Here is a 57,671-nt window from a genome sequence, read left to right on the forward strand (position 1 = left end):
AGAACGTAGCTATCCTATACAAATAGAGGCTGGGTTATTATCACAACCTGGCCTTTTTAATGCTCACATCAAAGGCCCTCTGGCCGTTATTGTCACCAACGAAACTGTCGCTCCTTTGTATCTAGATGCTGCAATTAAAGCCTGTGGTGACGTGCGTGTTGAAACCATTATTCTGCCTGACGGTGAACAGCATAAGAACCTAACCCAATTTGAAGTGGTCATGACTCGACTACTTGAACTAAATGCCGCGCGAGATACAACACTTATTGCATTAGGTGGCGGGGTTATTGGTGATTTAACAGGTTTTGTCGCTGCAACCTACCAACGCGGTGTGCCTTTTATTCAGGTACCAACCACATTATTGTCTCAAGTCGATTCCTCTGTTGGCGGTAAAACGGCAGTAAACCACCCTCTTGGCAAAAATATGATAGGTGCGTTTTATCAACCTATTTTTGTCGCCATTGATACAGATTCACTTAAAACCCTTCCGTCTAGAGAATTTGCTGCCGGAATGGCTGAAGTAATTAAGTATGGCATTATTTACGATGCTAATTTCTTTGAATGGCTTGAGGCGCATACTGATGCCCTCGTCAACATGGACAATACCTTACTCAGTGAGGCTATCTTTCGTTGCTGCGAGATAAAGGCCGACGTCGTTGCTAAAGATGAGCGAGAAGGTGGATTACGCGCAATCCTAAACTTAGGTCATACTTTTGGACATGCCATAGAAGCAGAACAAGGGTACGGCAATTGGTTACACGGTGAAGCAGTAGCTGCTGGTACTATATTTGCTTGTAAAGCTGCAGAAGTATTGTCGTGGTTTGATGCGTCGGAAACTCGTCGCGTGTCTGAACTGTTCGAAGCATTTAAGTTGCCTGTCGTAGGTCCAACTTCAATGACCCAACAAGACTACATGAAACACATGAAGCGCGACAAAAAGGTAGAAGCTGGGAGCATTCGTTTTGTATTACCTCAGGGGATTGGAAAGGCTGTTGTCACCAAAGAAGTGACCGATGCCATTCTAGCTGACATTCTATCTTAATTTTTGCTTAAACAGAGCAACACTAGTTTGGCAGGGCTACCATTCTGTTCGCGCCCGTTAGCACTGCCTGATTAAATAGTGTCTCAGTGATTTCGGTTTTCATAGGGGCAAACTCACATGCAAAGTGAACTGCATGAACGTTTGGAATACTTAGTCAATTATTCATCTCAACTGATTTTTGTCAGTGGAGACTCCATTGCTGAACAACAAAAAACCCTTGAAGCCTTCGTGTTCCAACAACACGATGACACTGAAATCGCCTACCTTACTGCACAAGAAAACATGGAACCCTCTGATTATCGACGTCAATTGTGCAGGCAACTTTTAGGGCAAGTGGTAGGCAGTTTCGTCAGGCCCCTAAATGAATTACTGTCTGACTTAAATAACCACAACGGTCCAATTCTTATTGCCATTACGCAGGCCCATTTTATTCCCGATAAATTGCTACAAGAATTATGGGATCTGGTGTTACAAAGCCGTTTCGCTGGAAATAAGCAACACCTCAACGTGCTGTTATTTGCGAACTCCCAATGGGCTGAAAAGGCAAAGCAGTGGTTACCCGCGAAAAATACAGAAACGCCACTTATTATCAGCAGTCAGTCTGTTATAAGCGAACAACCCACGTTTGAATCAGATCTAGACAAAATGATCGCGTCGCGACGCGAAGCCTTTCAAGCTCACCTTGAAAACAGACAGCGCGATGGTGCACTCACGCTTGCTAACCCATTAAAATCAAAATGGCTTTATTCTGTTGTTGTTGGCGTGTTCTTATCAACCTTTGCTGGTCTGGTTTATTGGCAATATGCAGACAACATAGCAGGGCTTTTCAGCCCTATTGATGAAGCCAATGTCGTTGATGATATAGATCAGGTCGAATTAGGTTCCGCCTATTCAGAGGTTTTAGAGAATGCCCCTTCAAATGTCCAAAGGCAGGATGAAAGCCAGAACAAAGCGCAAGAAAAGACGGATAGACAGAGTATCAGTGAGTCATCAACAAATTCGCTAAGTAGTATTGAAATCGTTAACCAGCCCGCTGACCAAACAACCGATACTACACTTGCTTCAAAACCCTCTTTAGAACTCGCATCAGCGCTCACTTCAGATAAACCCCAGTCAGAAGCAAAAGACACACTAGTGACAAACTGGAATACAGCTATATCAACGTTAGAAAACCGTTCAAGTAATGACACTGCGCAAACTGATCAACAAAATTCTCCTGAACCAATAAGTACGGCAAAAGAAGAACTTAACGACGTTGAGACGCCAACAATACCACAGGAAAATACAGAAAACCCAAATCGAGACCCGGACCTAGCTTCCAATACTGAAAGCTGGATAAAGCCAACTGAATTTGTAATTCAGATGTTGGCAATGAAAGATAATACCGTACTACAGCAGTTCTTAAGCGAAAATGATTTAGTAGAAACTACTCGTATCTACAAAACATACCGTTATGGTGGCGACTGGTATGTGGTTGTTGATAATACGCTTTACCCCACTTTTGAAGCCGCGCAAAATGCGCGTGCAGAACTAAAAGACTTTCCTGGCAAAGAAAATACATTCGTAAAACGCGGCGACCAAGTACTTACTGAAATCTCGATTGCACAAGAGTAAGAAAAAGCGCCCACGCAGCCCCCCTTACATTTAACCTTTCTTGATTTTGCACACATTTGTCCTTTGAAGAAGATAAAATGATCAATAGAAGCGCAAAAAAAAGCACATCATGTACTTGCTGGTTGTTCACTTTCACGATGAAAGTTACAATTAACTTTTAGTATGGTGATGTCATAAGACAGCCCTTCCCCAGCAGTGCCCAGAATGGCGACGTTAGGAGTAAGCACCGTCTTCCATTCCGCGTAGGTAGTAACATTTTAGCATGATGCAAAAGAAAAACCGTGCGTTTTTTAAAATGGGCCGGTGGCAAATACAGCTTGGTTGAGCATATTCAAGCAAGATTACCGCAAGCTAACAAACTGATAGAACCGTTTGTGGGAGCTGGCTCGGTATTTTTGAATACGCAATACAAACGTTATTTACTCAATGATATCAATCCTGATCTCATTAACCTGTATAACTTTCTCAAAGCGCAACCTGATGCTTTGATTAATGATGCACGCTCATTCTTTTGCGAAAAGCGAAATGATGAAAAAATGTACTACGCATTGCGTGATGAGTTCAACGCAACACAAGATGAATATTATCGCGCCATACTATTTCTCTATCTAAATAGGCATGGTTATAACGGGCTTTGCAGATATAGTCTTCAGGGGCGCTTTAATGTGCCATTTGGTCGCTACAAAAAGCCTTACTTTCCTGAAGATGAAATGTTTGTTTTCTCGGAAAAATCGCAAAAAGCAATCTTCACATGCTTGCCCTTTGAAAAGGTGTTTTCGCGAGCAAGGCAAGGCAACGTGATCTATTGTGACCCGCCCTATGCGCCAATAAGTAAAACCGCGGCGTTTACTAGTTACGCCGCACGTAGCTTTGGGCACGAGTCGCAGGAAAAGTTAGCAGAATTAGCCGCTCGCACCGCGAAAAAGCGTGGCATACCCGTACTGATATCCAATCATGATCTGCCAATAACAAGGGCACTCTATCAAGGAGCAGATTTTAGTATGCTCTCGGTTAAACGCTCGATTAGTCAAAATGGTGCGAAGCGTATGCCTGTTGATGAGATTTTAGCGTACTTCCCACCAGCGAAATTACCGGCTAAGAAGAAAAGAGCCAAGCGCCGAGCGTCCAAATAAATAATTCGATATTGTATTAAAAAGCTCAGCCTAAAATCCTGAGCTAGCTACCGTAGCTACTGTACCATTTCACGAAGAGAAAAAGCGAAACAACAAACGCAATTACCAATATCACTCCAATCACGGCAAAGCTGATAAAAGTACCTTTTGTAAAATCACGCTCATAATTTTTGTGGCTTTGTACACCAAATAAACTCGCGATAACACTTCCCAGAACTGACCAAAACCCAGTACCAGTTTGCATGTTATTACCTACGAATCTTTTGAAGGAGATGAAAAATCTACGTTACTGTCGTCATTGTGCAGTAACTCAAGCAAATCTAAAAAGTGAAATTGAAAAGAGGGAGATTTACCCGCTATCCATGATAACCAACTGACTTCTTCAACACCGTCTTTGATACGTGCGCATTGATTTTGAATATGACTAGCAGGGAGTTTTGGGTTGAATTCAGTTGCAGGTTGATAGTCGCAGACTGACGAGCGCGAATTCGGCGTAAACGTCAATGCTATACTAAGCAACGCTGTAACACCGCATATTACAAAAAATGGGAGAACTTTCATCCTGAACACTCCTGCACTCGTTTAAAAATTAACCTTTATTATAATCAAATAACAGCACTGAACAAGAGAATTGTTACATAATTTATTTAGACAAAAAAATATATAAAGCCCAATGGGTTACATTGGGCTTCAGTCAATATTCTAACCATCTAATATCAGACAAGTCCTTGTCTAGATACAACTTTTATTAAAGTTGGAAATCCATTGAATAACCTACAGTGAATTTAACTGCATCGTTATCAAACTCGTCTTCACCGCCCATATCGTCAAGATCGGTACCCGTGATAGCAAAACTAAATCCATCTTTAGAAATTGATACGCCGTAATCTGCGTAACCTTCAACGCCGTTGAATGCTTCGGCGAAGTCACCTTCGTGGTAACCCACATGGAATCCAAGTTCAGTACCATTTAGAATTTCCATGCTGTAATCTAGTGACGTGTAAGACGCTTGAGCAAAACCAAAGTCTTGACCTTCACCTTCATCAGCTTCGGTGTGCGCAAGTAAGTAAACAGTCAGGCTTAAGCCACCCATGCCTACAGTACCGTATACTTCTGCAAAGTCGAAGTTCGCTTCGTCGTCATAATTGTAGTAAAGGTAACCGAAATCATAAGAGATTGCGTCAGTTTCACCTGAGAAGCCAAAGTACATGTCGTGCTCATAAGAGTATTCATCACCTGCACCATAGTTTACGTTTGATGCCCACGTCCCTGCATAGAAACCACTTTCGTGAGCGTAATCGATACCACCTTGAACAGCCGCTTCATTGGTCGTTTGGGTTAGACCACGCCAGATGTAGTTGCTGCTAACACCTGCATTTGCAGTAAACTCACCAGCAGCGAAGCTTGGCATTGCAGTAAAAAGACACGCTGAAGATATTGCAGCGGCTAATAAAGTTCTTTTTGTAGATGTTTTCATGTGTGTTCTCCAGTCAAATTCAAACTTGTTGTAATTCGTTTTTCTGTCTTCTTATTTTTGGACTGAATAACGCAAAGTTGATGCCCGTTTATGGAACAGACAAAAAAGCATCAAAAAATATTTTAACCAACTGTTTTTTAAAGCCTTTAATGACACCCACGGTTTCACGACAGAAATGAAAATGTAAACCAACTGCATAAAGATGCACCAATTTAACGCGCCCTCACCATAATTGGGCACTGAAAAAGTAACTAAGAATGCAATCGAGCAAGCACATATTTCGCATTTTCGTCAGGCATATTGCCCGTTCGCATAGTAAATAAGAGGAGTTTTGGGTAAACTTTCGCAGCATTACCATGCACATAACGCCTTATATAAAATCGGTGTACACCCGACATCACAAGAAGGAAGTACAATGAAGCCCTACTTAATTGCACCATCAATATTGTCTGCGGATTTCGCCAGATTGGGCGAGGATGTAGCATCTGTGATAAAAGCAGGGGCAGATATAGTGCATTTTGACGTGATGGATAATCACTACGTACCCAATCTTACATTCGGCCCTATGATATGTGAGGCGTTACGCGCCTATGGGATAACGGCTCCTATTGACGTGCATTTAATGGTAAAGCCCGTTGATGACTTAATTGAAAAGTTTGCTCATGCAGGAGCAAGTTACATCAGTTTTCACCCTGAAGCGTCTGAGCACATTGACCGCTCTTTACAGCTCATCATTGATTCGGGTTGCAAACCAGGTTTGGTTTTTAATCCAGCCACACCGTTACATTATCTTGACCACGTAATGGATAAACTACACCACATTCTTATTATGTCGGTTAACCCAGGATTTGGTGGACAAGCGTTTATCCCAAGTACCTTAGACAAAGTACGTGCTGTGAAACGTCGCGTACAAGAAAGTGGCTATGATATTCGAATAGAAATTGACGGTGGCGTAAAAGTAGATAACATTCGCGAAATAGCAGAAGCGGGAGCAGATATGTTCGTTGCAGGCTCTGCTATTTTTTCAAAAGACGATTACAGCAAAGTCATTGGTGAAATGCGTCAAGAGCTTGCTTCAATTAGTCAAGCTTAATTCTCAAATACGATTTTTCAAACGGATAAATAGGTAAAGAATAATGAGTAATAAACCCGTTGTATTAAGTGGCTGCCAGCCCTCTGGACAACTCACCCTAGGCAATTACATGGGTGCACTTAAGCAGTGGGTTTCCATGCAAGATGATCACGATTGCCACTTTATGATTGTAGACCTTCATGCAATTACTGTACGTCAAGACCCTAAAAAATTAGTGGAAGCGTGTTTAGACGGCCTTTCTCTTTATCTTGCATGTGGCATTGACCCACAGAAAAGTACGCTTTTCATGCAGTCGCATGTAACAGAGCACGCTCAACTGGCTTGGGTACTAAATTGCTATGCCCAAATGGGTGAGTTAAACCGAATGACGCAATTTAAAGACAAGTCTGCCAAGAACGAAAACAATATCAATGTAGGTTTGTATAGCTATCCGGTACTACAAGCAGCTGACATATTGTTGTATCAAGCGGACAAAGTCCCGGTTGGAGAAGATCAGAAACAGCATCTTGAATTGACCCGTGACATCGCAACGCGCATGAATAATTTGTACGGTGATATCTTCCGTCTACCCGACCCTTATATTCCTGATTTCGGCGCGCGCATCATGAGCTTGCAAGAGCCAGAAAAGAAAATGTCCAAGTCAGATACCAATCCAAATAACTTTATTGGTTTGCTAGAAGAGCCGAAAAAACTCGCTAAGAAAATTAAGCGTGCGGTAACTGATTCTGACGAGCAAGCGAATATCTATTTTAACCCTACCGAAAAGCCTGGGGTGTCTAACTTACTTACGTTACTTTCACTTTCTACTGGAAAATCAGTGAAAGAGCTTGAGCCAGAATATACCGATAAGATGTACGGACACCTTAAGGGCGATGTTGCCGATGCGGTTGTTGCACTGCTAGAACCAATTCAGCAACGCTACGCTGAAATTCGTGCAGATCGTGCGTACCTAAATGAGGTAATGCAACAAGGTGCGGAAAAGGCGTCAGTTCGCGCAGCACAAACGCTGAAACGTGTCTATGAAGCTGTCGGCTTTATCCCTAAACCTTAATATTTAGCCATTTGCATTACCGAGGTACGGCACAACTGTGTTGTTGTTAATTGATAACTTTGATTCGTTTACCCATAACTTAGCTCGGTACTTCACGGAATTAGGCGTTGATGTAAACGTTGTGCGCAACAATGTATTGTCGCTAGACGATATAGCGCGCCTAAATCCGAAGTGGTTGGTTATTTCTCCTGGCCCCTGTACACCTAATGAAGCGGGAATCAGTCTTGCCGCTATTGCACATTTTGCGGGAAAGATTCCAATGCTAGGTGTATGTTTGGGTCATCAAGCAATAGGGCAAGTGTTTGGCGCTCAAGTAGTTGGCGCTCAAGAGATAAAGCATGGAAAGGTCTCTGTACTACAACATAATAACCTCGGGCTTTTTACCGGCCTGCCCTCACCTTTCAATATTACCCGTTACCATTCTTTAGTATTGGAGCCTGCTTCACTTCCCGGCGAACTTCGTGTTGATGCATGGTGCGAAACGGTATGCGGGAAGCGTGAAATCATGGCTGTCACACATAAACAATTCCCAATCTGGGGGGTACAGTACCACCCGGAATCATTGTTGACCGAACATGGTCATGCTGTTCTTGAGGCTTTTCTTCAACATTCCGAGGCGAAATAAAAGCGTTAACACTTTAGTTAATATTGCACCTGCCGATAAAAGTACTCTAGAGCCTGTTTATCTTTGTTCATTTTTTGTGTTTGTGGTCAACATTGTCCATCGCTAGGCGTCGCTGGTTTAGTTTGGTATCCCAAATAGACGAAGATAATTACATATAACGTCTACTGTCTTCGATGCCCGAAATAGCGCATCATTGAGGTCTCAGAAATGTACGATAATATTGCACATTATAGAAATGTCATAAGTAGGAGCGTATTTGATATGACAATTGAATCGGCCCTCACGCCGACAATTGACGATCGCTTTGAGAATATGATCATTGCGCCTGAGCGTGTTCTGGAAATGCTCGGACGGCAACCTACAGGAGCAGTTCGCTATGAGCACTCCGAGCAGGGGGATGCGCGCCGCGAGCTGCTGCATGTTGAAAAGATAGCAATTGAGAACCGACGTCTTCAAGAAAAAACTGAAGCGACGTATATGGGTATGATAAGTCATCAATTTCACGATATTTTGTTAAGTGAAATGACAGAGTGCTTAGGTCATACTTCTGAGCTATTTGCCAGCATTCTCAATATTCCCGACAATATCGGAGAGTTATTTGACGCCCTTGCCGTTCGCGCTTGTTCCGTGTCTAAACTTGAACCTATTGTGGCTACAATGCCTTGGCTTTACGAGGATCTCATTACACTCGTCAATACCCCAAGATTTAGAAGAAAGGACGCCAGAGGGCGAATTATTGTCGTAGACTCTTTGCGCACCGCGCTAAGCTTTCTAGGTATTGAAAACTTGCGGCTGCTCATACCTAATGTGGTGTTGAAACGCGCAATACCTCAAGTAACCGACCCATATCCGCAAATAAAACAACGCCTAAACGCATACGCAACAGGCGTATCGTTAACAGCAAGACATATCGCACAGGAAAATGGTTTAAATAAATACGAAGCTTATACGCTGGGCCTTCTGAGCAATTTGGGACGCTGCGCAGTTATACGCTTGTACTTTAAGCTGTTCGATAAAATACAAATACAACTTTTGAAGGACTGCCAGAAAAACAAAGAGCAAAAGCGGCATGAAGCCTTAGTAAAGCTTGTTCCATCTGCGAACCATATCATCGCTTTAGAGCAGGAATTCGCTGACTCAGTAAGCGCAGATGTCTTAGATAAGATGCAATTGCAACGATTACAAATAGCACAGCCGATGCGCACGTGTGCCACCAACGCCCCTGCGCAAGAAAGTACATTGAGCAAAGTGTTGCATCAATCCCGCGCTTACACGCAAATACGCATGCTTCATCAGCTAAATTTTGTAGAATTACCAGAGGTAAAGCCGCTCTTCAGAGAGCAAAAATTCCCTAGTGGCTCCCTCGAAAATTTAAAACACACTGACATTTTCACACTTCCCTTAACCAAAAATTAAGGTGAGAGATAAAAATTTAGTGGATATTCATGCACACATAACGCTGAAAAAGCGCCCCTTTCTTTGCGAATCACGCCCTCTTTTTAACGGTGCTTAGAAGCGTTGTTACAGCCCTTGCCCCTTTCATGGCTTGTATTTGAGCATTATTACCAATCGATATAGTTCAGTAGTTAATAGTTATTCACTTTTACTGCAAATTAAGCCACAGTCCTTATAAATAAAGGGCTACAGCCCTTTCAAGTGAAGACAAATGTTAATTAAAATGGCATACTGTAAATCAAATTAGATCAGTTTTTACGCGCAAACTGAGCGCTTACTGAACTTTTCACGGTAACAATTAGCCGTAAGAATTCAATGCTCGCTAATCTCATTGTATGAATAGCGCCCAACGCAGAGGTAATAAAGATGAACGTAACTCGCACTACATTTGATGATGTAATGGTACCTAACTACAACCCGGCTGATATGGTGCCGGTACGCGGTGAAGGCTCACGCGTTTGGGACCAAGATGGTGCGGAATACATCGACTTTGCAGGTGGTATTGCAGTGAATGTACTTGGTCACTGCCATCCTGAACTGGTTAAAGCACTGAATGAACAAGGCAGCAAGCTTTGGCATTTGAGCAATGTGTTCACTAATGAACCGGCGATGCGTTTAGCAAAGAAATTAACAGACGCAACTTTTGCCGAAAAAGTCTATTTTGCGAATTCAGGGGCTGAAGCTAACGAAGCAGCACTTAAGCTAGCTCGTCGTTTTGCATTAGATAACTACGGCGAAGACAAAAACCAAATTATCGCTTTTAATAAAGGTTTCCACGGTCGTACCTTCTTTACCGTAACAGTAGGCGGCCAAGCTGCATATTCTGACGGTTTTGGTCCTAAGCCAGGTGCGGTTGAGCATTGTGATTACAATGACTTAGCGGCATTCGAAGCGCTTATCTCAGATAAAACCTGTGCGGTAATGATGGAGCCACTTCAAGGTGAAGGTGGCATCATTTCACCAAGCGCTGACTTTGTGAAAGGCGTTCGCGAACTGTGCGACAAACACAATGCACTGCTTATTTTTGATGAAGTTCAGTCTGGTGTGGGTCGTACAGGCCACCTATACGCTTACATGGGCTTAGGTGTGACACCAGACATTCTAACTACCGCTAAATCACTAGGTGGTGGTTTCCCAATCGGTGCCATGCTAACCACCACAGCAATTGCTGCGCATCTAAAAGCAGGTACACACGGCAGTACATATGGTGGTAATCCTCTGGCTTGTGCTGTAGCTGAAAAGGCATTTGATATTGTTAATCAACCGGAAGTTCTTGAAGGTGTAGTTAAAAAAGAAGCGCTTTTCCGTGAACTACTTGGCGCTATTAACGAGAAGTACAATGTATTTGAAGAAGTTCGTGGTCAAGGCATGTTGCTTGGTTGTGCACTTAATGAAAAATATCAAGGTCGTGCGCGTGATTTCATGATGGCGGCGACTAAAGAGCACCTTATGTGTCTAGTGGCAGGTGTGAACGTTATCCGCTTTGCGCCTTCACTTATTATTCCTGATGAAGATATCAAAGCTGGTCTTGCACGTTTTGAACGCGCCGTTGCAGCCGTTGTAAACGCCGAATAATTACAACGCGAGTAACAACTATGAATATCATTCGCCCTATAACGAAAGCCGACTACAACGCACTTAAAGAAATTGCTGTTGAATCGGGTATTGGCTTTACGTCATTGCCTGTTAATGATGAGCTACTGCAACGCAAAATTGACCGAGCGGAAACTGCGTTTAACAAGCCGAGCGTAACTGAGCCTGGCGATGAGTCATACTTGTTTGTGATGGAAGATACCACTACCGGACAGGTAGTGGGTACCACAGGTATTGAAGCTGCGGTTGGTATCGACGATGCCTTCTATCATTATCATCTAAGCAAAGTGGTTCACGCATCACGCGAACTCAATATCCACAATACTGTAGATATTCTTACTTTTTGTAATGACTATACGGGTGTTACTGAGATTTGTACGCTTTTCCTTCGTGAACAAGCACGTGGCGGACTAAATGGCCGCTTCTTATCAAAAGTACGCTTCTTATTCATGATGGAGCATCGCGAGCGCTTCTCAGAAACGGTTATTGCAGAAATGCGCGGAGTAAGCGATGAACAAGGCCGCTCTCCATTTTGGGAGTGGTTAGAAACACACTTTTTCTCGCTTGACTTCCCTACTGCAGACTATTTAACAGGTATTGGTAATAAAGTGTTCATCGCCGAACTTATGCCCAAATACCCGATATACGTCAACTTGCTGAGTAAAGAAGCGCAAGAAGTGATTGGCGAAGTGCATGAGAAAACGCGTCCAGCGTTGCAGCTTTTAGAAGAAGAAGGTTTTTCATGCCGTGGTTACGTCGATATTTTTGACGCGGGCCCAACGGTTGAAGCTAACCTAAGCCATATTCGCACGGCACAATCTAGCTTAAAACTGCCAATTGTGATTGACGATAGCGCAGCCGCTCAAGGCCAAACGCATTATATCATCAACACTTCGGTATCAGATTTTCGCGCAGTGGCCACTGAAATGACAGTTAGCGAAGAGCAACAAGTTGCTGTGTTATCTCGTCAAGCTGCCGCCGCCCTAAACGTCAAAGAAGGCGAAGAAGTTCGCTTTGCCCCAGTAACGTTTAGAGACTAATAAAGGACACTCACGATGCTACATACACATTACATCAACGGTGAATGGGTTGCCGGAGAAGGTCACGACCTTAAATCAATCGACCCTGCAAAAAACAGTGTTATTTGGGAAGGCAAGTCTGCAACTTCTTCTCAAATTGATAATGCCCTGTCTGCTGCGCGCGCTGCGTTGCCTGCATGGAGCATGAAAACAGTAGAAGAGCGCTTAGAAGTTATCAAGGCGTACGGTGCCAAGCTTGAAGAAGCCAAAGCACACCTTGCAAAAGTGATTGCACAAGAAACCGGTAAACCTGAATGGGAAACGGCCACCGAAGTGGGCGCCATGATGGGTAAAATTGGTATTTCTGAGAAAGCCTATCACGAACGTACAGGTGATGTTGAGAACCCAATGCCAGTAGGCAAGGCGTTTATACGTCATAAGCCTCATGGTGTAGTAGCGGTTTTTGGCCCTTACAACTTCCCCGGCCACCTGCCTAATGGGCACATTGTTCCTGCACTTATCGCTGGTAACACAGTAGTATTCAAACCCAGCGATCTAACCCCGTTTGTTGCACAAGAAATGGTGAAACTTTGGCACGACGCTGGCTTACCAGCAGGTGTGCTAAACCTTGTTCAAGGTGAAGTAGAAACGGGTAAAGCACTTGCGTCACACAACGATATAGACGGTTTGTTCTTTACCGGAAGTTCACGCACTGGGAAAATCTTGCACGAACAATTTGCCGGTCACCCTGGCAAAATTCTCGCTTTAGAAATGGGTGGTAATAATCCGCTTATCATTAAAGATGTTTCTGATATTGAAGCTACCGTTCACGATATCGTGCAATCAGCCTTCATAACATCAGGTCAACGTTGCACATGTGCACGTCGCTTATTCTTGCCTGCAGACGCTCAAGGTGATGCCATCTTAGCCCGTCTTATTGAGGTAACCAAAAACATTAAAGTTGGCGATTACGACGCTGAAGAGCAACCTTTCATGGGCGCCATGATTTCAAGTAATGCCGCTGCCATGATGGTAAAAGCGCAGCAAGAGCTAGAAAACCTAGGCGGAAATGTACTGGTACGCCTTGAACAGCCTAATGCAGATAAAGGTTTCGCAACCCCAGGTATCATCGATGTAACAGACATGCTGTCTTCACTGCCAGATGAAGAACATTTCGGGCCACTACTAAAAGTTATCCGCTACACTGATTTCGATGCTGCCATTGCTGAAGCAAACAACACCAGCTTTGGCTTATCAGCCGGTCTATTGGGTGATAACGAAGAAGATTATCGCTATTTCTTCGCCCGCATTCGCGCCGGTATCGTGAATTGGAACCGTCCAATTACAGGTGCAAGCAGTGCAGCACCATTTGGTGGCGTGGGCGATAGTGGTAACCACAGAGCCAGTGCGTTTTATGCTGCCGACTATTGCGCATACCCTGTGGCATCAGTAGAGCTAGATAAAGTAACTATGCCAGGGCAATTGAGCCCTGGCTTAACTATGTAAAAAAACACAACCTGTAAACGACAGAAAGGACCCTACAGCTATGCACAGCAACATCGACACGTTGTTTAGCAACATGTGGGACGATTACGTGAAGATCACCCCTTCAGCGCATAAGATTCATGCGCTGCTAGCGGGTGAGGAAAATACTAACGATATCGTTAACGACCACGTGGCATTCAGAACATTTGCCCTTGATAAAACGCGACTTGATAAGCTTGCGGCACACTTTTTAGCCCTTGGATATGAAGCCAAAGGCGATTACAACTTCGAAGCGAAAAAGCTCACTGCGAAGCACTTCGAACACCCAGATGATACTAAGCCAAAAGTATTTATCAGTGAACTTCGTGTCAATGAGTTATCTGAAGCAGCACAAGCCATTATTAACAAGCTGGTAGAGCAAATGCCAGCAGAAGTAGTGGAAGCTGATAACTTCTTATACTCAGGCACACATTGGGAAGTAACCAAAGCAGAATACGACACCTTGCTAAACGAGTCAGAATACGCAGCGTGGATGGCGGCTTGGGGCTTTCGTGCTAACCACTTCACAGTCAGTGTAAATCACCTCACTCGTACGAATGAGTTGGATGATGTTAATACGTTACTTAAAGAAGCGGGCTTTGTGCTTAATACGTCTGGTGGCGAGATCAAAGGTGGACCAGACGTATTTCTAGCGCAGTCATCAACTATGGCCGACCGCGCTGATGTGGTATTTAGTGATGAAACAGTAGCAATACCAAGTTGTTTTTATGAGTTCGCTCAGCGCTATGACATGCCAAATGGTAAACGTTATCAAGGTTTTGTTGCAGCGTCAGCAGACAAGATTTTTGAAAGCACAAACGTAATGTAATTCATTAAACATCTTAATTGTTATGACTTCTTTCACTCTTCACAGTTAAGCAGTCAGTATGAGTTGCGATAAAGCCCATTCAAAAATGTATGGGCTTTTTAATTTGTAGATTTAATCAAGTACGGTGCGGTTGCATGGCGAGCTAAAAATTGGTCGTATGGCATAGGTTTATCAAAGTAAAAGCCTTGCATCAGGTGTATGTCTGCTTGCTCCATAAAAGGTAAATAAGATTCTAACTCAACCCCCTCAGCAACTACTTCTATTTGTAAACTTTTGAGCATTGCGATTAAACCGTTAAAAAGGGCGTTCGCGCGGCTGTCTTGGTGTATTCCTTTGATTAAACTCTTGTCTACTTTTACCGTTTCAAACTGGAACATTCTTAAATAACTCAACGATGAAAAGCCCGTTCCAAAGTCATCTAAAGAAAGTCTGAATCCGTACTCTCTTAAATGATTGAGCGCTCTTAATGCTGCCCGCTCATCTCGTATAAATACCGACTCGGTAAGTTCAAACTCTATATACTCAGGCGAAACATGACTGCTCTGGCAGATACGATGAGCCTGTTCAGGAAACGATTTATCAAGTAATTGATTGGCGCTGATATTGACAGACAATGGAATCGCTTCTCCCTGCTGGGTTTCCATCATAGAAATATAATCGCATGCTGCTTCAATAGCCTGCAGTCCAATTGCACAATCGAGCTTGTGTTCTTCTGCAATAGGAATAAATACGGTAGGTGACACAACACCATGTAAACCTGATATCCACCTACACAACACTTCACCGCCTTTAAGCGTGCCATCTAGTGAGTATTTACCTTGAATATAAAAATCGAGTAAATGGTTTTGAATGGTTTTACGTAAATCATTCACCATAGTGATTTGCTGAGACATACTTTCATAAAGCCCTGCCTCATAGACATACACTTGGCCTTTGCCGAGCTCTTTGGCTCGATACATAGATGCATCTGCACATTGGATAAGGCTTTCAATGTTATCACTGTGCTTAGGATAAGCAGCAATACCAATACTTGCAGACAACCTCAGTTCCATATTTCTAGCAATGATAACGTCTTGTTCTATTAACTGTATAAGATGTTCTGAGCGCTCAACCACATCTTCGATATTCTGCTTAGGTAACAATGCAATAAACTCATCCCCTCCCCAACGACCCACATCGCCAATTTTGCCGAACTCGCTTGTCAATAATGCACCAATGCGCTGCAGTTCAATGTCACCACGCTCGTGACCCGCGTTATCATTTATTGCCTTAAAGCCATCTAAATCGATAAAAACAAGCAAAAAGTGTTGTTGGATATTGGCATAGTTTGAAATTGCCTCCCTTAATGCATTTCTATTTGAAAGCCCAGTAAGACCATCGTGTAAAGCCAGTTGCTTCAGCCTGGCTTCATTGCGTTTTCTGTCGCTGATGTCACGCATGGTCGCAATGACATACGAAGATGTTTTTTGAAACGTTTCGAATAAAGCTAACGAAATATCGACCACTTTTTCTTCGTTGAGACGAGCTATCATCTTCGTCTCAAAGCGCATTTGCTTGTCATCAATAAGTTGCAAAGTGTTAATCTCATCGTCCAATAGAAGATCGTTAAAGTTTTTACCTAACCAATTTTCCTTTATTGAAGTTCCCATGAGTTTTACAAACGCATCGTTGCACTCTGTTACAGTTAACTCAGGAGAGAGAACTAACATTGGTTCTCTTGAGCTAGCAAATGCGGACGCCATAAGGTGAAAGGATTGCTCTGCCTTTCGCTGCTGTGTTATGTCTTTTGTTGTACCAACAATATGTAACGCCTCACTGGCTGGCCCTCGCTTTAGTACACGCCCGCGTAATCGTACCCACTGAAATTCTTTGTGAAGTTTCATTCTAAATGAAAACTCGATACGGTCTCTATTTCCGTGTAGCGCCATACTCCAATGGAACTGTAACCCATTCAAATCATCCTCATGGACCAGCCGCATCAGTTGGATCAACGAACCTCGCCACGCTGATGCACTATCAGAATGTAAAGAAAAAGCGCGAATTTCCATCTCATCAGTTTCTGCATGCCAGCTCCAAAAAGACTCTTGTGAAGCCCAAAGCGCTAACTCTAGATTTTTCTGAGCTTGCTGGCTCTCCTGAAGAGCCTGATACAAGCTTGCGCTTTTGTGTGTGAGCAAGAATTCTGCTTGCTCTCTGGCATTTCGCTCGCGCTTAAGGCGCCGTTCTAGCAGCGCAGTGCCTTTACTATCACGTATAGATTCATCAGACATTTGGAGCCCTTTAGACCAGAACGATACTAAATTCGTAGGTATGAGGGGTATCTAATTTGCGAGTTTCCCGTTCCAATTTACAGCCAAAATATGCTGCGGCTGCATCCATGAGCCCCTCAGCCAACGCGTACAGTTCACGTTCGGAATAATATTGCAGCTGCATGGTGCTATCGGTACGAGACAATACAGTAAACCTAGGAAGGTCGGCATCAGGATAGAGCTTTTTTACTTGAACATGAATGTCACCATCGAGGTGCGCCAACATATCTAAGATATCTTCGGCATTGGCTAATACTTCAGCATGTACCGCCCCGAGCTTTCCAAAAAGATAATAACCAAAGTCATAAAGAAGGGCGTTGGCCGATTTACCCGTTTTATTAACCAGCACATTAAGCATGCGCTGCATTTCTTCAAACGGATAATAGCCAACAGCCGTATATGCACCATCATTAGCTAACTGAGCTTCAACAATAACCTCGTCAGCAAACTCAGGGGACACCGTTTCTTCTAACATGTCGATTAACGATGTGAACACTATGCCCAGCATGAATCATCCTCATTTAATTCTTTCTATGAGTGTAGTTCACGCTGACACAAGGACAACTTAAACTTTAGCGCTAAATTTACTGATTTTTAGCTTAATTCTCTGGCTCTATTGGTGCGCTGTCTTTAGAGGGCAAAACAATTTCCACGCCATCTACCCTTTGTAGACCTCTCGGTAATTTGTTACCTCGACGACCGCGTTCACCTTGATAGTGAGTAAGATCATCAGCAGATAGCGTCATATTACGTTTGCCCGCATTCACTTTCACTGCAGCACCTTCAGGTATAACCGTCATCACCTTGACATACTCTTCTCGAGATTGTGCTTTAGCAGACGGTATATTGATAAGTTTATTGCCTTTACCTTTTCCTAAACTCGGTAAGTCACGAAGTGGGAATATCAACATACGTCCTTCGTTGGATATAGTTAAGCACCAATCTGAATCAAGGTTTGATACAGGCGTGGGCTTCATAACCTTCGCTGCAGTTGGCAAAGATAAGTACGCTTTACCCGCTTTGTTTTTACTCACCATATCTTTAAAGGTACCGACGAAGCCGTAACCGGCATCGGAGCCAACTAAGAACTTACTTTCATCGTTGGCCATAATGACATGTTCGAAGGATTCCCCACCGACAATACTGAAGCGCCCTGTCAGTGGTTCACCTTGGCTACGTGCCGAAGGCAATCCATGAGAGTCACAAGAAAAGGTGCGTCCTGACGTATCCATAAATACAGCAGGTTGGTTACTCTTACCTTCCGCACTAGCCAAATACCCATCACCGGCTTTATAACTTAAGCCTTCTGCATCAATATCATGGCCTTTAGCACAGCGTGCCCAGCCTTTCTCAGACAATACAACGGTAACTGATTCTGTCGGCACTAGCTCTTTCTCAGATAATGCCTTAGCTTCACCGCGTTCAACAATTGGAGAACGGCGATCATCACCATACTTTTCAGCATCGGCGAGAATTTCTTTCTTAATAAGGGTCTTGAGACGACGATCTGAACCCAACAGCTGTTGAAGCTTGTCACGCTCTTCTGCCAGCGCGTCTTGCTCACCTTTAATTTTCATTTCTTCCAATTTGGCAAGGTGACGCAATTTTAATTCAAGGATGGCTTCGGCTTGAGTATCACTTAAACCAAAGCGCGACATAAGCTCAGGCTTTGGTTTGTCGTAGGTTCGAATGATTTCGATAACTTCGTCGATATTTAAAAAGGCAATTAACAAACCTTCAAGGATATGCAAGCGGGCCAGTACTTTATCCAAGCGATATTGCAAACGACGCGTAACAGTATCCTTTCGATATTCCAACCATTCAGACAAGATAGTACGCAAGTCTTTAACTTGTGGACGACCATCTAAGCCAATCATGTTCAGATTGACGCGGTAGTTTTTCTCTAAATCTGTAGTTGCGAATAAATGCTGCATTAACTGAGTGACATCCACGCGATTAGAACGAGGAGTAATCACAAGTCGCGTAGGGTTTTCATGGTCAGACTCGTCGCGCAAGTCACTCACCATGGGCAGCTTTTTGGCCTGCATTTGTGCAGCAATTTGTTCTAATATTTTTGCGCCTGATGCCTGATGCGGCAACGCGGTGATAACCACATCACCGTTCTCTTCCCCATACACTGCACGCATCTTGATTGAGCCACGGCCTGATTCATACAGCTTTTTGATATCAGCTTTAGGCGTGATAATTTCGGCTTCGGTAGGATAGTCAGGGCCATTGACATGCTCTAGTACATCTTGCAATTCGGCTTTGCTGTTATCAAGTAGCATGGCACAGGCATTAGCCAACTCGCGCACATTGTGTGGAGGGATATCAGTGGCCATACCCACCGCAATACCGGTCACACCATTCAGCAATATGTGTGGTAAACGAGCGGGTAAAACACTTGGCTCTTCTAACGTGCCGTCAAAGTTAGGAACCCAATCAACCGTGCCTTGCCCTAATTCATTTAATAGTACTTCTGAAAAACGAGATAGCTTGGCTTCTGTGTATCGCATGGCAGCAAATGACTTGGGATCATCAGGAGCCCCCCAGTTCCCCTGCCCATCAACCAATGGATAGCGATACGAGAAGGGCTGTGCCATTAACACCATGGCTTCATAACACGCGGAGTCACCATGGGGATGAAACTTACCTAACACGTCACCCACGGTTCTTGCTGACTTCTTGTACTTTGCATTCGCACTTAGTCCTAAGTCGGACATTGCATAAATAATACGGCGCTGTACGGGTTTAAGCCCATCAGAAATATGAGGGAGCGCCCTATCCATAATGACGTACATAGAATAATTAAGGTAAGCGTCTTCGGTGAAGCGTCGAAGAGGGAGCTGCTCTACTCCATCGCGGTTAATGATGATCTCGTCACTCATAATATTTTTTCGTTTTGTTATTAATACCAATGCGCTCGCTAATGAACATGAGCTTTGCTACTTCGCTTTATCAATGTCTTTATATCGACATCACTATACCAAACGACCGAACAAAGCGCGTAAACTATTGTGAGGTAAACCGTTTACAGGTGCAATCTTTGTCATTACATGTCCAAATATAAAGGGCAACTCCCCTTTAACTTCCAACACTTAATAGTACGCTAAACTTTGTGATCCTGTGCAGACGGTGGTTTAATACTTTTATACATTTCATAGACACAGACGACAATGCATTTGATTCGAGTATTACTTTTCTTTTTCTGTATTGCCGTTTTGACGTTACCGTCTTACGCACATGCACAGCACATTGAGCAGTTATTCGATGAAGAAGCGACACTCAACTTATCTGATTCTTTATATTTTCTTTTAGAAACCGATTACCAATTAACGATTAGCGACGTTGCCCGCAGGCGAAATGACTTTTTAATCCACCCCCATGGCAATCCCAACTTTGGTTTCAGCGATACAGGGATGTGGCTACTCACTTCCGTTGTAAATGTATCAAATCAGAAAAGCTGGGTTTTTTCTATTAACTTTAGCCAACTAGACAGTGTGGACTTCTATGTCGTTCAAGATGGGAAGGTGATACAGCAAAGCCATCAAGGTAAAGCGCAAATAGAACAACGCTTTCGTGTTCCAACGCTACGTGTAGATATTCCCAGTGGTGTACCTATTGACCTGTACATTCGCGTTGAAAGCCGTTCGTCGAGTTTGATAACCCCCTTACGTATTCAACCTGAGCCAACACACGACAGTTATTATCAGATAGACAGCATGCTGTGGGGACTATTCTACGGTGGATTATTTATATTAGCTATTTACAACCTAGCGCTTTTTTTTAGGCGTAAGGGAGAAAAGCCTTCTTGCTTATGTTGGCTATATTTTCGCTGTCATTTTATGGCAATTTGTGTGGGGCGGACACACACACACAGTGTTTACAAATGAGATCCCTTCATGGGTAGTAGGGCATGCTGAACTCATTTTTGTCATCATTGGCATTAGTTCAGGCTTGTTTACCATAACGTTTCTTGAGACAGAAAATAATGCGCCAACCACACACGCTATCATCAAACTATTACTGCTATGCCAATTCATCACGGGCATTGTTTGTCTAACCAGCGCGCTGCCATCGGTTTGGAAGAACAATTTAGTTTATGGTGTTGGGCTTATTGCCATTTTAAGCTACATCTATGCAGGTTTTGAATCCTTCTTTAACAAATTCAAACCCGCGCGCTACTTTATTTTTGCCTGGACCATGTTAGCAACAGGCGCAATTATCGGCATGTTGAGCTTGATGGGCGTGCTGCCTTCGAACAACTTCACCACCTACTGCTTTCAGGTAGGTGTTTTCCTGGAAGCAGGTTTGTTCTCTATAGCCCTTATGGAAAAAAGTAGAAGTCAGCTTGAAAGTGAAGTTGAGCAAGCGACTAATGATCTTCGCAATAATATGGAGTTGATAGAAGAGCAAAATGCCCGTTTAGATATTGCGCGCAAAGATGCCATTAAAGCCAGTAATGTTAAGTCTCAATTTCTAGCCAATATGAGCCACGAAATACGCACACCACTAAACGCTATATTGGGCTTTAGTAAGGAGCTTAACAATGCGTCTTTACCTACTGATCAGCAAGAACAAGTACGTATAGTTAACACCGCTGCCGACAATCTGCTTACCATCGTCAATGACGTGTTGGACTTCTCAAAAATTGAGGCCGGCAAGCTTAAAATTAACAATCAACCTTTCTCCCCAAATAAGTTACTGGAAGAAATGGTCACCATAATGGCAAAGTCCTCGCACAGTAAGCGAATTGAATTTGTTTTTGATCTCCGTCCAATACCTGAAAAGCTCATTGGCGATGTTTTTCGAATCAAGCAGGTACTCAACAACCTTTTGAGTAATGCACTGAAGTTTACCTCTTCTGGTACCATTACACTTGCGGTTAGCGGGCGCTCTCTTGAGCACGGTATTCACGAATTAAACATTACCGTAGAAGACACGGGTATTGGTATAAGCCGTCAGGACAGAAAGAAACTCTTCAACGCTTTTTCACAAGTTGATGATGCGATTAATCGCAGTTATCAGGGAACCGGGCTTGGTCTAGTCATCAGTAAAGAGTTAGTGCGATTGATGAACGGTGACTTAAACCTTAAAAGTGCAGTAGGTCAAGGGTCTACCTTCAGTGTTTCGCTACGAATGAACCAGCTTAGCCAAAAATATGCACTTTCAACCAATCAAGAATGGCAAAACAAACGCGTCGTAATCTACGACCCTATACCGTCTACGCGTCGCACCAGCAGCGCTATGTTAACGTCATTAGGGGCCATTACTACATCAGTGGAATCTTTGGACTTTTTAACATCCCTTACCGGGCAATACGACTTCTTTATGGCAACAGTTCCGGTTAGCAAAATTGCTATGCGAGACACCTATCTTAGTCGCTTTGTAAACTTCCCGGCCAAAAAGCGGATCCTGTGGTATTCAGGCCCAGAACCTTTCTCACAATATCCTAGCTTGTCGCAACATTTTCATTCACAAGTGCGTATGCCAATGACACTGACCAAGCTTGATAGTTTGGTACACCAACAGAATATCCCTGCCCGCAAAGCCATGCTGGAAAAAGTAGAAGTACTTCCTGCTGCGCGTATTTTGGCAGTAGACGATATGGACATGAACCTAAAGTTACTTCACACGTGGCTTGACAATTCCCCAGTAAAACTCACCACAACCATTAGTGGTCAAGATGCCGTAAATCAATGTCAGACCCAAGAGTTCGACCTGATTTTAATGGACGTACAAATGCCGGGAATGGATGGGTTACAAGCCACTCGAGAAATCCGTAAGTCACCAATTAATATGGGAACGCCTATCGTAGCTGTAACTGCCCATGCGTTTAAAGAAGAGCAGGAGAGATTATTGGCATCGGGTATGGACGATTACTTACCCAAACCCATTGAAGTTGAATTGTTACTTGATTTAATAAAATCGTGGTGTCACAAAGTTGAGCCGAGCAATATTGTATTTCCGTCAATCGACTGGCAACTTGCACTTAAACGGGCCAATCAAAATCAAGATACGGCACGTGAACTTCTCACCGGCTTTGCACAACTTCTACCTGATGCCATTGATACTATTACTGTACTTTGGAAAACAAGAGACTATGAAGGCCTAAAAGCAGAAATACACAAACTACACGGCGCATGCTGTTACACAGGCTTACCTCGACTACAGCAACTCGCCAACCAGTTAGAAGGTGCACTAAAGTTAGGGCATTTCAATGATGCCGATAACTACATCACAGATTTATTGGAAGAAGCAGAAAAAGTATTAAGTGAAAGTAGAGCGTGTTGACTTTGGTTATCTATTGGTTCGTCTCGTGAGTTGTATCTTGATTTAGCGTTTGCCTGGCCCGTTGACATTGCGCTATCAAGGCTGCGAAATCCTGTGCTTCTCGATCCAGTTCGGAACTCGAGATAAATATGTCAAAGCCCAAGCGCTTTCTTAGTTCTACCATGCGATGTGCCAGCATTGCCTTTACACCTTTTATCACTGTGCCATCTTCCATTGTGTATGGTTTATCATCGAACATAGACTGCTCATAACAACTCCCCGAAGCACAGTTTTCGTCATTGTTCTGCATTAACAAAGGGCGTTGTTCCATGAGTAAATGTGTTGCAAGGCGCGGAGAAATTGTTAGCAAAAAGTCACTGTAGCTTTTTACTTTAAATCCGATCGTTTCAAGAGGTACATGGTCCAAACCGTGACGCACTCTGGGGCAATCTGCTCGTTGTAAATTATCCCAATGAATGCGCCATGTCCCTAAGCGGTGCCTGTAAGTAATGTAATCTTTTGCGATCTCTAGACTAAAATTTGGCTCTCTCACTTTGAAGTAACCAATGAGTAGGCAAACCAATGCTGCACTGGTCATGAATATACCCGCCAAAAATAGCCATTCAGGTAAATAGGCTATCCAGAGCAATGAGATCAATAAGCCGATGCCACCTAAAACAATACTGGTGATACCATTACTTTTGGATGCGGCGCGAATGTAAATGGGCTCAGAATTAATGCCAGACATATAAATACACCACCATCATAATTACTGCCCAAAGTATATAAAGTCGAATGCGCCTACACTTGATGCAGTCTGTGTAAAGCCAACGTTTTAAAAGGTTATCTTTTTGCATTGTGCCAACTAAAGCATGTCTGCTAATTCGCTAAAGGGTCAATATGCGCTTTATACCAATCCGCATAGGCGTCTACCCTCTCAGAGTGAGTAAACTTCTATGTGGACCGGTATTATTACGCTTTGTCATAACGTATAGTTTACCGCTAAACACGCAATAGCGTTATTTTACTATCAACAAGCTCTAGTTTGATAGTACTTCTACATGGCTATCTTGCCCTTTGTAACGGTACCGTTGGAATGCAGCAACGATGGTAGGTGTAAATACCAATGACAAAATTACGGAAAACCCGACACCACCCGCAAGTACAACTGCTAATGGCGGCCAAAAGCTTCCTTCGCTAAACAGCAACAGAGGAATAAGGCCACCCACAGTGGTAAATGTAGTGGAAAGAATGTGGCGACTGCAGCTCATAGTTTCTTCAACAATAGCTTTGGTATTGCCTCTTTTGGCGTCTGGATTAGCATTAATGGCAGCGATAACTACAATGGACCCATTAATTGCCACACCGATAAGGCCAGCGCTTCCCAATAAAGGGTTAAATCCAATAGGCAACCCTGATATCCACAAGCTCAGCATACCAAGTCCAACTGACAAAATTGCTACAAGGCCAATTACGCCTGCCATGCGAAGACTAGTAAACGTAAGAATAAGCGTGGTTACCATCAATACCAATAAAACTGGCGCATAAGTCGCTAACTTACCCAGAGCTTGCTGCTGTTCATCAGCATCACCAGCAAGGTGAATTCGATAGCCTTCTGGCAATATTAATCGAGACTCGAGCATACTTCGCAATTGATTACTGGCGTCAACGGCAGGCACACCTGGCAGTAAAAACGCTTGAATACGATTGAGTCGCTCACCGTTTACTCTAGTGATACTGCTTGTTGCTGGCTGCAACGTCAATGTAGTAACTGCAGCAAGTGGTGACCATGAAATGGCATTGTCACCATTTACAGGAATAGGCATGACATCTACGCCACTTACATTTTTCCTGTAGGCCTCATCTAGACGAACGCGTACTGGAATTTCCTCTGTACTTTCCAACACTGAGCCGCCCGTGATCCCTGAAAAATTCACCTGCATTTGACTCGCTAACTCTGCCAGCGACAAACCAAGAAATGAGAGATTATCACTGCTGGCATTTATTTTAAGCTCAGGTTCGCCCATTGATATACTGGCAGTTGATTGTGAAATACCGTCAACCTCTGACATTAACATGCGTACTTGGTCGCCTAAGTCATTTAAAATATTTAGGTCGGGGCCATATACTTCAACTTCTACCGGAGCCGCAATAGGCGGACCTTGACCGAAGGCCCGCACCACAATTTGAATTTCTGGGTATTTCACATCTAATTCACGTTGAAGCTTACCCACTAAGATTGCCGCTTCCTCAACGGTACTGGTATTAATCACTGCGTTTGCAAAGTATGGCGTATTGTCACGTGTCATGGTTTGATTATAGTAAACAGAAGGGGCGGAACCTCCTACCAACCAAGTGACTTGTTCAACGCCTTGCTCGCCTCTAATAGCCTTATCAACACGTTGAACGTAAGCCGCCGTATTGGCAATGCTGCTACCCTCTTTTGTCCACAAGTACACTTCAAATTGATCCCTATCTGCACTTGGGAAAAACACGCTCGGTAACGACTTCGACAACACAAAGCCCGATAGACACAAAGCCACAACAACGGGGATCACCAATACTGGTTTCTTAATCCACCAGCCCAACTGTTTGCGAAAAACCAGACTGAGTGCGGGCGCTTGTAAGCCTGTTTTCCACCAACTTTTTTCAGTCGAACTAATAGCATTGTTATCGTGCCTTGGTAAAAATCGTGCGGCCAGGGCGGCAATAATAGTAAGAGAAATGAACAACGAGCCAATTAGCGCCATTACAACACTAATAGCGATAGGCCCAATGAAGTCGCCAATGTTTCCATCAAGTAAAAAAATTGGCATGAAGCCCAATATGGTGGTTAGCGTTGAGGCCAGCAGTGGCGCAAAAAGATGAGAGACGCTTTTAGCCATGGCCCCCACCCGTGTTAACGCCGTATCTTGTAAATTTAGACGTATTTCGTCGGTGATAACAATGGCGTTATCAATCAGTAACCCGATGGCGATGATCATGCCAAATATAGACATTTGGTGTATTTGTTCATCGTAGAAGCTCAATGAAAATAGCGCGAATGCTGCGCAAAGCGGAAGTGCCAGCCCCACAATCCATGCGGCGCGAAACCCCATGAATAAAAGAATAACCAACATCACCACAGCGCAACCCATGAGCAAGTTCATCGACAAGTCAGATAAACGCGTTGCGGTATATTGATTTTGTTCAAACGCCACGGTAACGGTTAATGTACCCGCAAAGTCTCGATTAAATTGCTCAACCACTCCCATGGCATTTTCAGTCCAAACATCTGAGCGTAACGATGGTTGCATTCGCGCGGCAACAAATATTGATTCATCACCATTTAGATAAGCGATTTCGTCTCTTGGGGTAGTGTAGCTGCGCGTTACCGTAGCCACATCTTCAACTCGTAGATAACGCCCTTGCGCGTTTATCAATGGAATTGAAGCAATCATATTAACGCCGTCTAACCCATCTCCTACAGTAAAGCGCAGATTACTCTGCTGAGTATTTAACATACCGGCGGGTAACTTGGGGTCGGCTTGCTCAATGATGCGACTTACTTGCTGTAGGTTAAGTCCGGTTGCGGCCAGTTTAATTGGGTCAATATTGACACTAATTTCTTCTTTTGGCTCACCGTATACCCTTACTAATTCGGTGCCGTGAACATTTCGCAAGCGATCGGTGAGCTCTTGAGCCAGCCTTGCACTTAATGTAATTGGCGTAGTCTCTGGGTGTGTCGCACGAAGAGAAAGCATCAAGGTAAATGCTGTGGCGCCACGTTTATCATCAAACACAGGCGCCATGGCACCTTCTGGAAATAATGCAGAGGCGGCACCAATAGCATCGCGAATTTCGCTAAAGAGCTCTTCATTGTTGGTGTTATTTATCCAGTCTTGTGTCTCAATTAATATGACGGATACACCCGCACGCGAGGTTGATTTGACCTCTTTGATCTCGAAAATTTCTCTGAGTCTGTCTTCCAGTACATCACTCACTAACGCTTCTACGCGCTCTGCTGAAGCCCCCGGATATTGGGTCACGATTAGCGCATTTCGCGTGTCGATTCTCGGATCTTCAATTCGTGGCAATGAACCTAATGCAGATAGCCCTGCTGTCATCAGTATGATAATACTCAAGACTAATAGGTGACCCCGTCGATAGAACAAGGTATACCAAGGATAGGGCTTTTTATTCTCAACATTAAATGTGTTCATTAATGTGCACCCATTTGACGTTGGCTGGGTAATGACACTATTTGTCCTGGTGCTAGTTTATGAGTACCTTCGTTAACGTACATCTCACCCTCTTTGAGTGCCCCCCTCACAAAAGCTTGGTTCCCATCGGTATAAACAACCTCAACCACGCGCGCTTGCAATTTTGGCGGTTGCCCGTCAGATAACACAAACACACGCCAAAGCCCTCGCAGACCGTTGCTCAAGGCACTTACCGGTAACCACGCACCGGTTTCGGAATGTGACCTAGAGCCATTTAAAATAGCCATGTCACCAGGGCGTACACCTTCATTGCCATTTAGTGTCACTAGAATATCGACTGTACGGGTTTGTCTGTTTCTTTGTGGTAATTGCTGTTTAATCACACCTGAAACTGTACTCTCACCCACATTTACCGTCACGGTAGTATTAAGTGCAAATTGTGAGATCACGTCAGCAGGTACAGCAAAGCGCGCTTGATAGTTATCTAAGCTAGTCATACCTAAAACGGGCGTACCCGCTGCAACAACGCTACCTTCGTCAATAAATCGCGCATTAACCATGCCATCAAACGGAGCAAAAAGTGTGGCTTTCTCTATTTCAACAAGTAAGGAATTTATTGCGGCTTCTGTTTCTTGCACTCGCGCTGTCGCCACTTTTACATTGGCATTCACTTCATCTAAACGTTGTATGGATTCAAGTTTTTTACTCACTAAATCTACAGTTCTATCACGACTAACACTAGCTAAATTTAAGTCAGCTTGTGCCCTCGCCAACGCGGCCGAAAGCTCTTGTTTTCTGGCCATGAGTCGCTTCGTGTCCTGGCGAGCAAGTACGTCACCCGCAGAAACCCAATCACCTTCTTCAACACCAACCTCAAATACCTGCCCGGCAATATCGAAAGATACGGAGGTGGCTTTGGGTGATTCGATTAAACCGAAGATATTAACCGGTGTTTTAAACCCTTGTTGAACACTTACAATGCCTGTCGACACGGATACAGGCGTTCTTGCTTCTGGTGTTTGCGTAGCGTTGCCTATACCTGCAAAAACAAGCAAAAATACTAGCGCAACTGTAAACGCGGCAATTGCAATAACGAGTTTAAACTGGCCTTGACCCAATGAAACCTTCGCCGTTGTCATGTAAATTCCTTAAAATAAATCGAAGCTTGTAAGCGCCACTGGAAACGCGCTAGATCCAATGAATAAGTACGCACACTCATTGCAGTACAACACTTTTTGTGTTGAAACCTATAATGCGTTGCGAGCAAAATTTGCATACTATTTACGCTATGCTAGTATATAAATACTAGACCGTCTAGTTTGATAATTATAAAAATTGATAAAAGTGAGTAAAAAGTGACTACCACAAGAAAGCAAGGTCGACCTAAAAGCGAAGAGAAATACAGACTTATCTTAGATGCTGCTTCTTGCTTATTTCTTCAAGAAGGCTTTGCAAATACCTCCATGGACACCGTAGCCAAAGCCTCTGGAGTATCAAAGCAAACCGTCTACTCTCACTTTGAAAGTAAAGATATTTTATTTCAGCACGCTATCACGTCGAAGTGCCGTTCATATCAGTTAGACACACAGCAACTACTTGAAGTCTATTCTGGCGACATGCCTTTTCGGCAATGTATGCAAAAAATCGGTGGCCAATTTGTACGTTTACTACAAGACCCACAAGCCGTAGCAATGTTTAGAGTGGTTATTGCGGAGGCTGTTAATAATCATCACGTTGCCACCCTTTTCTATCAAGCAGGCCCGTCTGCGTCGCTGGCCACATTAAGTGACGTTGTAGAGAAATATGCTGAAGGGAAGATGCAACCCGAACAGGCAAAAGAACTTGCCCTTGATTTTTGTTCACTACTAAAAGGTGAATTTCACACTATGATGTTGTGCGGTATCCAATCTGCCTTAAGCGAAGAAGAAATTGCTCGCCACGTGAGTAAAGCCGTAGAAAAGATAGATCTACTGTTTAACCATTATTTAAGTCAGCACTAGACCTTTTTTGTAGTCAACGCCATTAGCGCCTTGAAACAAGCTTTTCTTTGCCCCGCATTGTTTTAAGTAGAAAGCTTATCAATCGTTTTACGTTGGGTTGCGCTTTTTTAGAGGGGTGAGTCAAAATCCACAAGTCTGCATAATTCTCCCGAGCCTGTGAAAACTCAATGAGATTGGGGAATTGTTTAGCGATGTAATGAGCGCCTCTTATCATTCCCAAACCTGCCGATGCAGCTTGATGGCGTAAAACCAAGTCTTCAATCGCAAGAGAAATAGGGGCGTTGGGGTAAGGTGTCTCGCTTAGCCATTCTGGTCTATGGTCAACATTTTCTGTTATCCACGAAACCTCTTTATTTGCGCGCCCAATTAGATAGTCCTTATGCATAAAGTAGCCTAAAGAAATAGGGTACATTCGGTGACCAACCAGATGCTCATCCGGCGAGTCTGATGCTCTTATCACCACATCCGCTTCTGATTTTTCAAGATTACTGAGTGCGTAAGTCGTATTGATACTAAGAGTGAGTTCGGAGTTTACCCGCTGAAACTCATGTAAATCCTCTAATAAAATACACTGCAAAATAGACGGCGGCAAAGACAGCGTGATGCGCTGTTTTGCTTGCTTCATTGAGGCTTGGATATCATTCAAACGTGCAGTAAAGCAAGCTTCCATACTTTCAGCAGCGCGTAAAAGATGCTGGCCTACTTCGCCAAACACCACATTCCCTTGAGAGAGTACACAAACATTAACGTTATAACGCTGATTTAAGCTATTGAGCCTGCGTGATACAGTAGTGTGATTAACACCTAATTCCACCGCTGCCCCTCTCAGGGTTTTACCACGCTTTAACGCAAGTAGCAGTTGAAGATTATCCCAGTTTTCCATGCCCATAACACATCAGTAAAGATGTTATTAAAGTAATGTGTTTCTCGCATCGTGTACAGCAAAGGCGGCTATTTTCCATTCACCATCAATAGCGTACACATAGTAGCTTGCACCAACCTTGTTATAGAGTTCTCCTGACTTGGTATAACGCTCTGCAATATTACTCACAAGTGCAATATTCTCATCTAGAAAGTGAATATTCACCTTACCCCACTTTACATAACTGACACCGCGCTCCTTGAGTTGCGCTAAGAATACTTGTACCTGCTCATTCATTTGCGTTTGACTTATCGCCCGTGGTGGCGAATTAGATGACATCAGCATTACCGTATCAGTGTAAAGTTGCGGATAATTCGGCAAAGAGTCCGTTTTTAAGAACTGATTGTATTTGTGCATATAACCATCAAATAAATGGGCTATTTTGTCGCTATTCGTTTCTGCTGATAATTGACCAGTAAAAAAGGAAAGGCTCAAAAGTATTATTAAAACGTGTTTGTTTTTGCGGTACGCGTTTGTAACTAGTTGTAATCTCATAGTGCTTACTCTTATTAAATTTTCAATGAGTTTAGCAAGCAAAATAGGCGCTTAAACGGATTGTTTTGCATCTTGTTTGTTGCATTGACGCACCAGCACATTACTTCGCAGATAGAGGTAGAAAAACGGCATTCACAGTGTCAGCTTTGATGACTTATAGCATTGGGTATTATACACTAGCGCCGTTTTCGTTGATGATTGAGTAACTCATGTCTGACTTTACCGGTAACCACATTCTTTCGGTTAATCAATTCGATCGCGAGGCTATTGAGAAGGTCTTCTCAGTTGCCATTTCCATGCAACCCTATGCCAAACGTCAAAAGCGCACGACCGTTTTAGATGGCGCTATTCTCGGCAATCTTTTCTTTGAGCCAAGTACTCGTACTCGCGTAAGCTTTGGTACCGCATTTAATTTACTTGGCGGTGAAGTAAGGGAAACCACAGGTATGTCGAGCTCGGCTCTCGCTAAAGGTGAATCCCTGTACGATACCGCCAGGGTATTAAGTGGATATTCAGACATTATTGCCATGCGTCACCCAGCAGCAGGCTCAGTAGCAGAGTTTGCAGAAGGTAGCCGCGTTCCTGTTATCAATGGCGGCGATGGTGCCAATGAACACCCCACGCAGGCATTGCTTGATTTATTTACAATCAAGCGAGAACTCGAGTACAACGGTCAAGGTATCGATGGGCTTCATATCGCTATGATTGGCGATTTGCGCTATGGCAGAACGGTGCATTCATTGTCGCGTTTATTATGTTTATTTAAGAATGTTCGCTTTACGCTTATATCGCCCAAAGAATTGGCAATGCCCCAGCCAATCATTGATGCTATAGTTAATGCCGGCCACCAGCTTACTGTCACCGAGACGCTAGAAGGTAATATGGATGCGGACATTTGTTACCAAACCCGTATTCAAGAAGAGCGCTTTCCATCTCAAGAAGAAGCCAACAAATATCGTGGCAAATTTAGACTTAATCAGTCTATTTACACCAAACACTTTCAATCAAAGACCGTTATCATGCATCCACTTCCACGAGATTCACGTATGGAAGCCAACGAATTAGATAACGATCTAAACCTCAACCCAAACCTTGCCATTTTCAGACAAACCGATAACGGTGTGCTGGTTAGAATGGCACTTTTTGCCCTCACGCTTGGCGTAGACCATTTGGTATCCAAGTATGAACGGGACGTGGTTTGGTACAGCAATAAGAGTAAGTAATTACATGCAGAAATCTGAAGCCCTTTTTAGCCGAGCTCAAAAAACGATCCCCGGTGGCGTTAACTCGCCCGTGCGTGCATTTAAAGCGGTTGGCGGAACACCTCGCTTTATCACAAAGGCCGACGGTGCCTACATGTGGGATGCGGATGGTAAGCAGTACATCGATTATATTCAGTCTTGGGGGCCAATGATCTTAGGTCACAACAACCCACAGATCCGCGAAGCGGTAATTGCTGCTTCACACAATGGCCTTTCATTTGGTGCTCCTACTGAAGCTGAAGTGATCATGGCTGAAACTGTTAGCCAGCTCGTGCCTTCAATGGAAATGGTACGCATGGTGAATTCAGGTACTGAGGCCACTATGTCTGCTATCCGCTTGGCAAGAGGCTACACCAGTCGCAACAAAATTGTGAAGTTCGAAGGCTGCTATCACGGTCACGCAGACTCATTGTTAGTAAAAGCGGGCTCAGGTGCCCTGACCTTAGGTGTGCCTAGCTCACCAGGCGTACCTGCCAATGTGGCGGAGCACACTTTGACCGTTGAATACAACAATATCGAAAGTGTCAAAGCTATCTTTGAAGCCCACGGTGATGATATCGCCTGCATTATTGTAGAGCCTGTTGCAGGCAACATGAACTGTATTCCGCCTGTTGAGGGTTTCTTGGAAGGCCTACGTTCAATTTGTGATGAATATGGAAGCGTGCTTATTTTTGACGAAGTGATGACAGGCTTTCGCGTTTCACGTGGTGGGGCTCAAGAGCGTTATAACATCAAACCCGATCTTACTTGCTTAGGCAAAGTAATAGGTGGTGGCATGCCTGTGGGTTGCTTTGGTGGTCGCAAGGACATTATTACGCATATCGCACCAACGGGCCCTGTTTATCAAGCTGGTACATTGTCTGGTAACCCTGTTGCTATGGCAGCCGGTCTTGCAGCAATGCAACAAATTCAGCAACCCGGCTTATACGATGCTATCTTTGAAAATACCCAAGTATTGGTTGACGGTTTCCAAGCGATAGCTGACAAGCACGGTATTAGCTTAACAACGAATATTGCCGGCAGCATGTTTGGTATTTTCTTCACCGATGTGAAGAAGGTTACTAACTATAAGCAAGCCATTAACTGTAATACAGAACAATTCAATAAGTTCTACCACGGTATGCTTAACGAAGGCGTGTATTTAGCACCAGCATCGTATGAAGCGGGTTTTGTGTCTAAAGCACATGATGCCGATATCATTGAAAAAACCCTTGCAGCAGCAGACAAGGTTTTCGCTACCTTGTAATAGCGTTTTAGTACTATTTATTACTAGAATACCCTTGTCTGCTGAAAGGCGTACAAGGGTATTTTTTTAGACGGTGCATAAGCGCTAGAGACCTAAGCGTTTAACTTTTTGGCGCTAGTTTTTTGCTGTTAGCTTTTTTGGTATTCGTTTTTTTGTACTAGCTGTCTGATAGCTTGGCTTGTTGCCGAATAAAGTTTACTGAAGGAGCGAAAAAGGCCGCGCCTGTTTCCGCGCTTGTAAAATCAAGCCACCTGTCGTAATCACCTTCTCCATTGCCATAAATTTGGCTGTGAAGCATGTCTTTAAATGGCCTTGCGCTGGCACTACAGCTTACAAAAAACAGTCCTTGTGAAGCCATATCCCCATAAGGCATGCCTTGCTTAATGAGCCTCGGTTCATCGCCATCAACACTTGTACTACTTGCACGTACACTATGCGATGACGCTGATTGCTCACTGCTTACTAAGTTGTGCTCTTGCGTTGTACCCATTACCTGTTCTTGCTGCCTACTAGACAAGCTATTCCAACGTCTTAAGTCATGACGGAAACGTTGAACATGAAGATAGCTGCCACCAGAGAAATCGGGGTCATCCTCGCCAATGATGGCTACCTGCCGACGCTTCATGCCACGCGGGTTATCCGCCGCATAGATGAAGCCGTTTAAATCTCTCCCGTCGAGATAACGAAAGCCGCGAATTTGCTCGACTAACTCAACATGAATACGCAACAAGTCCATCACTTCAATACCTACCGCATGACAGATATCCAACCTATCCGCGCGTATTTGAATAAACAAATCGCATGGCATGGTAGGTGCACTTCTATCTTCGCATTGCATATCGGGAAAAGGGGTCAATTCAACAGGTATAAGCCCTGGGTAAACTTCAGCCCAATAACCCGTACCAACGGCAACAACCCCCGTCACCATGGCCTCATAATGCTCATTTTCAAAGTGTTCAAATATATCCAACACACGAGACAACTTGGCTCGCACCGCTTCGCTGTCTTCGTCGACAACGTTCAACAGTAAATACTGTGCGTGCAGATTAGGTTCAGCACAAATGCCTTTTTGTGGTTGTGTCATTGTTGCTCTTATTGTTATTGATATAGCCTATGTATGGCTTACTTTTGCACTTATTGCTATGTCTTAATGTGCATTTTCAATTCGGTGAATTATAGTGTGCTCAATACCCAGCGGCTTGTCCATCTTTTCGACTTTCAGATGCGCCATAATACACGCCTTTTTGTGCATCCCACGCAATGGCTTGATAGCCGCCAAAGGCGCCGACAACACGCTGAAGTGTGTGTCCTCGTTCCATTAACTCTCGCTGCACCGTTTCGCTAAACCCCGATTCTAAACTGACATAGCCGCCATCTAACATTAACTCACCTGTTGGGCTACTTGAGCCACTATGTAGGATCCTAGGCGCATCGCCCGCTTCCTGAATATTCATGCCAAAGTCTAAAATATTCACAATAATTTGCGCATGCATTTGAGGTTGAGTACCGCCACCCATTACGCCAAAGCTCAAGACTGGTTTGCCGTTTCGCGTAACAAAGGCTGGAATAATGGTGTGAAACGGGCGCTTGCCGGGTCGATATTCGTTAAAATGGCCCTCTTCAAGGGTAAACATTTCACCGCGATTTTGCAGAACAAAGCCTAACCCAGGAGGTGTCATCCCTGAGCCCATCCCGCGATAATTACTTTGGATCAGCGATACCATGTTGCCGTCCTTATCTGCAACAGTCAGATAAATCGTATCCCCTTCATAAATCCCCGCATCCACGTGCTTTGCTGCTTTTTCCGCATCAATGAGTTGTTGTCGCTCTTTGGCGTATTCTTTAGAAATTAACCATGGTACTGGAATGTCATTAAAATCGGGATCAGCATAAAATTTCGCCCTATCTTCAAACGCCAGTTTTTTCGCCTCAACGAACGTATGAATGTAGTCAGCGGAGTTAAACCCCATTCCCTCTATATCGTAGCGCTCTAGAATATTGAGAATTTGCAGTGCTGCAATACCTTGACCATTTGGTGGCAACTCCCAAACATCGTAACCGCGATAATTCGCCGACACAGGCTCAACCCACTGTGAGGTGTGAGAGGACAAATCTTGGTATGACAAGAAACCTCCCTGCGCTTTCATGTAGGCATCAATTGTGTGAGCAATATCCCCTTTGTAGAAAGCCTCTCTTCCGCCAGTGGCTATTTTTTCATAAGTAACCGCGAGGCCTGGATTTTTGAAGATATCGCCTTTCTTAGGTAATTTCCCATTGATAAGGAAGGTCTCGGCAAAACCGTCATAATGACCTATACGGTTATTGTTCATTTCCCAATAGTATGCAATGAGTTCAGAAACAGGAAATCCATTTCGCGCATATTCAATGGCCGGAGTAAGTATTGTCGCCATCGGTAACTTGCCAAATTTTTCATGCAATTCAAACCAGCCGTCTACAGCGCCTGGAACCGAGACTGGCAGAGGCCCGAATTTAGGTATGACATTAAACCCTCTCTCAGCAAATACTTCTTTGGTAAGCTGACGAGGAGAGCGACCTGACGCATTAAGGCCGCTGAGTTTTCCCTCTTTTGCGTCCCAAACAATGGCAAACAAGTCGCCACCCACACCGCTGCCTGTTGGTTCAACAAGACCCAGCATAGCATTGGCGGCAATTGCGGCATCGACGGCACTTCCACCTTTTTTCAAAATATCAATGGCAACCTGCGTAGCCAAAGGCTGACTGGTTGCAGCCATACCATTTTGGGCAATCACCTCAGAACGACTGGCAAATGGCTTGCCTGTTACACGATCATACGCCAAAGCGGATGTGTTAGTGAAAATTGTAAAAAGGCAAATCCATCGAGCGATTTTTGACATGTCATTCCCATTGCAGATTTATTAAATGTTCTTATCGTTTTTATACTTCTAGAGCGTGTTGACCTTTGCATCACGTTTTTGCAGCATGTTTTACTTATATCTTGTTGCCTTATAACAGCTTCGTTTTTCGACACCTTGCAAAACTCGTTTTAGTGTAGCCTTTATGACACAGGGTGTAAAAACGAAAAAAGCCTCGCAATTGCGAGGCTTAATAAAAGTAATATAGGCATTATAATTGTTGTTGTAGTTTGCCTAATCGAGACTTCTTAAGAACGGCCGCTTGTGAAATCAGGGTATGCTTCTAGACCACACTCACTCATATCCACACCGTCAAACTCTTCTTCTTCGCTAACACGGATACCCATGATTGCTTTAAGTGCTAACCACACAACTAAGCTTGCTACGAATACCCATACGAAAATAGTTGCTGCACCAATTAGCTGGCCAGAAATGCTTGAACCGTCGTTTGTGAAAGGAACAAGAATTAGACCTAAAAGACCAACAACACCGTGTACAGAGATAGCACCTACTGGGTCGTCAATCTTAAGCTTATCAAGACCAACAATCGCCAGTACTACTAAGATACCACCAAGACCACCAAACAATGTTGCTTGAAGTGGAGTAGGTGTAGAAGGCTCAGCAGTAATTGCAACAAGACCAGCCAACGCACCGTTTAGCACCATAGTTAGGTCTGCTTTGCCGAATAAAATGCGAGCTACAATTAGCGCTGCAATTGCGCCACCGGCAGCCGCTGCATTAGTGTTCATAAACACAATTGCTACTGCGTTAGCGCTCTCAACTGTTGCAGTTGCCAATACTGAACCGCCGTTGAAACCAAACCAGCCCATCCAAAGAATAAACGTACCTAATGTTGCTAGTGGAAGGTTTGCACCAGGAATAGCGTTAACTTTACCGTCTGCAGTGTATTTACCTTTACGTGCACCTAGCACAAGTACGCCCGCTAATGCCGCAGCAGCACCTGCCATATGAACAATACCAGAACCTGCGAAGTCAGAGAAACCAAGATCACCTAGCGTATACATACCAAATACTGCTTCGCCGCCCCATGTCCAAGCACCTTCCATTGGGTAGATGAAACCCGTCATCACTACCGCAAACGCTAAGAATGCCCATAGCTTCATACGCTCAGCAACGGCACCAGAAACAATTGACATTGCTGTTGCTACGAAAACAACTTGGAAAAAGAAGTCAGCAGAAGGTGCGTAAGTTGCAGGATCTTCAGCAACATCCGTTGCACCGTCGGCCATAATACCGCTAAGGAATGGACCCCAGTCGCCACCACCGTACATGATGCCGTAACCACAAATCATGTACATGGTACATGCAATAGCATACAACGTGATGTTTTTAGTTAGAATTTCTGTGGTGTTTTTAGCTCGAACAAGGCCTGCTTCAAGCATGGCAAAGCCCGCAGCCATCCACATAACCAGCGCACCGCAGATTAGAAAATAGAAGGTATCTAGCGCATACCCAAGTTCAAAAGTGATTTCCATTATGGTTTTCTCCGCAAATATATCGTTGTGGCTTACAGCGCGTCGCTATCCGACTCACCAGTTCGAATTCGTACGGCGTGTTCAAGGTCGTAAACAAACACTTTGCCGTCTCCAATTTTGCCTGTTTTGGCAGCGCCCACTATGGCTTCTACAAGGCGATCTACTTGGTCATCTAAAACTGCGATTTCCAATTTAACCTTTGGTAGAAAGTCCACTTGATATTCCGCTCCGCGGTATAATTCTGTGTGTCCCTTTTGACGTCCAAAGCCTTTCACTTCGGTAACGGTCAAGCCGTCAATACCGATTTCAGAAATGGCTTCACGAACATCATCTAGCTTGAACGGCTTGATGATAGCTGTGACTAGTTTCATGAGTTGCTCCCGGTTTGTTTTGGTTATTCTGCGAATAGTGTTCGTATCAAGATATAAACCAAGAGCCATGCCACAAATATTTATTCATTTAAATCATATAGATAATCAGTTTTAAGTACTCTAATCTCGAATTTATCGCACCACAATGGTGCACCAAGCATTGATTGCCCAAAAATAAAGCAGGGTAGAAATTAGGGCGATGAGTTAGCGAAAAAGTAGGGTGAACATACCTTGAGGAACTAATTGGCAAGAGAGGTGGTCTGTTTACTGCTGCCCGTCGACTACTATGAGCACCATGACCACGATAACCGATTCTTTCTTCGCGCCCGAGCGCAATATTGAGTACCACGCTAGCAATAAATCATTGGCGTGGAAGTCATTATTTTCATCTTCGGTAGCTCATATCATAGGATTCGTCATCGTCATACTGATGGCTCAAATAGATTTAGAGAAGAAAAAGGCACAAGTACCAACGCCCCCTGAAGTGTTGCAGGCTATTCTTTACACACCATCGATGAAGGTTCAAGAATTACCTGCGAAGAGTGAATCTAACGCGGCAAAGCATACCGATGCACTAAAAGAAACCACATTGCCGGCAGACGTAAATAACAATACACAACCCGTTAAAGAGGTAACCTCCACGGCAAACAAGCCCCAAGATGTCATACAATCAGCGGCTGAATCTAGCAATACAGAGCCACCACCGGTCATTGAGTCTGTGCCAAGCCAACAACAACCAACAAATGCTAATCAACGCGCAGGAAGGTTTAACGTTTCAGCAAAAGGCGCTGTTAATCAATACTTTAATTCTTATAATAGTCAACAGGTTGAGAGCGAAGCTGCCTTTGCTGCCCGTGAGTATCAACAAAATAAAAGCAGCCCGAATATTATTGACCCTCGCAAGGGTGAAGATATCTCAGATACCCCACCTCGCCCCGTTAAGCGTGTGAACTGTTCTAGTACCACCAATAAAACCCTTGCCATACTCAGTGGAATAACGGGTGGAACCTTAGAGTGCACCAAAATGGACGATCACAACCGTTTCATCGATGCCCGGGTGAAAAAGCGTGCTAATGAAGGGCGTTAACTATATACAGCTTGGGTATGGGCCACACAGACTTACTCCAATTTCCCAAGAACAATTACACCGTTTTGCTCAAACATGTTTAATGACGTTTTCTTTGAATAGGTATTAAGCCACTTAGTATAAAGTAATCTGTAATCTTCAGATTGTTTGAAAGTATCAGCAGCAAACTTGAGTTTATTGAGTAATGTTTGATCGGAGCCTTGCTTTGACATGGCCAAATAGGTTGTTGCTTTTTGATAAGTAAACAATTTTTTGAAACCTTCACAAGCATCATCAAGTCCATCGCAAATAATATTTGTGCCGCCATCTGACAAGAATAAATAATCTGCGTGACCATTGGTGAGTTGCATCACTACTTCAGCCCAAGTGTCCATGGGCACATCTAAGTGCCCCGCCGCTTTAACAAGTTCTTGACGAAAGTCTCCTTTCAAAACGGCAATACGGCTACCTTTAGGCAATTCCTCAAGAGACGTTGCGCTTCCCTGATAATCAGCACGAACGAACACGGAATACGCATTCTGAGTTATGGGTGTTATCCAATGAAACGCATCTTCTCGCTCCGGTGTTCTCGCTAGAGAAAAAACAAGGACATCTGGCTTCATTGCACTTTCAACGAAGATGCGTTGCCAAGGCGCTGTTAAGATCTCCGTCGATAAATCCGCTTGGCGTAAAATGCTTTGCACCAGCTCGACAGCATATCCCTTTAACTTGCCACGCCGGCTCCTTTCGCTAAACAACGGCTCTAACTTCGTAATTACCCATGGCTTTGAAACATTGTTCTCGTCTTTTTCAATTCTACCTAGTGCTATAACACCTTCAATCTCGTTAGCATCAGCGGATATCTCGGTAAGTGTTGGAAGCCAACGTTGAACGAGTTTATCGAAGGCTGGCGTTTGGGCAAAAGCTCTTGCTGTTTTGGTTAGCCTATCTGCTATCACCTTATTTGCTTTAGTTTTAGGCATGGCTATATAGCTATATTGAATATTGTGGGTATGCCTCCGTGAAAGCGATGTACAGTCCAGATGTTTCTGTTTACAAATCACATCCATTCCAAATTCAGAGAAAAAAACCGCATCAACCCGCCCTTTAAGCACAGCACCAATAGCTTGCCCCCATGTATTGTATTCAACCATATTAAATTGCGCATACTCTCGACCAAGTTGAGCTCGGTAATCGCCGCGCATAACAGAAATAGATAAGGTTTTATTTTGGTTGGTCAATGCCTCAATATTGACCGGTTTAGGGCCGTAAATACCTATGACATTTGCCGTGAGCGGGGCCAACCAGTAAAAATTATTTTCTCGTTCAGCAGTGCGGCCTATTCCCGTTGCAATTAAACGTTCCCCTAACTTCATACGTTCAATTAAACGAGCAAATGGCAAAGGAGTAACTTCAGCCTCAATACCCGCAGCATTGAGAATGGCGCGAGCGTAATCAACGGAATAACCATTAACGGTTCCGTCGTCTTGAAACTCACTAAAAACAGGCGTATTGCCCGACAGGACAACAAGAGATTCTTCAGCTTGAGTAGCAAACGTAAACAGATTAACCAACAACCAGCTACTCAGCATTAACCAACGTATCACCAATCAAAACTCTCCTTGTATAAACTGATGTAATACTAGACTAAAAAGTAAACGAAAAACAAACGGTATGTGTTAGAGCGTGTTGACCTTCTCGGTACACTTTATGTTCATACCAAGTGAGTTTCAGGCAATGAACGAGTTGCGTGGTTTGGTTATTCCAAATTAGCAACGAGAGAAGCAGTATGGGGCTTGCTTGGATAGCCCCTTCAGGTAGCAATTGCTTAGCATGTTCTTTGCTTTAGTGTTTGGTTTTTTCATAATGTGATAAAGGCACAGTTCAACTTATGAACGTTTATAAAATCCTGGTGACTGTCCAAAATAGGCCTTGAACCGACGTGTAAATGACGTGACATCGTCGTAACCTACAGAAAGTGCTACCTTTAATATTGGCGTGTCCGTATTGCTCAATAAAGCTTTCGCTTTTTCCATCTTCGTTTTTATTAGGTAAGCGCGTAAACTCATACCCGTCGTTTGTTTGAAGCGCACTTTGAATTGCGTTTCTCCCATACACGCAATACTCGCTAAGGTATTCAAGTCGTGTTGCTGCGTAAGATCCTGATGAATATGACTCAATACAGGAACAATCCGTTTGTCCGCATTCCCACCTTTTTGAGAAGTGCTAAGTAGTGCATAAAATAACGTTATAATTTCGTTTCTAGCATCATCAGCAAAATGATTAAGCTGGATATCAACGAAGTTCAAAAACGCCTGAAATGACGCATTGACTTGAAAGATAGGCTGCTGTTTATTTTTAAAGTTTGCAGGCACGTCGTTTAAGTCTGCTACAACAAATTTGCACAGCTCATTAGCGCGAAACGTATGTACCTCAAGAGGCGAAATACATACACCTTCACCCACCCCGACTTTGCCTTCAAAATTATCTAAGGCAATTTCAATATGTCCGTTTATCGGCAACACAAACTGATAATACCCATGAGAATGACTATGCATTGTCCTTGTGTACGAACGAATAGACAATGACGGTGTAGTTTGTTCAGACATGACAAGGTTACGCGCTTTTTTAAAAAATATATCTATCATCGAGTTTCGCAATAAGGCATTTCAAGTGCAAATAACAAAAGCCTGTTGCCAACGATTAGCAGCAAAGCGTATGCTTTAATTACAATAATAACTCAAGGAAACCCACCGTGGCCGCAGCCAATTTACTTGCACTTTTAGATGATATTGCCACTTTGATGGATGATATTGCCACCATGTCTAAGGTAGCTGCTCAAAAAACAGCAGGTGTCTTAGGTGACGACCTTGCCGTAAATGCCGATCAAGTTCAAGGTGTTAAAGCAGATAGAGAGCTGCCCGTTGTTTGGGCGGTGGCTAAAGGCTCTTTACTCAACAAAGCCATATTAGTGCCAGCTGCGTTAGCCATTAGTGCTTTTGTTCCTTCGCTGATAACCGTGTTACTGGTATTAGGCGGTTTATATCTTTGTTTTGAGGGCGCTGAAAAACTACTGCACAAATATTTGCCTCATGAAGATGAAATTGAAGCACGAGAAGCGCGAATAGAAGCTTTATCTCAAGGCGATGTAGATATGGTTGCCTTCGAGAAAGATAAAATAAAAGGCGCTATACGTACCGATTTTATTCTATCTGCGGAGATCATTGTGATTGCTCTAGGTACGGTTAGCGATGCTACCTTAACCACCCAAATTGGTGTGTTAGTCGCATTGAGTTTTGCCATCACGTTGGGAGTTTACGGCCTAGTTGCAGCACTGGTAAAAATGGATGATGTCGGCCTGTATATGCTGCGAAAATCACTCACTGGTACCATGAATGGTTTTCAAAGAATCGTTGGTCGCAGCTTACTTGTAGCGGCACCTGCATTAATGAAAACGTTAGCGGTTGTTGGTACGGTTGCCATGTTTTTGGTCGGAGGCGGCATTCTTACGCACAGTATAGGCTTTTTGCACCACGTCACAGCATGGTCTATATCAATAGTACCTAGCCTACCTTTGGTTATGTCTGTGTTGGCTGACGGCGTAGTAGGAATAGTTGCAGGTGCGATAATAGCAGTGCTTGTCAGTTTTGCTTCTAAGTTAAAAGGTTAGTGTACCTCAAAGGTTCATACGCTCTAGTAGATTTCTAGTTGCTTTCGTTTGCAGCGTTGTTTCGATTTTGAAACAACGCTCTAGTAGCCTTCTTCCTATCGTTTTTCTTACTTTTCTTCCTTGAATTATCTTTTTACTACCCTTTCTTAACTGTCCTTTCTTATCTGGCTTTTTCTCGCCCCAAAACAGGCGTTGGCATTTTTGACCACATTTTTAAAAATAATACTAAATTTTAGTATTTGAAATTTACAGCATTCTTCTAGTAAAAATAATTTTGAAAATTAATCCCAATAAAAACAATAACATAAGCCATTTTGAAGAATTGGCACAACCCTCGCTATAAACTAATTGTTAATTGATAACGACTTAATATCGAAACCTTTAGCAATACGATAGCTGCCACGCAGTATGTTTCAGTGCAGTGTCTAACTTTTTAATTTGGAGAATACTATGTTTACCGGTCGCAAACTTTTCACTGCACTTACTTTAGCTACTAGCGTGATGAGTGCATCTGCATTTGCCAATGATAGTAACCTTATTGCTCACACCAACTTTATCGTTGATTCAGCAGTGATAGATGTTAAGCAAAATTTGGAGCTTGGAGTTACTTACGATGTACTTACTGCAAGCAACGCCTTTGAACCAGAAGTTGACGAAGCCAACACGTTAGTTGCAGAGATAACGATCACTAATATTGAACCTGTTAGCTTAGATGACAACGACGCATAAGGAGTTTGCAATGTTAACTGCCAGTACGCTATTCATGTTGGTACTAGGCCCGTTTATTGCCTTTTCGGTCAGTGCCTTACTATTTTCAACCGCGCGGTTGTTTTTACAAAAAGGTCACTAAAACGATGAGGCTTTGAAAAAGCCTCATGATGTAAAAATTTGTTCCCGTTTGCCTTCCCTGGGCCTTAGCTCCAGAGGGAGATAGAAAGCACGACATCGCGCGACGATAGTATGTTTTCTATCTTCTTACTGGGGCCTTTTTTTATCCGAAAAGACGCTCCCACCAGCTTTTCTTTTTCTTCTCGTCTTTCTTTTTAACCGGTCGTCCTGAACAATCTTGCTGTGGCGGTGGCAACACATCCAAAATTGCAGGAACACTTAAACTACCAGCACAGCCAGCAACCACGACAGCGCCCGTTTTTGCATCGAAATGCGCAATTCCCAGCCCTTCAGGGAATCGTCTTGAAAGCGACTTTGGCGACTGTGATTTCATATAGTTGATGAACACAGGCAGCGCACCACCTGCGCCAGTTAAATTAATGGATTGATTATCATCATTACCCACCCAAACCGTAACAACATGGTTTCTGTCAAAACCGCTAAACCAACTGTCTCGGTAGTCATCCGTAGTACCGGTTTTCCCTGCCATATTCACACTACCAAAATTTGCACCTAACCGTTTGGCTGTGCCTTCTGTTGTCACTTTATACAATGCGTAATTCAGTAGATATGTCGCGGCTTCATCTGCCCGTTGTGAATAAAACTCAGCCTTTTGCCACAATAAATTATTTTCAGCAGTAACTACTGACGTGACTGTGTGTAGTGGTACGTAGCGCCCGTTGTTAGACAGCGTCTGATACATTTGATTGGTAACAAAGGGGGTTAGCTCGACGGCCCCTAAGGTTAGCGAGGGTACTTGCTCAACTGGCGTTGTAACACCTAGGCGTTCAACCGTATCAGCAAGTGCGTCTAATCCCACCTGCATACCTAAATTTACCGTTGGAATATTTAATGACTCGGTTAACCCTTGAAGCAGCGGAACTTGACCACGAAATTGCTTATCGTAATTTTGTGGCGACCATTGTTTACCATTTCGACTTTCTAGGGTGATAGGCTCATCACCCAGGGGGGTGGCTAAATTGAACTCTGTGGGATCTTCAAGTGCCGTTAAATAAACCGCAGGTTTAATTAATGAACCTATAGGACGCTTTGCATCAAGCGCTCGGTTAAAGCCCTTAAATTCATAATCTTTCCCTCCCACAATTGCACGCACTTCACCACTAGCACTATCTGTTACAATCATGGCACCTTGAAGCTCTGCTTTTCTGTCTTTTTGTAACCCATTTAGCGTCCCTGCAAGTGCCTTTTCAGCGCGACGCTGCGCAACAATATCAAGGGTTGTAAATACCTTCACACCAGAGTCACGCAAGCTAGGCTCGGCTAAAATTTCATTCAATTCACGCCTAACTTGTTCCATAAATGCAGGGTGTTTGCCACTCGCTAAACTGGCACCACTAGCAAGCCCTAGTGGCATGTTTACATAACGTTCGTATTGTTCGCGATTGATTTCATTTTCGTCAAACAACATACGCAACACTAGATCTCTTCGCTCTTTAGCGCGCTCTTCATATTTGCGCGGATTGTAATAAGACGGGCCTTTAATAATGGCTACAAGGGTGGCAATTTCTGGCACGCTCAACTCATTGGCAGGGCGGTCAAAATAAAAATAACTCGCCAAACCAAAGCCATGAACAGCCATGTCGCCGTTTTGTCCTAAAAACACCTCATTGAGATAAGCCTGAATAATCTCTGACTTGCTGTAACGAGCATCAATAATTACCGCCATGAGCGCTTCTTTTGCTTTACGGGTAATTGAGCGTTCACGGCTTAAGAACATATTCTTAACCAGTTGCTGAGTAAGCGTGCTTCCACCTTGTACCGTGCGCCCGGCAGCAATATTCGCCATGAGTGCACGTAAAATTGATAGGGGCGCAACGCCATGGTGATTATAGAAATTGCGATCTTCCACCAAGGTTAACGCCTTAGGCAGCATATCGGGAATGGTGTCTAGTGTGACTAACATGCGGTCTTCTTGTGAACCGCTGGTCATTCGCGTTACCAACCAAGGCTCAAGCTTAACACTGCCAAACGGCCTACCTTGTGATTTGTCATAAATTTCACCAATACGCGCCCCACTCCACGTTATGACTAAATGACGAAGTGGCTCACGTCCTTCAGGGAACTGAAAAGCACGCCGCTGTATATTCAAAACTTTATTTTGATAGCTGTATTCACCACTATTATTAGCGAACGTAACCTTGCGATAGCCCAGTAGCTTAAGTTCATCAATTACTTCTTGAACGGTAATTTCTTCACCTTTGCTGAGCTCTAGTGGGCGAGCAAAGATCTGTGCAGGCACTTCCCATTTATTCCCAGAAAAAGCGTGCTTAATTTGCGCATCAAGGTAAAAGGCATACGCCCCCAATACAATTAGGCCGACAAGGCACATGCGCCAAAAAAGGGTAAACAGTGAAGCCCTCAAGGTTGATGGCTTCGCCTTTACCTTAGAAGCTGCGCTACTTTTTCCGTTTGAAGATGAAGTGTCTTTTGATTGTCTTTTTGCCACAAGAAAACGCCATGAAGAAAATTGAAAGCTTTCGCACTAAGTGCGAATAGAGCGAGATAGAAAACTTTTATCAGCGTAAACATTACCACTCAGGCCTGCTTGCAACAACTCAAAAGCACTAGGCGATAATGATAAATGACAGGAGACTTGCGAAATTTACTCGCGTTTAGCAGTGACATTGCGATAGCATGCCCTTAGCGACGTTTTTGTCAGTACAACGTGTTATTGCCACACCTTGCTGGAAATAAAAACAATGGAACGAGTAAACGTCCTCTGCCAGCAACACAGGAAATGTATTATGGGTTTAGTGTCTTCTCAGGCTTCTTTGTTATCTCGCTTTTCTTTTAAACCAAGCGCTTTTCGAACTACGCTAGCACTGCTGTTAAGCAGTGTTTGGTTGAACTCAGTACAGGCCAACGAAGAATTTGCTAGTTGCACAGCCGACCTTGCACAGAAAGCCAAGCAAGAAGGTATTAGTCAGGCCACTATCGATCACGTTTTTCCTCATCTCGTACATCAAGATAGAGTCATTGAGCTAGATAGAAGCCAACCGGAATTTGTACAAACCTTTCCAGGATATTTCAGCAAACGTGTTACACAATGGCGAACGGACAAAGGCAAAGCCATGTATGCCAAACACAAAACGCTTTTGCAAGAACTCAGCAATAAGTACGGTGTTCCACCGCATTACCTACTTGCCTTTTGGGGTTTGGAAACCAACTTTGGTACCTACAAAGGTAAGATGCCTGTCTTAGACTCACTTGCCACTTTGGCCTGTGACAAACGCCGTAGCAGCTATTTTACGCAAGAGTTCTTAGTTGCAATCAAGCTACTTGAGCGCGAAAACTTAACCCGCGAAGAAATGATAGGCTCTTGGGCTGGCGCGATGGGTCATACACAATTTATGCCTTCAGCCTATACCAACTACGCTATCGATGGCGACGGTGACGGACAAATAAACTTGTGGGCAAGTGAAGAAGATGCATTGTCATCAGCGGCCAACTTTTTAGCTAATTTAGGCTGGGAAGCTGGCTATCGCTGGGGTCGTGAAGTTCAATTACCCAAAGACTTCGACTATCAACTATCTGGTTACAAGAACAAGCGCCCTTTGACAGATTGGAACAATCAAGGGCTTAAAAAAGCGAATGGCGATGCACTTGGCGAAGGTGACACCAGCGCTTATGTTATTGTTCCTGCCGGCCACGAAGGCCCAGCATTTATCGCTTACCACAACTTTAGAGTGATCATGCGCTGGAACAACTCTGAGTTTTACGCTATTGCAGTTGGTGTGTTGGCAGACAAAATTGCAGGGGCATCTGGCATTAAAGCATCGCTACCTGATCTTCCCGCCTACAGCAGAAAAGACATTATCGCGCTGCAAAGTAAACTAAGCGAACTGGGTTTTGATGTAGGAAAACCCGATGGCATTATTGGGCCTGCTACGCGTGAAGGTATTCGCAATTATCAAATTGCACACAATATGATTGCGGATGGCTTTCCTAGCTTAGACGTTATGGCAGCTCTAAATGTCAGTCTTGAGCGTGACAAAAAAGACAAAGATAGCGAAGCCTCTTAAAGGCTACGCTATCCCATTGGCTTTTTTAGTACCGGTTACGGGCTTGGCATTTGCTGGTTCATCAGGCCAATAGTGCTTTGGGTAGCGCCCTTTCATTTCTTTTTGTATTTCTTTGTAGCTACCCTGCCAAAACGTACCTAAATCACTAGTGGTTTGAAGCGGTCTTCCCGCAGGAGAAAGCAGCTCGCACACTACAGTTACCTTGCCATTTGCCAATGTAATAGGTGCGCTTTGTGAGTACATTTCCTGCATTTTCACACTAATCACTGCATCGCCGTTATTACGATAGTCGAGGTTCATATGCCGTCCGGTGGGTATAGCGATTTTTTCAGGAAGTAAATGTGATAGCGCATCTTGCTGAGGCCACGTTAAACCGTTATTCAAAGCTGTTTTCCAATTCAATTGCTGCAGTTCTTTTAATGAATGACAACGCTTTAACCCGTCGCGCAAGCCTTCTTTCGCACGATGACACAGTTCACTGAGCGATTGTGGCCAGGGATCATTACCATCAAATGCTTTGTCTTGTGGTAAATCAAGCTTCGCTGCCAGTGCAACCCTTCTCCACCATTGCCAATCATAGTCAGATAAGGGCCACGCCTCTAAACTGATACTATCCAAATATTGTACCCAAGCATCTACCAGCAAATTATCCCAATAGGACTTATCTTGGGCTTTTTGCTGTTTAGATACTGGTGTGGACTGTAATAAAATAGCGAAGAAACCTATGGATTCACGAGCTTCCATTTGACCGCTATCGCGATTGAGCGTTAGCGTATATTGCGTATTAAAAACTGATGGAAAGGCCAAGCGTAAATGTGCTTCTTTTATTGGCTGAGCTGCACGTATCACTACCGAACTATCCGTAAGTTGGCCTTCAAGTACAGCTAACCATTGCGCATGGTGAGCAGTATTACCATCACTTGGTAGTTCTGCCCCTTTACCGCTGGCTAATTTATACTGCGTGGTTTTACCCGTCTGTTCAGCATCACGTAAATACCCCACTTGCATAGGAAAAGCGATGGCGATACACAAGCCCAGTGCGTCTTCATCCAGCCCAGACAATTCCAGTTCAGTCTCAGATATCCCCACAAATCGCGCATAACGCTTCGCCTGTTGCAGTAGCTGGCTTCGCTCTTTTCCATTTGCTTGTAGTACTGCATCTATCACTGTACCTGCTTGTGAAAATTGTCCGGCAGATTCACTCAATGCAACCACAAATGGCGCTGCGTGCAGTATTGCTTTGTTTAAGTTCCTTTCAAGCCCATCAATACCGCGCTTACAAACTAATAGCATGTGAGCCAAATGAGGCTGACAAGGGATACTCGCAAGCTGTCGCCCGTAGGGTGTAATTGCAGAATGAGCATTTAACGCCTTTGCATTATCACGTAGATCTAGCGCATTCACTCTCGCCAGTTTTTGCTCTGCCACACTCACTTGAGATGGCGTTGGCAGGGTAAGTAGTGCAAGGGTCTGTGGCGTACTTCCCCAAGCGTAGGTATCTAATAAAAAGCTACTGATATCCTCACTTTCAATTTGCGCCTTACTGTATTTCGCTAAACGTTCAAAGCTTTCTTTACTGCACAGGCGGTAACATACACCAGCACTCACTCGCCCTGCCCGCCCCATACGTTGTATTGCCGAGGCCTGAGAAATACGTTGTTGCGACAATTGGGTTATATCACTTGATGGGTGATATTGAGCGGTATTTTCCCACAGGCTGTCTATTACCACCTTTACACCTTCAATGGTTAAGCTGGTTTCAGCAATGTTTGTGGAAAGAATAATTTTACGTCTGCCTTCAGGGTCGGGGGCAATAGCTTCTTGCTGCGCTGCTTTCCCCAATGCACCATAAAGCCTATGTAAGGCTATACCTTCGCCTTGCGACAACGCGGTAATTTGACGGGCAACGGCATTAATACTCCCTTGACCGGGCAGAAAAACTAAAATATCGCCACTGTATTTTGTCACCGCCGTTTTAATAACGTCACTGGTTCGCTTTACTATATCCTTCGCTAGCGTATCGCCAGTGTAAAACACCTCTACGGGGAACATTCGCCCTTGTGTATGTAGCTCTTTAACGGGCAACATACTGTGTTTATGAAGTAACGACTCAAGGGGTACTACGTCTAACGTGGCCGACATTACAACTAAACGAAGGTCTTCACGTAATCCGCTTTGCACTTCTAGTGCTAACGCCAACCCAAAATCGCTGTGAATACTGCGTTCGTGAAACTCATCAAATACGATGGCAGCAATACCTTCAAGCTCAGGCTCTTGCTGGATCATGCGTGTTAAAATACCTTCCGTAATAATCTCAAGTTTTGTATTACTGGATACTTTTGATTCACCCTTTATTCGATACCCCACCGTTTGCCCAACGGGTTCATCTAATTGTTTAGCAAGAAAATCCGCTAGATTTCTAACTACTACTCGCCGCGGCTGCATTAATAATACTTTGCCTTCCAGCTTGCTATTCAAAAACGCCAAAGGAAGGACGGTTGATTTACCAGCACCAGGTGGAGCCCCCACGATAACATTCTGGGTTTTAATTGCTTTGATGAGGGGCTCAACGAGTGCAAAGGCAGGTAAATGTGCTAGCGGCTGTAACATAGGGTCGATTGAAGTGATACTAATTAAAAAGAGCATTGTACCTGACTTTGCCAGTTATGTGTTTGATGGCACAATATGTACAATGAGCTGAGTATTGTTCTTTACGTAATAATCTTTACGTAAAGATCTATATTGGAAAATAGGGCAGCTTCTTAGATAGCGTCACTGTTATTAATACTTGAGGGATCCTTGTGCGTTGTTTTATAGGTTTGGATTTAAGCATTTCAGAAAAACTTGCACTAGACAGCTGGCGTCAACAAGCACTCCCCGAAGTACTACCTCGTCAAAATACATCGCAGTCTCAACTGCCGCCTCAATTGCGCAGTAAAAACGCTAAGAAACGCCACCAGCAAAACTTTCAGAATAATACCCCGGCGACGCCATATGCAGTTCCCGCAGCCAACTTCCATATTACTCTTTGCTTTGTTGGTGACATAAACCACAGGCAACACGAAGCGCTTATCGACGCCCTCGATAACGTAAATTCATCCCCGTTTAGCCTAACTCTTGATGGCACAGGCCTTTGGGGAGGCCCTAAAATTCTGTTTAGCGCGCCATCTTCGCCCCCTAGTGAACTTATGTCGCTTGCAAAACTATCACGCAAAGCAGCAAGGAGCGCTGGTATTGAAGTAGAAAACAGAGAGTATAAACCTCATGTCACGTTAGTTCGAAAAGCCACCGCCACATTACCCCTTCCATTGTATAGCCCAAATGTTGAAGTGAATGCGTCCGCTTTTCATTTGTTTGAATCAGTCTCTTCACCACAAGGTGTGAGCTACCCCATTCGACATTCTTGGGCACTTAAACATGCCATGTCGGTACGTGAAAAATTACGTCGCGGTATCACTGATGAATGAAGCTAATTGTATGAACTATTTCTCGCCTTTCGGCCATGAGTTAACGTCACAATTATGAGTTATTCGAAATAAACCTGACACCCAGCCATTTAAGCACTTTACTTAATAAACGTGCAGCGGTAAAAAGGTGGACTGTTTTTCGAATCATATTATTTCCATGCAACAAACCTTCAGATTAGTGATCGATTGTCCCGATCAAATAGGACTTGTCGCCAGCGTGTCTCAGTTTCTTGCTGATCACAACGCAACAATAGTAGAAGCAAGCCATCATACTGACCTACAAACAGGCCGCTTTTTTATGCGCCACGAAATCAGTACCGATTCGTTAAAGCTTGATCATCAAAGCTTTGTCGATGCATTTGCTCCGCTTGCCAATGAGTATCAAATGAATTGGAAGCTGAGCGATTCCAATAAAAAGCAACGCGTTGCGCTACTGGCAAGTTTAGAGTCTCACTGTTTAGTTGACCTGTTACACCGCTGGCATACAGGCGAACTACACTGTGACATTCCTGTCATTATTGCCAACCACCCGCAGATGAAGCAATTTGCCGACTGGTACAAAGTACCCTTTCATTGGGTCGATTTTAAAGCGCTGGGTAAAGAAGCAGCATTTGCTCAGATTTCAACGCTATTACAAGAGTACAAAATTGACTTAACTGTACTTGCGCGTTTTATGCAGATACTACCCGACTCGCTGTGTCAGGAGCTTCAAGGTAAAGCCATTAATATTCATCACAGCTTTTTACCTAGTTTTGCGGGTGCAAAGCCTTATCAACAAGCCTACGATCGCGGTGTTAAACTGATTGGTGCTACCTGTCACTATGTCACAAAAGACTTAGATGAAGGCCCCATTATCGAACAAAGCGTAAAACGAATCAGCCACAGTGATAGTGCTGCAGATATGGTACGAAAAGGTAAAGACTGTGAAGTAAATGCGCTTGCACATGGCGTTCGCTACCATTTAGAAGACAGGGTAATTATTCACCGAAACAAAACCGTTGTATTTGCCTAAGTCTAGCTATTTGTTACCGTATACCTTTTAACACCTAAAGGGGATGCTCATCCCCTTTTGTTTCACCAATATTCATGACCTACATCAACACGCACTGGCCATAACTTCCTAAACTGATAGTGAATACATCTAGTTGGGAAGAAACGACAATGATTACAATATTAAAGTGGATAATGGCAATAGGAATTGCATTATTTTTGCTTGGTCATTACATCGTCAGCTACTCAACGCTACCTGAAACCATGGGGGTGACAGGAATTGTTATAGGCGCCTTTTTCATGGCGGTTGGGTTAGCTATGTCACTACCCACAAAAATGTACTTAACGTTCTTGTTTGTCACCCGCGAAAACAATGCTTTAAAGCGCAAAAGCAAACACGAGCCTAAACACATTCAAAACATTTAACTTTTTGTTGAATTTAGCGGTTAACCTATACAGGGCTTACACCCAGTGCCCGCCTTAATTTTAAGTAATACCACATATTCGACAATGCAAAGAGAGCCTCTGTAATTGCAAGGCCCCACGTTTGCGTAATAATGCCGTACAAGGTGAAGTTCAACGAACCAATTATCATACAAACTCGTAAACCCGCTTCTTTACAGTGTAATTCACCAAAGCGATACGCCATGAAGGTAAATACTGGCATCGTTTCAATGAGTGACGTTTTACCCGTTAAATTATTAATAGTAAGTACTATGCACATCATAGAGATTAATGTGATGTACGTAGCTATTGGTGTAAGTAGCTTTTGCTTAATTAATCGGTAACTGGTACTCAAACCTGCAACTGTGATTACCACTACGCCTCCCCATGCGTGTTCAAATGCCAACAAGGCACCAATTGCCACACATAACCCTAGATTTAGCATAAGTAACTTGCGTTCGGTATTTGACCAAAACGAAGCTAATGCAAATGCAACCGGCAATGCGTGAAGAGAGAACTCAAACATAGTGTTTCACTTAAAATACGAGTTGGAATATTTCGCCTGGGAAGCGACATCAAATAAGGCGCGCAGTGTAGTTTTGAACCGAACTAAAGCCAATCAAAATTTGCTCAATTTCGACGAATGGCATGTCCTTTCGACAAGTATCTTAAACCGTTGTATAGCGTCGAATTACGTTAAAGAACATTTAACTTACTTTTACATTGCCTTAAGATGATGCATGCACTGTTAAATACAAACCACAACAAAAGACAGGAAATATAATGGGTAAATTTAAATCATCGCTTACGGCAATAGCAGTTGTTGTTGCATTAGGCGCATGTTCACAACAACCACCTGAAACGACAAGCACTGACGCGCCAAATGCAGCGAGTACACAACAAGTACAATCGGACAATATTCTGCTTCAAGAATTCACAGGTCCTTACGGTGGTGTACCTGCGTTTGACAAAATGAAGCTAGAAGACTTGAAGCCTGCTCTTGAGCAAGCGATGGTGTTAAACCTTCAGGAAATTGAAGCTATTGCCAACAATGAAGCGCCACCAACATTTGAGAACGTTATTGTCGAAATGGAACGTGCCGGCGCAGAACTCAGCCGTGTGTTTACTTATTACGGTATTTGGAGCTCAAACAAATCGAGTTCAGAATTTCGTGAAATACAAGCGGAAATGTCTCCTAAACTGTCTGCTTTTTTCACTCAGATTACGCAAAATGAAAAGTTGTTTGCGCGTGTAAAAGCGGTATATGAGTCTGAAGAAATGCAAACGTTGACGCCAGAAGAGCAGCGTATTACGTGGATGACATATAACGGCTTTGCGCGAAACGGTGCGACGCTCGATGGCGAGGCGAAAAAGCGTTATGCTGAAATTAACGAAGAACTTGCCACGCTACACACGAAATTTTCAAATAATATCCTAGCGGATGAAGAAAACTACGTAACCTACATCACCGAAGAACAGTTAGGTGGCCTACCTGAGTCATTTGTAAAAGCAGCAAAGGCAGCTGCTGAATCGCGTGGCGAAGAAGGTAAGTATGCAATCACTAACACTCGTTCATCAATGGACCCGTTCTTAACATACTCGACAAACCGAGAGCTGCGAGAAACAGTATGGCGAACTTACTACAACCGCGGTGATAACGCCGATGATTTTGACAACAACGAAATCATCAAACGTATTCTCACACTGCGCGATGAACGTGTTGAACTGCTGGGTTACGAAAATTACGCACAGTGGCGACTAGAAGATCGCATGGCTAAAAACCCAGACAACGCCATGGGTCTTATGATGAAGGTATGGCCTTCGGCAATTGCCCGAGTTGAAGAAGAAGTGGCTGACATGCAAGCCATAGCCGATAAAGAAGGCGCCGATATCACTATCGAACCTTGGGACTATCGCTTTTACGCAGAAAAAGTACGTCAAGCCAAATACGATTTAGATTCTAACGAAGTTAAACAGTACCTACAGCTTGATAAGTTGCGCGAAGCTATGTTCTATGTTGCTGGTCGCCTGTTTAACTTTAACTTTACGCCTGTAGAAGAAGGTAAAGTGCCGGTATTCCACGAAGACGTAAAAGTTTGGGAAGTGACCGACAAGGACTCTGGTGAACACATTGGTTTATGGTATCTAGACCCATTCTCAAGAAAAGGTAAGCGCTCTGGTGCGTGGGCAACAACCTATCGCTCTTATACAACGTTTGATGGAAAGAAAACTGTGCTTTCTTCAAATAACTCTAACTTTGTGAAAGGTGCAGATGGCGAAGCAACACTTATTTCATGGGATGATGCAGAAACTTACTTCCATGAATTTGGTCACGCACTACATTTCTTATCGTCTGATGTGAAATACCCCTCTTCACATTCTGGTGTTCGCGATTACACCGAGTTTCAATCACAACTTCTTGAACGTTGGTTAACCACCGATGAAGTTATCAACCAATTTTTGGTACACCATGAAACAGGCGAACCAATTCCTGCTTCCTTAGTAGAGAAAATTAAAAAAGCTGCCACGTTTAACGAAGGCTTCAAAACGACCGAGTATATGGCATCTGCAATAATGGATCTGAAATATCACACGACCGATCCAAGCAAGATTGAACCCGATACCTTTGAGCGAGAAGAGCTGAACAAGCTCGGCATGCCTGAAGAAATTGTTATGCGCCACCGCTCTCCGCACTTTGGTCATGTATTTTCGGGTGAAGGCTATGCCGCTGCTTATTATGGTTACATGTGGGCAGAAGTGCTTACTGCTGATGCTGCAGAAGCCTTTATGGAAGCACCTGGTGGTTTCTACGATAAGGAAGTAGGCGATAGATTGGTAAAGTATCTATTCTCTGTACGTAACGCAATGGATCCAGAAGAAGCCTACCGTAAGTTCCGTGGACGAGATGCAAAAGTTGATGCGTTAATGCGAGACCGTGGATTTCCAGCGCCTAAAGACGCTTCTGAGTAAGTTTTTAGATAATTTTAATCATTTAAGAAGTTACTAGAATGTAAAGCCACTGATACGCAGTGGCTTTTTTTTGTTGACCCTTTAGTCAGTTTTGCCGCACAATCAATCGGTACCTGTTTAAAAATCAAAGATTAAACTTTGTTGAAATAAGGTCGATAAAACACCTACGTAAGAAAAAAATAATAATGCGATTACGTAGTGGCTAGTAAATATATTACTAGACTATATCCAGACGTTGCGGTGCCTGCAATGCCACGTCATATTTCTGTATCAACTAAACGTGGTCGAAAGTCATGACTTTCAGTATAAAACAAAAACTCATCATCTCTCTTATGATTGCGGTGTTAGCTGCCGCCATATTAGTAGGGTCAATTAGTCAATGGATTGCGCGAGACCTTGTAAAAGAGAACGTAGAAAAACTCCAACTTCCGGCACTGTTGCAACAAGTTGGCAATCGCGTTGACCGCGAAGCCAGTGTTATGCTCACCGTTGCCCATAGTATTGCATCTAACCCAGATATTCTTGCGTGGTCAGAAAATGGCGCAGACAAAAATGGCGAACGCAGATTACTCAGTTTTCTCAATGACGTAGTAAACTTCAACGACTTAACCGTCGCTTCTTTCGTCGATAGAACAACTTACAAGTACTGGAACCAAGACGGTTTCTTACGTGTTTTACAAAACGACGCGCTTGATGGATGGTTCTTCGCGTACAAAGACAGTGGCGAGCCAATATCACTAAGCCTCTATAATGAGCCCAACCAAGGATATCGTTTATTCGCCAATTACCAGCAGGTGAATGGTCGGGGCATGTCTGGTGTGGCGAAATCAGTGGATGAACTGCTGAGTATCATCAATGCCGTAAAAATTGCGAAAACCGGATTTATTTATCTAGTGGATGGCAACGGAACTATCATTGCCCACCCCAACACCTCATTGCTCGGGAAAGCCAAGCTTGCCTCTGTCAGCGATACTAGCGCAGCCAATAAATTGCTGACCAAAAGAGATTTTGCAATGGCAACCAGTGAGCAAGACGACGGAACCATGCTCTTTGCCAGTACATTCGTAGAAAAAGCAGGTTGGTACGTTGTTGCGCAAGTGCCAGAACACGAACTTTATGCATCTATTAATGCTGGCAGTCGTCAAATTATTATGTGGGCCATAACTATTGCAGGTGCGTTTGCACTTATTGGTATTTGGCTGGCAGGAAGCTTAACCAAACCTCTTGAGTCACTAGCAGAAGTATTCCAGCAGTTAGGGCAAGGACAAGGTGATCTTCGCTCTCGTATTCCGATGCCTGAGCAAAAAGAAATAGCGCGTTTAGTTGAAGGCTTTAATAATTTCATTGATCACCTTCACGGCACAATCTCGCAGGTAGCTAAAACCAGCCATGCATTACAAGCTTCAGCTGAAGACGTTGCAAAGCAGTCTCAGCAAACTGAGTACTCGACCAAAAGTCAACGGGATCAAACCCTTCAGGCTGCTGCCGCGTTAACTCAAATGGGCAGTACAGTACATGAAGTCGCACAGTCGGCCACACTTGCTGCACAAAATGCCAACCTTGCTACGAAAAACTCAGCTCAAGGTAGAGCTATTACTCAGCGAGCGGTTAATGACATTCAAGGATTGTCGTCTCAAATACAAGACGTGTCTCGCGTTATACAGTCATTAGATGAGCACACTGCCGCCATTGGTGGAATATTGGATACCATTCGCGGAATTTCGGAACAAACGAATCTACTGGCTCTTAATGCGGCGATTGAAGCGGCTCGTGCTGGGGATCATGGCAGAGGTTTTTCTGTTGTTGCCGATGAGGTTCGTACACTAGCCCAGCGCGCAGCTCAGGCAACCGATGAAATTCAAGTAAAAATTGATAAATTTCAGCAAGACTCAAAATCTGCCGTTTCACAAATGGAAGAGAGTCGCTCACAAACGGAAGCCATGGTTGCTTCTACTGGAGAAATTGACAAGCTATTACAAGATATCGCTGATGAGATTGCACATATTAACGACGTAAATACACAAGTTGCCAGCGCCACAGAAGAGCAGTCGACAGTGGTAGAAGATATCAGTAGAAACATTAATGATATTAGTTTGTCGAGCGAAGAAACACTCAACGCAACACAGATACTTGTGAGTGTAAGCGATAAGCTTGACGAACTTGCCCATGAGCTTTCAGCAGAAGTCAGTCGCTTTAAGTTATAACAAG

43 protein-coding genes and 1 pseudogene (1 of these 44 running past the window's edge) are annotated in these 57,671 nt (G+C 43.7%); 24 read left to right on the top strand and 20 right to left on the bottom strand.

Features of this window, described 5'->3' with window-relative positions; all coding sequences use genetic code 11:
- The 3 genes from aroB to EYR97_RS09830 all read left to right on the top strand — a co-directional run.
- Positions 1 to 1,042, top strand: partial view of a 3-dehydroquinate synthase gene (gene aroB / locus EYR97_RS09820; RefSeq protein WP_131093649.1) — the 3' portion only. 26 nt of this gene lie to the left of the window's left edge; 1,042 of the gene's 1,068 nt are visible here — the last part of the coding sequence; its start codon lies beyond the left edge, outside the window; it ends in the stop codon at positions 1,040 to 1,042.
- Positions 1,043 to 1,159: 117 nt separating this feature from the next.
- On the top strand, positions 1,160 to 2,656 hold the full coding sequence (locus EYR97_RS09825; protein WP_131093650.1) for an SPOR domain-containing protein: 1,497 nt from the start codon (positions 1,160 to 1,162) through the stop codon (positions 2,654 to 2,656).
- A 281-nt stretch (positions 2,657 to 2,937) separates the two neighbouring features.
- The gene (locus EYR97_RS09830; protein ID WP_131093651.1) at positions 2,938 to 3,789 is read left to right on the top strand and encodes a Dam family site-specific DNA-(adenine-N6)-methyltransferase; all 852 of its coding nucleotides are present in this window, start codon (positions 2,938 to 2,940) and stop codon (positions 3,787 to 3,789) included.
- A 43-nt stretch (positions 3,790 to 3,832) separates the two neighbouring features.
- Here EYR97_RS09830 and EYR97_RS09835 read toward each other — a convergent pair whose 3' ends face one another.
- From EYR97_RS09835 to EYR97_RS09845, 3 genes are all read right to left on the bottom strand, one after another.
- A complete protein-coding gene (locus tag EYR97_RS09835; protein ID WP_131093652.1) occupies positions 3,833 to 4,033 on the bottom strand; it encodes a DUF2970 domain-containing protein in 201 nt (66 codons plus the stop codon).
- Between the two features lie 8 nt (positions 4,034 to 4,041).
- Entirely contained in the window at positions 4,042 to 4,350 is a 309-nt protein-coding gene (locus EYR97_RS09840; RefSeq protein WP_131093653.1) for a hypothetical protein, read from the bottom strand.
- A gap of 187 nt (positions 4,351 to 4,537) precedes the next feature.
- Positions 4,538 to 5,266 (bottom strand): TorF family putative porin, encoded by a 729-nt coding sequence (locus EYR97_RS09845; protein ID WP_131093654.1) that lies wholly within the window; start codon positions 5,264 to 5,266, stop codon positions 4,538 to 4,540.
- A gap of 415 nt (positions 5,267 to 5,681) precedes the next feature.
- Between EYR97_RS09845 and rpe the strand changes: the two genes are divergently transcribed.
- From rpe to EYR97_RS09885, 8 genes are all read left to right on the top strand, one after another.
- Entirely contained in the window at positions 5,682 to 6,359 is a 678-nt protein-coding gene (gene rpe / locus EYR97_RS09850) for a ribulose-phosphate 3-epimerase (protein WP_131093655.1), read from the top strand.
- Between the two features lie 43 nt (positions 6,360 to 6,402).
- Positions 6,403 to 7,410 (top strand): tryptophan--tRNA ligase, encoded by a 1,008-nt coding sequence (gene trpS / locus EYR97_RS09855; protein ID WP_131093656.1) that lies wholly within the window; start codon positions 6,403 to 6,405, stop codon positions 7,408 to 7,410.
- Positions 7,411 to 7,447: 37 nt separating this feature from the next.
- Positions 7,448 to 8,035: an aminodeoxychorismate/anthranilate synthase component II gene (locus EYR97_RS09860; RefSeq protein WP_131093657.1), complete on the top strand. Its 588-nt coding sequence runs from the start codon at positions 7,448 to 7,450 to the stop codon at positions 8,033 to 8,035.
- A 261-nt stretch (positions 8,036 to 8,296) separates the two neighbouring features.
- Positions 8,297 to 9,451 (top strand): HDOD domain-containing protein, encoded by a 1,155-nt coding sequence (locus tag EYR97_RS09865; protein WP_131093658.1) that lies wholly within the window; start codon positions 8,297 to 8,299, stop codon positions 9,449 to 9,451.
- 405 nt (positions 9,452 to 9,856) lie between these two features.
- The gene (locus tag EYR97_RS09870) at positions 9,857 to 11,065 is read left to right on the top strand and encodes an aspartate aminotransferase family protein (protein WP_131093659.1); all 1,209 of its coding nucleotides are present in this window, start codon (positions 9,857 to 9,859) and stop codon (positions 11,063 to 11,065) included.
- A 20-nt stretch (positions 11,066 to 11,085) separates the two neighbouring features.
- The gene (gene astA, locus EYR97_RS09875; RefSeq protein ID WP_131093660.1) at positions 11,086 to 12,123 is read left to right on the top strand and encodes an arginine N-succinyltransferase; all 1,038 of its coding nucleotides are present in this window, start codon (positions 11,086 to 11,088) and stop codon (positions 12,121 to 12,123) included.
- A 15-nt stretch (positions 12,124 to 12,138) separates the two neighbouring features.
- Entirely contained in the window at positions 12,139 to 13,608 is a 1,470-nt protein-coding gene (gene astD / locus EYR97_RS09880) for a succinylglutamate-semialdehyde dehydrogenase (RefSeq protein ID WP_131093661.1), read from the top strand.
- 40 nt (positions 13,609 to 13,648) lie between these two features.
- Positions 13,649 to 14,455 (top strand): DUF1338 domain-containing protein, encoded by an 807-nt coding sequence (locus EYR97_RS09885; protein WP_131093662.1) that lies wholly within the window; start codon positions 13,649 to 13,651, stop codon positions 14,453 to 14,455.
- Between the two features lie 98 nt (positions 14,456 to 14,553).
- Here EYR97_RS09885 and EYR97_RS09890 read toward each other — a convergent pair whose 3' ends face one another.
- From EYR97_RS09890 to parC, 3 genes are all read right to left on the bottom strand, one after another.
- Complete coding sequence (locus EYR97_RS09890; RefSeq protein ID WP_131093663.1) at positions 14,554 to 16,725, bottom strand: bifunctional diguanylate cyclase/phosphodiesterase; 2,172 nt, start codon at positions 16,723 to 16,725, stop codon at positions 14,554 to 14,556.
- 10 nt (positions 16,726 to 16,735) lie between these two features.
- Positions 16,736 to 17,272, bottom strand: coding sequence for a heme NO-binding domain-containing protein (locus tag EYR97_RS09895; RefSeq protein ID WP_131093664.1), 537 nt, complete (start codon positions 17,270 to 17,272; stop codon positions 16,736 to 16,738).
- A 91-nt stretch (positions 17,273 to 17,363) separates the two neighbouring features.
- On the bottom strand, positions 17,364 to 19,652 hold the full coding sequence (gene parC / locus EYR97_RS09900) for a DNA topoisomerase IV subunit A (RefSeq protein WP_131093665.1): 2,289 nt from the start codon (positions 19,650 to 19,652) through the stop codon (positions 17,364 to 17,366).
- 288 nt (positions 19,653 to 19,940) lie between these two features.
- On the opposite strand from parC, the pseudogene EYR97_RS09905 reads away from it, so the two are divergent.
- Positions 19,941 to 23,058 (top strand): annotated as a pseudogene (locus tag EYR97_RS09905) (7TM diverse intracellular signaling domain-containing protein).
- A 10-nt stretch (positions 23,059 to 23,068) separates the two neighbouring features.
- On the opposite strand, the gene EYR97_RS09910 reads toward EYR97_RS09905, so the two are convergent.
- The 3 genes from EYR97_RS09910 to EYR97_RS09920 form a co-directional block, all read right to left on the bottom strand.
- Positions 23,069 to 23,785 carry a DUF2982 domain-containing protein gene (locus tag EYR97_RS09910; protein WP_131093666.1) on the bottom strand — a complete coding sequence of 239 codons (717 nt, stop codon included), beginning with the start codon at positions 23,783 to 23,785 and terminating at the stop codon, positions 23,069 to 23,071.
- A gap of 292 nt (positions 23,786 to 24,077) precedes the next feature.
- Entirely contained in the window at positions 24,078 to 27,239 is a 3,162-nt protein-coding gene (locus EYR97_RS09915; protein WP_131093667.1) for an efflux RND transporter permease subunit, read from the bottom strand.
- Positions 27,239 to 28,378 (bottom strand): efflux RND transporter periplasmic adaptor subunit, encoded by a 1,140-nt coding sequence (locus EYR97_RS09920; RefSeq protein ID WP_131093668.1) that lies wholly within the window; start codon positions 28,376 to 28,378, stop codon positions 27,239 to 27,241. The genes EYR97_RS09915 and EYR97_RS09920 overlap by 1 nt, the downstream gene beginning before the upstream one ends.
- A 216-nt stretch (positions 28,379 to 28,594) precedes the next feature.
- Here EYR97_RS09920 and EYR97_RS09925 point away from each other — a divergent pair, with 216 nt between their 5' ends.
- Positions 28,595 to 29,239, top strand: coding sequence for a TetR/AcrR family transcriptional regulator (locus EYR97_RS09925; protein WP_131093669.1), 645 nt, complete (start codon positions 28,595 to 28,597; stop codon positions 29,237 to 29,239).
- 22 nt (positions 29,240 to 29,261) lie between these two features.
- Here EYR97_RS09925 and EYR97_RS09930 read toward each other — a convergent pair whose 3' ends face one another.
- Both EYR97_RS09930 and EYR97_RS09935 read right to left on the bottom strand, forming a co-directional pair.
- A complete protein-coding gene (locus EYR97_RS09930; protein ID WP_131093670.1) occupies positions 29,262 to 30,122 on the bottom strand; it encodes a LysR family transcriptional regulator in 861 nt (286 codons plus the stop codon).
- A gap of 27 nt (positions 30,123 to 30,149) precedes the next feature.
- Positions 30,150 to 30,656 (bottom strand): hypothetical protein, encoded by a 507-nt coding sequence (locus tag EYR97_RS09935; RefSeq protein ID WP_242634972.1) that lies wholly within the window; start codon positions 30,654 to 30,656, stop codon positions 30,150 to 30,152.
- Positions 30,657 to 30,865: 209 nt separating this feature from the next.
- Between EYR97_RS09935 and EYR97_RS09940 the strand changes: the two genes are divergently transcribed.
- A complete protein-coding gene (locus tag EYR97_RS09940; protein ID WP_131093671.1) occupies positions 30,866 to 31,879 on the top strand; it encodes an aspartate carbamoyltransferase in 1,014 nt (337 codons plus the stop codon).
- A gap of 4 nt (positions 31,880 to 31,883) precedes the next feature.
- A complete protein-coding gene (hemL, locus tag EYR97_RS09945; RefSeq protein ID WP_131093708.1) occupies positions 31,884 to 33,164 on the top strand; it encodes a glutamate-1-semialdehyde 2,1-aminomutase in 1,281 nt (426 codons plus the stop codon).
- A 157-nt stretch (positions 33,165 to 33,321) separates the two neighbouring features.
- On the opposite strand, the gene EYR97_RS09950 is transcribed toward hemL, so the two are convergent.
- The 4 genes from EYR97_RS09950 to glnK form a co-directional block, all read right to left on the bottom strand.
- Positions 33,322 to 34,248: a Dyp-type peroxidase gene (locus EYR97_RS09950; RefSeq protein WP_131093672.1), complete on the bottom strand. Its 927-nt coding sequence runs from the start codon at positions 34,246 to 34,248 to the stop codon at positions 33,322 to 33,324.
- Between the two features lie 100 nt (positions 34,249 to 34,348).
- Positions 34,349 to 36,040, bottom strand: coding sequence for a gamma-glutamyltransferase (ggt, locus tag EYR97_RS09955; RefSeq protein ID WP_131093673.1), 1,692 nt, complete (start codon positions 36,038 to 36,040; stop codon positions 34,349 to 34,351).
- Between the two features lie 266 nt (positions 36,041 to 36,306).
- Positions 36,307 to 37,554, bottom strand: coding sequence for an ammonium transporter (locus tag EYR97_RS09960; RefSeq protein ID WP_131093674.1), 1,248 nt, complete (start codon positions 37,552 to 37,554; stop codon positions 36,307 to 36,309).
- Positions 37,555 to 37,586: 32 nt separating this feature from the next.
- Positions 37,587 to 37,925: a P-II family nitrogen regulator gene (glnK, locus tag EYR97_RS09965; RefSeq protein ID WP_131093675.1), complete on the bottom strand. Its 339-nt coding sequence runs from the start codon at positions 37,923 to 37,925 to the stop codon at positions 37,587 to 37,589.
- A gap of 295 nt (positions 37,926 to 38,220) precedes the next feature.
- On the opposite strand from glnK, the gene EYR97_RS09970 reads away from it, so the two are divergent.
- Positions 38,221 to 39,012 carry a hypothetical protein gene (locus tag EYR97_RS09970; RefSeq protein WP_131093676.1) on the top strand — a complete coding sequence of 264 codons (792 nt, stop codon included), beginning with the start codon at positions 38,221 to 38,223 and terminating at the stop codon, positions 39,010 to 39,012.
- Between the two features lie 32 nt (positions 39,013 to 39,044).
- Here the strand turns inward: EYR97_RS09970 and EYR97_RS09975 are convergent, their stop codons facing one another.
- Complete coding sequence (locus EYR97_RS09975) at positions 39,045 to 40,598, bottom strand: ABC transporter substrate-binding protein (protein ID WP_131093677.1); 1,554 nt, start codon at positions 40,596 to 40,598, stop codon at positions 39,045 to 39,047.
- Positions 40,599 to 40,880: 282 nt separating this feature from the next.
- Positions 40,881 to 41,639: an AraC family transcriptional regulator gene (locus tag EYR97_RS09980; RefSeq protein WP_242634973.1), complete on the bottom strand. Its 759-nt coding sequence runs from the start codon at positions 41,637 to 41,639 to the stop codon at positions 40,881 to 40,883.
- 107 nt (positions 41,640 to 41,746) lie between these two features.
- On the opposite strand from EYR97_RS09980, the gene EYR97_RS09985 reads away from it, so the two are divergent.
- Entirely contained in the window at positions 41,747 to 42,661 is a 915-nt protein-coding gene (locus EYR97_RS09985) for a DUF808 domain-containing protein (RefSeq protein WP_131093678.1), read from the top strand.
- Positions 42,662 to 43,111: 450 nt separating this feature from the next.
- Positions 43,112 to 43,390, top strand: a complete 279-nt coding sequence (locus EYR97_RS09990) for a hypothetical protein (protein ID WP_131093679.1) — start codon at positions 43,112 to 43,114, stop codon at positions 43,388 to 43,390.
- Between the two features lie 262 nt (positions 43,391 to 43,652).
- Here the strand turns inward: EYR97_RS09990 and mrcB are convergent, their stop codons facing one another.
- Positions 43,653 to 46,016 carry a penicillin-binding protein 1B gene (gene mrcB / locus EYR97_RS09995; protein ID WP_131093680.1) on the bottom strand — a complete coding sequence of 788 codons (2,364 nt, stop codon included), beginning with the start codon at positions 46,014 to 46,016 and terminating at the stop codon, positions 43,653 to 43,655.
- Between the two features lie 298 nt (positions 46,017 to 46,314).
- On the opposite strand from mrcB, the gene EYR97_RS10000 reads away from it, so the two are divergent.
- Positions 46,315 to 47,592: a lytic murein transglycosylase gene (locus EYR97_RS10000; RefSeq protein ID WP_131093681.1), complete on the top strand. Its 1,278-nt coding sequence runs from the start codon at positions 46,315 to 46,317 to the stop codon at positions 47,590 to 47,592.
- Positions 47,593 to 47,595: 3 nt separating this feature from the next.
- Here the strand turns inward: EYR97_RS10000 and hrpB are convergent, their stop codons facing one another.
- Positions 47,596 to 50,238, bottom strand: coding sequence for an ATP-dependent helicase HrpB (gene hrpB / locus EYR97_RS10005; protein WP_131093682.1), 2,643 nt, complete (start codon positions 50,236 to 50,238; stop codon positions 47,596 to 47,598).
- Positions 50,239 to 50,393: 155 nt separating this feature from the next.
- Here hrpB and thpR point away from each other — a divergent pair, with 155 nt between their 5' ends.
- The 3 genes from thpR (at position 50,394) to EYR97_RS10020 (ending at position 52,475) form a co-directional block, all read left to right on the top strand.
- Positions 50,394 to 51,059, top strand: a complete 666-nt coding sequence (gene thpR / locus EYR97_RS10010; protein ID WP_131093683.1) for an RNA 2',3'-cyclic phosphodiesterase — start codon at positions 50,394 to 50,396, stop codon at positions 51,057 to 51,059.
- Positions 51,060 to 51,216: 157 nt separating this feature from the next.
- A complete protein-coding gene (gene purU, locus EYR97_RS10015; RefSeq protein WP_131093710.1) occupies positions 51,217 to 52,071 on the top strand; it encodes a formyltetrahydrofolate deformylase in 855 nt (284 codons plus the stop codon).
- Positions 52,072 to 52,220: 149 nt separating this feature from the next.
- Positions 52,221 to 52,475: a hypothetical protein gene (locus tag EYR97_RS10020; protein ID WP_131093684.1), complete on the top strand. Its 255-nt coding sequence runs from the start codon at positions 52,221 to 52,223 to the stop codon at positions 52,473 to 52,475.
- Positions 52,476 to 52,500: 25 nt separating this feature from the next.
- Here the strand turns inward: EYR97_RS10020 and EYR97_RS10025 are convergent, their stop codons facing one another.
- Positions 52,501 to 53,019, bottom strand: coding sequence for a YgjV family protein (locus EYR97_RS10025; RefSeq protein WP_131093685.1), 519 nt, complete (start codon positions 53,017 to 53,019; stop codon positions 52,501 to 52,503).
- Between the two features lie 257 nt (positions 53,020 to 53,276).
- Between EYR97_RS10025 and EYR97_RS10030 the strand changes: the two genes are divergently transcribed.
- Complete coding sequence (locus tag EYR97_RS10030) at positions 53,277 to 55,463, top strand: M3 family metallopeptidase (protein ID WP_131093686.1); 2,187 nt, start codon at positions 53,277 to 53,279, stop codon at positions 55,461 to 55,463.
- Between the two features lie 293 nt (positions 55,464 to 55,756).
- Positions 55,757 to 57,667, top strand: coding sequence for a methyl-accepting chemotaxis protein (locus EYR97_RS10035; protein ID WP_131093687.1), 1,911 nt, complete (start codon positions 55,757 to 55,759; stop codon positions 57,665 to 57,667).
- Positions 57,668 to 57,671 lie beyond the last annotated feature (4 nt).

The organism is Alteromonas sp. KUL42 (assembly GCF_006538325.1).
Classification (GTDB): Bacteria; Pseudomonadota; Gammaproteobacteria; order Enterobacterales; family Alteromonadaceae; genus Alteromonas.

Bases quoted from the DNA above. Each gene is read 5' to 3' on its own strand.
- EYR97_RS09825 (WP_131093650.1), top strand. From the start codon at position 1,160: ATGCAAAGTGAACTGCATGAACGTTTGGAATACTTAGTCAATTATTCA.
- EYR97_RS09835 (WP_131093652.1), bottom strand. From the start codon at position 4,033: ATGCAAACTGGTACTGGGTTTTGGTCAGTTCTGGGAAGTGTTATCGCG.
- EYR97_RS09840 (WP_131093653.1), bottom strand. From the start codon at position 4,350: ATGAAAGTTCTCCCATTTTTTGTAATATGCGGTGTTACAGCGTTGCTT.
- EYR97_RS09845 (WP_131093654.1), bottom strand. From the start codon at position 5,266: ATGAAAACATCTACAAAAAGAACTTTATTAGCCGCTGCAATATCTTCA.
- rpe (WP_131093655.1), top strand. From the start codon at position 5,682: ATGAAGCCCTACTTAATTGCACCATCAATATTGTCTGCGGATTTCGCC.
- trpS (WP_131093656.1), top strand. From the start codon at position 6,403: ATGAGTAATAAACCCGTTGTATTAAGTGGCTGCCAGCCCTCTGGACAA.
- EYR97_RS09865 (WP_131093658.1), top strand. From the start codon at position 8,297: ATGACAATTGAATCGGCCCTCACGCCGACAATTGACGATCGCTTTGAG.
- EYR97_RS09870 (WP_131093659.1), top strand. From the start codon at position 9,857: ATGAACGTAACTCGCACTACATTTGATGATGTAATGGTACCTAACTAC.
- astA (WP_131093660.1), top strand. From the start codon at position 11,086: ATGAATATCATTCGCCCTATAACGAAAGCCGACTACAACGCACTTAAA.
- astD (WP_131093661.1), top strand. From the start codon at position 12,139: ATGCTACATACACATTACATCAACGGTGAATGGGTTGCCGGAGAAGGT.
- EYR97_RS09885 (WP_131093662.1), top strand. From the start codon at position 13,649: ATGCACAGCAACATCGACACGTTGTTTAGCAACATGTGGGACGATTAC.
- EYR97_RS09890 (WP_131093663.1), bottom strand. From the start codon at position 16,725: ATGTCTGATGAATCTATACGTGATAGTAAAGGCACTGCGCTGCTAGAA.
- EYR97_RS09895 (WP_131093664.1), bottom strand. From the start codon at position 17,272: ATGCTGGGCATAGTGTTCACATCGTTAATCGACATGTTAGAAGAAACG.
- parC (WP_131093665.1), bottom strand. From the start codon at position 19,652: ATGAGTGACGAGATCATCATTAACCGCGATGGAGTAGAGCAGCTCCCT.
- EYR97_RS09910 (WP_131093666.1), bottom strand. From the start codon at position 23,785: ATGTCTGGCATTAATTCTGAGCCCATTTACATTCGCGCCGCATCCAAA.
- EYR97_RS09915 (WP_131093667.1), bottom strand. From the start codon at position 27,239: ATGAACACATTTAATGTTGAGAATAAAAAGCCCTATCCTTGGTATACC.
- EYR97_RS09920 (WP_131093668.1), bottom strand. From the start codon at position 28,378: ATGACAACGGCGAAGGTTTCATTGGGTCAAGGCCAGTTTAAACTCGTT.
- EYR97_RS09930 (WP_131093670.1), bottom strand. From the start codon at position 30,122: ATGGAAAACTGGGATAATCTTCAACTGCTACTTGCGTTAAAGCGTGGT.
- EYR97_RS09935 (WP_242634972.1), bottom strand. From the start codon at position 30,656: ATGAGATTACAACTAGTTACAAACGCGTACCGCAAAAACAAACACGTT.
- EYR97_RS09940 (WP_131093671.1), top strand. From the start codon at position 30,866: ATGTCTGACTTTACCGGTAACCACATTCTTTCGGTTAATCAATTCGAT.
- hemL (WP_131093708.1), top strand. From the start codon at position 31,884: ATGCAGAAATCTGAAGCCCTTTTTAGCCGAGCTCAAAAAACGATCCCC.
- EYR97_RS09950 (WP_131093672.1), bottom strand. From the start codon at position 34,248: ATGACACAACCACAAAAAGGCATTTGTGCTGAACCTAATCTGCACGCA.
- ggt (WP_131093673.1), bottom strand. From the start codon at position 36,040: ATGTCAAAAATCGCTCGATGGATTTGCCTTTTTACAATTTTCACTAAC.
- EYR97_RS09960 (WP_131093674.1), bottom strand. From the start codon at position 37,554: ATGGAAATCACTTTTGAACTTGGGTATGCGCTAGATACCTTCTATTTT.
- glnK (WP_131093675.1), bottom strand. From the start codon at position 37,925: ATGAAACTAGTCACAGCTATCATCAAGCCGTTCAAGCTAGATGATGTT.
- EYR97_RS09970 (WP_131093676.1), top strand. From the start codon at position 38,221: ATGACCACGATAACCGATTCTTTCTTCGCGCCCGAGCGCAATATTGAG.
- EYR97_RS09980 (WP_242634973.1), bottom strand. From the start codon at position 41,639: ATGATAGATATATTTTTTAAAAAAGCGCGTAACCTTGTCATGTCTGAA.
- EYR97_RS09990 (WP_131093679.1), top strand. From the start codon at position 43,112: ATGTTTACCGGTCGCAAACTTTTCACTGCACTTACTTTAGCTACTAGC.
- EYR97_RS10000 (WP_131093681.1), top strand. From the start codon at position 46,315: ATGGGTTTAGTGTCTTCTCAGGCTTCTTTGTTATCTCGCTTTTCTTTT.
- hrpB (WP_131093682.1), bottom strand. From the start codon at position 50,238: ATGCTCTTTTTAATTAGTATCACTTCAATCGACCCTATGTTACAGCCG.
- purU (WP_131093710.1), top strand. From the start codon at position 51,217: ATGCAACAAACCTTCAGATTAGTGATCGATTGTCCCGATCAAATAGGA.
- EYR97_RS10020 (WP_131093684.1), top strand. From the start codon at position 52,221: ATGATTACAATATTAAAGTGGATAATGGCAATAGGAATTGCATTATTT.
- EYR97_RS10025 (WP_131093685.1), bottom strand. From the start codon at position 53,019: ATGTTTGAGTTCTCTCTTCACGCATTGCCGGTTGCATTTGCATTAGCT.
- EYR97_RS10030 (WP_131093686.1), top strand. From the start codon at position 53,277: ATGGGTAAATTTAAATCATCGCTTACGGCAATAGCAGTTGTTGTTGCA.
- EYR97_RS10035 (WP_131093687.1), top strand. From the start codon at position 55,757: ATGACTTTCAGTATAAAACAAAAACTCATCATCTCTCTTATGATTGCG.